Consider the following 57,671-nt stretch of genomic DNA (forward strand, 5'->3'; position numbering starts at 1 on the left):
CACTCGTCGCCTGCGACGCGCGCGACCGCGCGTCGGTCAAGCAAGCCCTCGTCGCCGTGATCGAGCAGGTGCTGCTGCAACGGTTGAGCGGCGTGACGGCCTGAGGCCCACGTCCGGGGGAGCCCTCCCGAGGCCCGGATCGCGGGCCTCGGGAGGGCGGGCGCACGTCAGTCCGCGTTGACGACGTGCACGTCCAGGCCGGCGTCGCGGTGACGAGCGGCCCAGGTCTCGATGGCCTGCCCGCACGCCTGGTCGAGGTGGCGCAGCCCGGTCAGGTCGAGCCGTACGTGCTTGGTGAGCGGCAGCCCTTCCAGCACCGCGAGCAACCGCGGCAACCGCAGGAACGTCGCGTTGCCGCGCAGCACGACGACCTCGTCGTCGTCGCCCAGCGGAGTCACGGTCACCGAGAGGTGCGAGACGTCCCACGCGGTCTTGATCACGGCGGCGGCCAGTCCGGCGAGTGTGCCGGTGAGCAGGTCGGTGCTCACGATGAGACCGGCGGTGAGGACGAGGATCGCGCCCTCGGCACGATCGGTGCGCAGCATGCCGGCCACTCCCTTGAGGCCGAGCAACTTCCACCCCGAGTGGACCAGCAGGGCGGCGAGCACCGCGCTCGGGATGAGCCCGAGCAACCCCGGCAGCGCGACCACGAACAGCAGCAGCCACACGCCGTGCAGCACGCGAGACGCGCGAGTCTGCGCGCCCGCCTGCACGTTGGCCGCGCTGCGGACGATCACGGCGGTCATCGGCAGCGCGCCGAGCAGACCGCACACCGTGTTGCCCGCGCCCTGTGCGATGAGCTCGGTGTTGTACTGGGTGCGCGGACCGTTGTGCATCCGGTCGACGGCCGCGGCGCTGAAGAGGCTTTCCGCCGACGACACCAGGGCGAACACCACGGCCGCGCCGAGCACGCCCGCGTTGACGAGCGAGAAGTCGGGCAGGTGCAGTTCGTCCTGCAGGTTGCCGACCTCGATGCGGTGCAGGTCGAAGCCCGGCAGCGCGGACACCGCGGTGGCCACGACCACGCCGACGAGCACGCCCGGCAGGAGACGCAACTTCGGCGGAGTGCGCTGCCACAGCACCGTGACGACGATGGTGAGCAGGCCGACGCCCAGCGCCGCCAGACCGGCGGACGTGGTGAACGCGCGCAGGACCAGTTCCGGTAAGCCGGAGACCTTGGCCCACGTGCCGCTCGGCTGCGTGCTGCCCAGGAACGGGTAGAGCTGGCCGAGGATCAGCACGAGGCCGATGCCCGCCAGCATGCCCTGCACCACCGCGGGGGAGATGGCGCGGAACCACGTGCCGCAGCGCAGCACGCCGAGCAGGAGCTGCAACAGTCCCGCGCCGAGGACGATGACGCCGAGAGCCCCGATGCCGTGCTGTGCGACGGTGTCCGCCACGAGCACGGTGAGCCCGGCCGCCGGGCCGCTGACCTGCATGGTGCTGCCCGGCAGCAGTCCGACGACGATGCCGCCGACGATGCCGGTCACGATGCCGAGCTCGGCCGGGACACCGGACGCCACCGCGACGCCCACGCACAGCGGCAGCGCCACGAGGAAGACGACGAGCGAGGCGCCGACGTCCTTGCCGAACGTCTGCCGCCAGGCCGGCCGGGAAACGGGTCGGTGGTCAGGGTGTTTGGTCAAGGTGGTCATCTCCGACCTCACAGGGGCTGGAAGGCCGCGGCCACCGACGTCATGACCTCACCGGTCTCGATGTCGTAGAACCAGCCGTGCACGCGGAGATCACCGGACAGCACGCGCTCCTGCACGAACGGGTAGTTCTCCAGCGTCCGCAGCTGTTCCAGCACGTGCTGCTTGCCCTCGTCGCGCAACGCCGGGTCCACCGCGGTCGCACCGCGCTTCGCGTTGCGGGACAGCCAGCTCCGCATCGTGGGCAGGTGCTCGATGTCCGTGCCGTGCAACGCACTCACGGCACCGCAGTGTGAGTGACCGCACACGATCACTTCGGACACACCCAGCTGCACGACGGCGAACTCGATCGTCGCCATCTCGCTGGACGGAGTCTCCAGCCGGTACTCGGGAATGACGTTGCCCGCGGTGCGGAGCTCGAACAGGGTGCCAGGCTCCGCGCCGGTGATGGCCGACGTCACGATGCGGGAGTCCGCGCAGGTGACGAAGAGGGCTGTGGGCTGCTGACCGGTCGCGAGCCGCTGTCCCACCGATTTCGGGCGGACGACGGAGTGTTCGCGGGCGCGCTCGATCAAGCGACGGAAGTCCATGAGTTCCTCACTGTGCGATGTCTTCTGGTGTTCGGTTGTTCGGCGTCGTGCCGATCAGTTCCGAAACACCTGCAGCACAGCGGGTCTTGTCAGTTCGAGGAGGTGCTCGACTCTTCCGGCGTCGTCGGGCGCGGCCGGCCGGCTGGAGCGATCGGGTGCCGGCAGGTGCGTCCACGACCGGGCGGGCCGTTGCTCCGCGGCACGCCGCGCCGGCACGAGCCGCAGCGAATCCTTGTTCTTCTCTCCGGACTTGCGCGGCAGGTCGTCCTTCTTGGGCTCCTGCTTGACCGGTTCCTGGCCGCCGCCCTTGGAAGAGCTCTTGTGCGGCGTGGTCAGGCAGTCGACGACGGAATGGCCGGCCGGAGTGAGCACCCCGACGAGAGCCATCACGACCGCGACGACGACCAGCCTCACCATCTCCCCTTCTACGACTACTGGTGATCGTACCGTCGCTGACTGCTACGGAAAGGATCCAGACGGGTTGTTCCGCGTTTTTCGGAACTGGGGCGTCCGGCCCCGCCCGCTCTCCGCAACGATAATCATTATCGAACTACCATGCCCCTCGATGAGCTCGGGAGGCGTGATGGAAGAACTTGTCCGGCTGGCCGCGGCGGCCGGTGAAGCGGCGGTGTCCGGGGCCGACCTGGCCCCGCTCGGCGACCTGGCCGATCTGCTCGACGAGGCCGCGTTGCTGGCGATCGCCTACACCGTCCGGCGGCACGGCCTCTTCGGGGATCGCCTGGCCGCGCATGATCTCGGCGAGATCGTCGCGGCGATGAAGGTGGCGCCACGGCATGTGCGGATCGTGCGGCGCTGGCTCGCGGCGCTGGAGCGCGAGGGCATGGTGACGCGTCAGGGCGGGGTGTGGCGGGAGCTGCGGCGCGTGGAGGCCGCGGAGGTCGAGGGTGCGCGGTCACGTCTCGACGCCGCCGCTCGCGGGTTCGCGCACGGGCCGGGGCTGACGCGGTTCTTCCAGCAGTCGGTGTCGTACCTGCCGGAACTGCTGCGGGACGAGATCTCGTTGCAGGCGTTGCTGTTCGCCGACGGCGACCTCGACGTGGCCGACGACGTGTACCGCCGCAACCTGGCGAGCAGGTACACGAACAACGCGGCCGCCGCGGTGATGCGGGACTTCGCCGAGGGGCGGTCCACGCGGGTGCTGGAGATCGGCGCCGGCGTGGGTGGCACGACCGCGGAGGTGCTGCCGCGGCTCGACGGGCTGGACGTCGACTACCTGTTCACGGACGTGACGCGGTTCTTCCTGATGACGGCGAAGGAACGGTTCGCGTCCTGGTCGTGGGTGCGGTACGGCCTGTTCGACCTCAACGGCGACGCCGCGGCGGCGGGTTCGGTGGATCTCGTGCTGGCGGCGAACGTGCTGCACAACGCGAAGCACGCGGGACGGGTGTTGCGGGCGATCCACTCGATGCTCGCGCCGGGCGGGCGGCTGGTGTTCATCGAGACCTGTCGTGATCACTACCAGCTCATGACGTCGATGCAGTTCCTGATGTCGCCGCCGGCGAGTGAGCCCGATGCCGACTTCGCGGACTTCCGTGCGGGCACCGACCGGATCTTCCCGACGCGTGAGGAGTGGCTCGGTGAGCTCGCGGCGGCGGGTTTCCGGGACCTGGTGTGCCTGCCGGACGCCGACCATCCGCTGGCCAGGATCGGTCAGCACGTGTTTTCCGCAGAACGCTAATTGACAACGATTGTCGTTTCCGTAACGCTGACGTGGTCGTCACTCGTCCGGGTGACGGCTGTCGTCGTCTGGGAGTGCGTTCGTGAACGAGTCCGTCGCTGTCGTCGGGTTTTCGTGCCGTTTTCCCGGAGCCGGTGACGCGGACGAGTTCTGGCAGCTGCTCGCCGACGGCCGGGAGACGCTGACCCGGTTCACCGACGAGGAGCTGGCGCGGCGCGGTGTTCCGGCGGGGTTGCGCCGCAACCCCGCCTACGTGCCGGTCGGTGGCCTCATCGCCGACCAGGACCGGTTCGATCCGGCGCCGTTCGGGATCTCGCGGGTGGAGGCGGAACTGCTCGACCCGCAGCAGCGGGTCTTCCTGGAGTGCGCGTGGCACGCGCTCGACCACGCCGGTCTCGGCTCGGGCGCGGGGGTCACCGGGGTGTTCGCGGGAGCCGGGCTCTCGGCGTACCTCCTGACGAACCTCGGGCACCGCTTCGACCCGCTCGGTGGTGCGGATCCGGCCGGCAACCTCGGGCTGCACACCGGGAACGTGGCCGACTACCTGCCGTTGCGCACCGCGCACCGCCTCGGCCTCGAAGGGCCCGCGGTGGCGGTGGGCGCCACCTGCGCGACCTCGTTGGTCGCCGTGCACGTCGCGGCACAGGCGTTGCTCGCGGGGGAGTGCGACACCGCGCTGGCGGGCGGGGTGTCGCTGCGCGTGCCGCAGGGGCTGGGCTACCTGCACGTACCGGACGGCCCGTTCTCCGCCGACGGCCGCACCCGCCCCTACTCGGCGCGGGCGGCCGGCACCGTCTTCACCCAGGGCGCCGGTGTCGTCGTGCTCCGGCGGCTGTCCGACGCGCTCGCCGACGGCGACCACGTGCACGCCGTGATCCTGGGTTCCGCCGTCGGCAACGACGGCGCGGACCGAGTGGGCTTCACCGCGCCGTCCCCGGCGGGGCAGGCGCGCGTGATCGCCGAGTCGCTCGCGGTGGGCGACGTCGACCCGCGTTCGGTGTCCTATGTGGAGGGACACGGGACGGGGACGATCCTGGGCGACCCCATCGAGGTGCGGGCGTTGCGGCGCGTCTTCGGCGACTCCGAACGGCCGTGGTGCGGCCTCGGGTCGGTCAAGGGCAACATCGGGCACGCCGACTCGGCGGCGGGCATCGCCGGACTGCTCAAGGTGGTCCAGGCCCTGCGGCACCGGACGTTGCCGGCGTCGTTGCACGCACTGCCGGTGAACCCCGAGATCGGGCTGGAGGGATCGGCCTTCCGGCTGGTCGACAGCACGGAGGCGTGGGAGAGCCGCGAACCGCGCCGCGCGGGAGTCAGCTCGTTCGGCATCGGTGGGGTGAACTGCCACGTCGTGCTGGAGGAAGCGCCCGTCGTGGCGGAGCCGGACCGCGACGAACGCGCCCAGGTGCTGGTGGTGTCCGCCGCGACCGCGGCAGCCTGTCGCGCCACGGCACGAGCACTCGCCGGCGCGTCGGCGTCGGCGCCCCTCGCCGACGTCGCACACACGCTGGCCGGTCGGCGACAGCTGGCCGCGAGGGCCGCCGTGGCGGTCGGCCGCGGTGACGACCCGGCGGAGGCACTGCGGCGGGCCGCGGTCGTGGAGGCCGCCGCGACGCCGCCACGCGTGGTGTTCGCGTTCCCCGGTGGCGGCGCCCAGTACGCCGGCATGGCCGCGGGCCCGTACCGCGACGAGCCGGTCTTCGCGTCCACAGTGGACGAGATCGCGGCGTACCTGCTGCCGTTGTCCGGTGCGGACGTGCGCGAGGTGCTGCTCGACCCGGCGTCCGCCGCCCGCGACCCGCGGACCGGGTTGCCCGCGTTGTTCACCGCTTCACTGGCCACCGCACGGCTGCTCGAGTCCTGGGGCGTGCGGCCGGACGTGGTGCTCGGGCACAGCGTCGGCGAGTACGCGGCCGCGGTCGTCGCCGGGGTGCTCTCGTGGCAGGACGCGGCCCTGCTGGTGGCCGAGCGATCGCGCCTGATGGGTGAGCTGCCGCAGGGCGCCATGCTGTCGGTGCCGCTCGGTGAGACGAAGGTGCGGGAGCTGCTCGTCGCGCATCCGGAACTCGATCTCGCCGCCGTCAACGCCTCCGACGCGTGTGCCGTGTCGGGGCCCGCCGATGCGATCGCCGCTCTGCGCGCCGCCCTCACCGTCGAGGCGCACGTCGTCGGCGTGGACGTGGCCGCGCACTCCCGCGTGGTGGAGCCCGCGATGCCCGCCCTGCGCGCGGTGGCCGGGCGCCTGACCGCACAACCGGCGGCGATTCCGCTGGTCACCACGCTCACCGGTGAGGTGGCCGGGACCGTGGACGCGGAGCACTGGGTACGGCACCTGCGGGGCACGGTCCGGTTCGCCGACGCGCTCGACACCGCGATCGGCGCTGACGAGTCGGTGGTCGTTCAGGTCGGGCCCGGCGGCATGATCGCCTCGCTCGGAGCGCGCCGCGAGCAGGTTCGCGCGGCGGTGACGACCTTCCCGCGTGCCGGTGAGGACCTCGACGGCCGAGTGGCGCTGCTCGACGCGGCCGGAACCCTGTGGGCACAGGGCGTCGCGGTGGATCTGGCCGCGACCCGGCGAGGCCGCCGCACCCGCGTTCCGCTGCCCGGCTACGCGTTCCAGCGGGAACGGTTCTGGGTCGAACCTCCGCCCGCGCGCAGTGCCATGATCGGTCCGGTCGTCGCCGAGCCCGACGCTGCCGAACCGCTGCAGCTTCCGTCGTGGCGCAGGCTCGCGCCACTCGCACCCGCCGGCCAGGGTCAGCGCTGGGCCGTGGTGGGCGACGGCCCGTGGGCGGAGGCGCTGCGGGCGGTCCTGCCCGCTGCCGACGGCGCACCGGACGCCGTGATCGCGGTCCACTCCGGTACTTCACTGCACGACGCCGTGCTGGCGTTCGGAAAGCTCGACGACACGCCGCTGCTGCAACTCACGGTGCGCGGCGAGCGGGTGATCGGTGACGAGGCCGTGGACCCGGTCGCCGCCGGGGTGCGCGGCCTGCCCAGGGTGCTCGCCCAGGAGGTGCCCGGCCTGCGCTGGCGCACCCTCGACCTGCCCGGCCACGAGCCGGACGACGCTGCCATCGCCGCCGTGCTGGCCGAAGCGGCGGACCTGGCGGCCGGAGCGGGGTCGTGGGAACTGGCGTTGCGCGCCGGGCAGCGGTGGATCCGCCAGTGGGAGCCGTGGCAGCCCGCGGACACGGCCGAACTGCCCGCTGATCCGGTCGTCGTCGTGACCGGTGGCTCGGGCAACGTGGCGCGCGCACTGGCCGACGCCCTGCGCGCCCGCGGACCGGCGGAGGTCGTGCTCGCCTCCCGCGGCACCACACCGTCAGTGGACGTCACGGACACCGAGCAGCTGCGCGCGCTGCTCACGGAGGTGGCGGACCGGTTCGGCCGGATCGACCTGGTCGTGCACGCCCCGGTCGTGGTCGAGCTGGCCGCACTGTCCGAAGTGGACGAAGAAGTGACGGCGAACGTGCTGGCGCCCAAGGTCGTCGGCGCGGTGAACCTCCGCACCGCCGTGGAGTCGCTGCCCGTGGCCGCGCGTCCACGGGCGGTCGTGCTGATGTCGTCGGCGGCCGGGACGATCGGCGGGTTCGGCCTCGGTGCCTATGTGGCGGCGAGCCGGTTCCTGGACGGGCTCGCCGCTGGCACCGGCGGCTGGGTGTCGGTCGACTGGGACCGCTGGCGGTTCGGCACGGCACAGGAGCGCGAGGCGGCCTCCGAGATCACCATGCGGCACGCGCTGGACGCGCCCGACGCGGTGCGCGCCCTGCTGCGGGTGGCCGCTCTCGCCCTGGCCGGTACCGCGCCGCACCAGGTGGCCGTGTCACCGGCCGAGCTCAACTCCCGCTCACTCGCGATCGGCGCACGGCAGACCCGCGTCGAGTCGGGTGGCGCGGCACCGGCCACCGCGGCGGAACGCCTGGTCGCCGAGGTGCTGAGCGAGGCGCTGGGACGTCCGGTCACGAGCCGTGACGACGACTTCTTCGCACTGGGCGGTCATTCCCTTCTCGCCACCCGCGTGCTCGCCCGGCTGCGGGACGATCACGGGATCGAGCTGCGGTTGCGCGACCTGCTGGCCAGGCCCACCGTGGCGGGACTCGCCACGCTCGTCACCACGGTCGACCCGGTCGCCCCGAAGAGCGTCGAAGTCGTGGCCGCACGTCCTGCGGGCGAGCCGTTCCCGCTCACCAGGGTGCAGCACGCCTACTGGGTCGGCCGGTCCTCCGCGTTCGCGCTCGGCGAGGTCGGCTGCCACTTCTACCTGGAACACGACTGCGCCGAACTGGACCACGAGCGCTACCAGAACGCGTGGAACCGTCTCATCGAACGGCACGAGATGCTGCGCTGCGTGGTCGGCGCGGACGGCCACAACGTGGTGCTGACCGAGGTTCCGCGCTATCGCGTGCCGGTCCACGAACTGTCCGATGTGGACGATCTGGAGGTGTTGCGGGAACGGCTGTCCCACCGGGTCGCCGATCCCGGCCGCTGGCCGTTGATCGAGGCCCACGTGGTGCGCCTGCCCGGTGGGCGCGCCCGCGTGCTGGTGTCGGTGGACGTGCTCGTCTGCGACTCCGCGAGCTACCTGGTCCTCGACCGCGAACTGCGGGCGCTGTACGAGAACCCGCAGGCCGAGCTGCCACCGATCGGCACGACGTTCGCCGAGTGCGCGCGAGCGTTGGACCGCCGCCGTGGCGACGCCGAGCACCAGCGCGCGGCCGGCTACTGGCGTGACCGCCTCGACGCTCTCCCCGCCGCGCCGCCGCTGCCGGTGCGCGAGGCCGAGGGCGCGCCCCGGTTCGTCCGGCGTGCCGCCACTCTCGCCGCCCCGCTGTGGGACCGGGTGCGGGCACAGGCCGCCCAGCTGGGGGTGACTCCGACGGCCGTGCTGCTCACCGCCTACGCCGACGTGCTCGCCGCGTGGTCGCGGACCGACCACTTCTGTCTCACGCTGACCGTGTTCGACCGGCCGGACGTGCATCCCGACGTGAACAACGTGGTCGGGGAGTTCTCGTCGCTGCTGCTGTTCGAGGCCGACCGCCGTGGGCTCGCGACGTTCGCGGAACGGGCGAAGGCGGCGCAGCGCCGGTTGTTCGACGACCTGGACCACCGGTCGTTCTCCGGTCTCGAGGTGCTCTCCGAACAGGCTCGCCGCACCGGTCGGCAGCAGAACGTGCCGGTCGTGTTCACCGGCATGCTCGGCCTGGACCGGCTCGGCGGGGAGCCGCACGACCACGAGTGGCTCGGGCCGGTGGCGTTCGGCGTGAGTCAGACGCCGCAGGTGTGGCTCGACCACCAGGCCTACGAGCACCGGGGTGATCTGGTGCTGCAGTGGGATGTCGCGGAGACGTCACTGGACGCGGCCGAGGCCGATGCCGCTTTCGCCTCCTACGTCCGGTGGCTCACCGACCTGGCCGAGCAGGACGAGGCCTGGACCGGCGGTGTGGGCCCGGAACTGGGCGAGCAGCACGGCGTTCCCGAGGTGCTCGCCGGGATCTGGGCCGAGCTGCTCGACCTGGAGCCGTCCTCGATCCCGCCGGACGTGTCGTTCCTCGGCCTGGGCGGTGACTCGCTGCTCGTCGTGCGGATGGCGTCGGTCATCCGGCAGCGGCTCGACGTGGTGCTGGCGCTGACCGAGATCCGCGCCGAACTGACGCTGGCCGACGTGGCCGAACTGGTGCGTGGTCGAGGCGAGGGCGCCGCCGGCCGGGCACTCGACGTGACCGTGCGCCGCCGCTTCGACTCGGCGGCGCCGTTCGGGTTGCTTCCGCTGCAACAGGCCTACTTCGTCGGTCAGCAGGGCGGGTGGGAACTGTCCTGCTCGTCGGCGCACGTCTGCACCGACGTCGCACTGTCCGAAGTGGACTTTGAACGCGCTCCCGAAGCGCTGGCCGACGCGCTGCGCCGGGTGATCGCGCACCAGCCGATGCTGCGAATGCGGACCACACCTGATGGCCAGCAACGCGTTCTCCCCGCCGACGATCCGGCGACCGTGGTCGTGCCCCAGGTGTACGACCTGCGCGACGAGAACGAGGACGTCATCGCCTCAGAACTCGACCGCGTGCGGACGGAGATGAGCCTGCGTGGCCCCGATCCGGCGACCGGACCGCCGCTGGAGATGCGGCTCACCCTGCTGCCGGGCGGGCGGGCGCGGCTGCACACCGCGTTCAGCCTCCTCGCCGTCGACGGCTGGTCAGGTGGCGTGTTCGATCGCGAGCTGCTGACGTACGTGTCCGACCCGAACGCCGTGCTGCCGCCGTTGCTGGTCGACTTCGGCGACTACGTGACCGCGCTGACGGAGGTGCGCGGCGCGCCGCAATGGCAGGCCGACCACGAGTGGTGGACCCGAAGGCTGCCGGGACTGCCCGCCGCACCAGCGTTGCCGATGATCGCCGACCCGAGCGGCCTGGACGTGACCGCGATGTCGGCACGCGAGGCGCGGCTGGCACCGCAGGACTGGACGGCGCTGCGCCAACGCTGCGCCGAGCACGAGGTCACCCCGACCGCGGCCGTGCTGGCGGTCTACGCCACCGTGCTCGCGAGGCTCGCGGGCAGCCGGCGGTTCCTGCTGAACAGCTTGCAGGCCAACAGGCTGCCGTTGCACGCGGACGTCGACCGGATGATCGGCGCGTTCTCCTCGACCGCGCTGCTGTCGATCGACCTGCCCGCCGGCGGCCGGTTCACCGACCTGGCGGCCTCGGTGCGCGACGAACTCGCCGACTCGCTGGCGCACAACCTGGTGAGCGGTGTCGAGGTCTCACGTGAGCTGGCCAGGCTGCGCGGCACCCGCAGGCCGGTCGCGCCGGTGGTCTTCCAGAGCACCATCGGCCTGGACGCCGCGCTGGGCGGTGAACGCCCGTTGACCGCCGGTCCGCTCGGGCACGTCGACATCTCCGACTACGTCCAGCACATCCGCACGCCGCAGGTGTTCCTGGAACTGCGGATGTTCGAGCTGCGCGGCGAGCTGGTGCTGAACTTCGCCGTCGTCGAGGAGCTGTTCGGCCGGGAGCTGGTCGACCGGTTGTTCGGGGAGGTCGTCGGCACGGTGCGGGAGCTGGCCGCGGGGCTGGGCTGGGACGACGTTGTCGAGCTGCCCGCGGACGCTGCCGTGGCGCCGGAGACGGCGGCCGGGCGTGGCGGGGTCGAGCCCGGAGCCCCTCGTGACGAGTTGGAGCTGCGGATCGCCCGGCTGTGGGCGGAGCTGCTCGGAACGTCCGAAGTGGACAGGGCCGACGACTTCTTCGCGCTGGGCGGTGACTCGTTGCTGGCCGTGCGGATGCTCGGCAGGCTGGCCAGGGAACACGGGAGCAGCGCGCCACCCCGCGCGTTCCTGGGCGCGCCCACTCCCGCCGGGCTCGCCGCCGCGGTGCGGGCCGACGTGCCGGTGCCGGTGGACGACATCGCCCTGCCAGTGGATGACATGGCGGTGCCGTTGCGCGACGGCCCGGTGCTGGCGGATGACATCGCAGCGCGGGCCGACGTACCGGTGCCGGTGAACGACATCGCGGTGCCGTTGCGCGACGGCGAGGGACCGCCACTGTTCCTGCTGCACCCGTCCGGCGGCGACGTCCTGTGCTACGCGGACCTCGCCCGGCGGATCAGCGCGCCGAACCCCGTGATCGCGCTGGCCGATCCCGGTTTGTCCGGGCACGTCGGGCCCGAGTCGATCGACGCGATGGTCGAGCAGTACCTCACCGTGGTGCGGGAGTTCCAGCCGCACGGGCCGTACCTGCTCGGCGGCTGGTCGATGGGTGGCACCGTCGCGCACGAGCTGGCGTGCGTGCTGCGTTCGCGCGGTGAAGAGGTGGCGTTGGTGGTGATGATCGACTCCAACAGCCCGGAGCGGATCGTGGCGATCGAAGGGCTGGACCGGGAGCGCACCGACGACGAGGTCCGGTTGCGCTACCTGCGGTCGTTGGAGGCCTACCTCGACATCGACTGCGCCGTGGACGGTGATGGCCTGGAGCGGGCGCTGGCCGAGCACGGGATCACCGTGCCACCGGCCCGTTTCGAGGTGTTCGCGCGCCACCTGCGTGGTCTGGCCGACCACCACGTCGGCCGGTTGGCCGCCGGGACCTCCGTGGTGTTGCTGCGAGCGGCGCGCACGTCGCCCCGCAACGCCCGGATCGGCATGGGTGTGGACGACGCGTTCGACGACCACGACCTCGGCTGGGCAGGTTTCGTGACCGGCGAGTTCCGGGTGGTCGAGGTCGACGCGCACCACTACTCGATGCTCGCCGACCCCGCTGTGAAACACGTCGCGGACGAGATCTCCGCGGCGCTCGACCAGGAGTGCTGATGTTGCCCAACTGGCTTTACACCCAGAACGTCCTGCCGGTCGCGCTGGCCGCGCTGGCCGCGGATCCGGTCGCCGAACGCGCGGAGGTGCTGGCACGGCTGTCGGTGAGCCCGCTGGCCGACCTCGGCCACCGGGGCTGGGAGCAGGCTGGCCGTGGCTTCGCGGCGCTCGGCACGGCTTCCCCGGACGTCGGCAGGGAGTTCGCCGAGCAGCTCGCCCAGCGTTACCGCGGCGACGTGCCGACGTCTTTGGTACGTGCCGCGTTGCTCCTCTCCGTCACGGTGGGAACGGCCACGGATCTCGTGCGCCGTACGGCATCGAGCCAGACCCGTGAGGTGGGGGAGGCGGCCACGGCCGTGCTGACCGCTCAGGCCGCGCTGCTGCGTGTGCTGAGCATGCTGGACGTCTTCGCCGCGTCCGGCAAGGAGGTCGACGCCACCGTCTCGGCCGGCTTTCACACCGTGATCCGCGGCGCCGCGCGACTGCTCGCCGGTGAGGGTCTGCTCGCCGAGCACGTCCGGAAGACGGACGACGTGCTCGGCGACCAGGAATGGTCCACCAAGGTCGCTCAGTCGCTCGTGGGGGACTGGTCATCTTTCGAAGGGTGTGTGTGATGGTCGCGATGTCCCGCAGGGCGGCTCTGGGTGCCGTCCTTCTCCTGGCGCTCGGTGGGTGTGCGGCAGGAGGCGCGGCACCATCTGGCGGCGACGCCGGACCACCGGTGGACGGCGGAGTTCTGCGTTACGGCACGGTCGCCGCGGGTGGCGCCGTCGCGACGGATCCGCACGGCAGCCTGTTCAACGAGTCGGACTGGGTGCGCATGGGCGCCCTGTACGACGTGCTGACGGTTCCCGGCGACAACGCCACCGTGGTGCCGAGACTCGCTCGGTCGTGGTCGTCCGACGACAACGCGACGCGCTGGCGGTTCGAGCTGCGTTCCGACGCCGTGTTCACCGACGGCAGGCCGGTGCGGGCGGCGGACGTCCTGTTCTCGCTGCGCCGGATCGCGGCCCAGGCGGCGCTGAACGGCGGCAGGCTCGGCACCGTCGACATCGATCAGTCCACTGCGGACGGTGAGCACGCGGTGGTGCTGCGGACGACGCAGCCGGACGCCGACCTGCCCAGGACGCTCGCGGGCGTGACGTTCGTGGTGCCGGAGGGCACCACGACGTTCGACCAGCCGGTCGGCTCCGGCCCGTTCCGGCTGTCCAAACTGGATGGTCAGGCGGCGGTGCTGGTGCGCAACGACAGGTGGTGGGGTGGCCGTGCGCACCTGGACCAGCTGGAGATCCGCGGCTTCGCCGACCCGCAGGCGCTGGCCGCCGCGGTGACCTCCGGTGAAGTGGACGTGGCCGCCAACGTGAGCCCGGCGGCCGCCAAGACCGCCGAACGGACCGGGCAACTGGCCGTGTCCCGGCGCCCGGCAGCCGCGACGTACCCGCTGCTGATGCGGCTCGACAAGGCGCCGTTCGACCGGCCGGAGGTGCGCAGGGCCGTCAAACTCGCGGTCGACCGGCAAGCACTCGTGGACAGCGTTCTGCTCGGGTACGGCACGGTCGGCGGTGACGCGCCCGGCGGTGCCGACGTGCCGCCGCCCGCCCGTGACCTCGCGGAGGCACGCCGGGTGCTCTCCTCGCTCGGCCCCGTCGTGCTGCACACGACGACCGCGTACCCCGGCATGGTGAGCGCGGCGACGCTGCTCGCCACGCAACTCGGCGAGGCGGGTCTGAAGGTCGAGGTCAAGCAGGATCCGCCGGACACCTACTGGACGCAGGTCTACCTCCGCGAACCGCTGGTGATGGGCTACTACGCCGACGTGCCGTTCCCGGTGTGGGTCCGCCAGACCGCGCTGGCCACCTCGGCCTTCAACGAGACCGGCTGGGTGAAACCGGACTTCGACGCCCGCTTCGCCGCGGACATGGCCGAGACGGACCCCGCCCGGCGGGAGGCCGCGCTGAAGCAGCTGCGTGAGCGCATGGCGGCGGAGGGCGGCTGGCTGGTGTGGGGTTTCGCCGACGGTCTCGACGTCTCGTCACCGGCCGTGCGGGGACTGCCCACCGGTAACGGCTTCGCCCGGATCTTCCTGGACGGTGCGTGGCTGCGGCGCTGACGGTCGCGCGGTCCGCGCTGACCCTGTTTCTGGTGTGCCTGCTGGTCTTCCTCGTCACCGCCGCACTGCCCGGCGACGCGGCGGTGATCGCTGCCGGGCAGCACGCGACCCCGGAGCGGATCGCGGAGCTGAGGGCCGTGCTGGGGCTCGACCAGCCGCTCTGGTCCCGGTTCGGTGGATGGCTGTGGGCCGCGGTGCGCGGTGACCTTGGTTCGTCTCTTGTGGACGGACGCCCGGTTGCTCCGCTGCTGTGGTCACGTTTCACGGCGACACTGTTCATCGCGGTACCGGTCTGGGTGCTGGCCCTGGGCGTCGGCACCCCGCTCGCGTTGCTGCTCGGCTGGCGCGGCGGCCACGCCGGCTCCGCGATCCTCGCGGTGGTCGCCGCTCTGCCCGAGGTCGTTCTCGCCGGTGGGCTGGTCGTGGTGTTCGCGACGTGGTTGCGGTGGTTGCCCGCCGTGTCGCTGATCCCGGTGGGCGGTACGGCGGCGGACCGTCCGGTGGCGCTGGTCCTGCCTGTGCTGTCGCTGGCCCTGCCGGCGACGGCGTGGATCGCCAGGCTGATGCGCGGGCCGGTGGCGGACGTGGTGCGCCGGCCGTTCGTCTCGGCCGCGTTGCTGCGGGGCGTGCCGGTGCCCGTGGTGGCGGTGCGCCATGTGCTGCCGCATCTCAGCGCGCCGCTGGCCCAGGCCGCTGCGGTGCTGGCGGGTGGGGTGCTCACCGCCACCGCGGTGGTGGAGGCGGTGTTCGCCTATCCCGGCATGGGGCAGCTGCTGGCCACCGCGGTGGGGACGCGGGACACCCCGGTGTTGCAGGGGCTGGCGGCGCTGGTCGCGGTGGTGGTGCTGGTGTGCGTGCTCGCGGCGGACGCGGTGGCGGCGGTGCTGGCTCGGCGGGTGGGGGCACGATGAGGGTCTGGTTGACGGCACTGGGGCTGGCCCTGGTGATCCTGGTCGTCCTTTGTGGAGGATGGATCGCCCCGCACGGCGTCACCGAGGTGGTCGGCGTGCCCTGGTCGGAGGACGGTCCGCTGGGCACCGACGTGCTCGGCCGTGACGTGCTGTCGCGGCTGCTCGCCGGAGGCGCCACGCTGCTCGCGACGGCACTGCCCGCAGGGCTCGCCGCGAGCCTGCTCGGCACGGTGGCCGGGCTCGTCGCGACCTGGACGCCGGTCGCCGAACGCCTGGTGCTGCGGACGAGCGCGGGCATGCTCGCCGTGCCGGGGCTGCTCGTGGTGCTGACCTGCGCGGTGGCGTTGCCCGCCTGGGCGGCGGTGCTGGCCGGGATGGTGCTGCTCGGCGCGCCGCTGTCGGCCAGGGTGGTGCATGCCGCCGCGGTTCCGTTGCGGCGGGCGGGGTTCGTGCTGGCGGCGGTCGTCCGGGGCGAACGTCCCGGCGCGATCGTGGTGCGTGAGCTGCTGCCGGTCGTGGGCGCGACGGCGCTGGCCGATGCGGGACTCCGCGTCGTGGCGGCGGTGCAGCTGACGGTCGCCGTGCACGCGCTCGGGCTCGGCCCGCAGCCGCCCGCGCCGGACTGGGCCGTCATGATCCGGGAGAATCTGCCCGGCGTGGCCTTGAACCCGTGGTCGGTGCTGGCACCCGCCGCGGCGATCGCCGGGCTTGCCACGGTCCTGTTGCTCGGCCTCGACGTCTGCGGTGGCCGGATTCTGCCTCGTACCGCGCCACGCCGGTACACACCGCCACCACCCGGTCCTCCGCGCGCGGCCACCGGCGTGGTCGAGCTGCGTGGCGTGACGGTGGAGTCCGAGCCGGGCCAGCGGTTGTTCAGCGACCTCGCTCTCCGGGTCGCGGCAGGTGAGATCGTCGGAATCGTCGGCCCGTCCGGCGCCGGCAAGACCACTCTGCTGCGGCTGCTGCTGGGAGACGTCCGGCCGGGCGTGCGGGTGGTCGCGGGCCAGTTGCTGTGGCACGGGCGACCGCTGGCGTTCGGTGGCCGGGCGGCGCGGCGCTGGCGGCGCGCGCACGTCGGACTGCTGCCGCAGGACCCGAAGGCGACGTTGGATCCGTTGCGACGCATCGGATCGGTCGCGGCGAACACCCGGCTCGACCTGCCGGCGGACATCGAGCGCCGCTACCCGCACACGCTCTCGGGAGGGCAGGCACAGCGGGTCGTGCTCGCCCGTGCGCTGGCGGGCGACCCCGAACTCCTGCTGCTGGACGAACCCACCAGTGGCCTGGACGCGGAAACCCGGCGACTGGTCACCGAGGAGATCACCGGCGGGCGCCGCGCCACCGTGATCGTCACCCACGACCCCCGGTGGGCGCGGGAGGTGTGCGATCGCGTTCTCGAACTGCGGCACGGTGCGCTCGTCGCGGCGGAAGACGCACGACCACGGCGGCGGTCGACGGGCGTCGAGTTCGGCGAACCCGTGCTGCGCCTGGAGAACGTGACGATCGCCCACGACACCGAACTCGTCCGCGGTGCGAACCTGGAGGTCCGGCGCGGTGAGCTGGTCGCGCTCGCCGGGCCGTCCGGAGCCGGCAAGAGCACGCTGCTGCACGCCGTCGCGGGACTGCATCCCAGCACTGGGCGCGTGCGCGTCGACGGCACGCTCGCACTGCTCGGCCAGGATCCGGTGGCAGAGCTCAATCCCGCGCACTCGCTGGGCGCCGCCGTGGCCAGGCCGTTGCGGCTGGCCGGTCTGGGACGGCACGCGGCCCGTGCGCGCGCGGCCGAGCTGCTCGCCGAGGTGGGGCTCGGTCGCGAGTTCGCGGAGCGCCGGCCGGGCGAGTGCTCAGGCGGGCAACGGCAACGGGCCGCGCTCGCCAGGGCACTGGCGAGCGACCCGGACGTGTTGCTGGCCGACGAACCGACCGCGGCGCTCGACGTGGCCACCGCGGACGCGGTGCTGGAACTGCTCGACCACCGCAGGGCCACCGGCCTCGCGGTGTTCTTCGTGACCCACGACGAGGACGTGCTGGCCAAGGCCGACCGGGTCTTCGCCGTGGTGGACGGCCGATGTGAGGAAAGGGTACGGGCGTGAGGTTCGACGACGTGTGGATCACCGGTACCGGCGGGGTTCTCGGTGACCTCCTGCCGGTGCGGCAGGCGGTCGCCGACGGCAGGTACGCCGCCGCCGACGCCGCGGAAGCGGGGATGACCTCGGTGTCGGTCTCCAGCGAGCCGCCACCGCGGATGGCCGTCCGCGCCGGAAGGCTCGCGCTCGGCGAGGCGAAACCCGGACTGCACCTGCACGGAGCCGCGGGCTTTCAGGGCATCGACCTGTGGTCGGCACCCTGCTGGATCGCGAACCAGCTGATGCCCGGCCCCCTGCCCGGCCTCTCCCTTCAGGTCAACGCACTGTGCAACAGCGGACTCGCGGTTCTCGAACTCGCCGCGACCACGCTCACCGCGCGCCCCGACGTCGGCGAGGTGCTGGTCACGGTCGCCGACTGGTTCCCGGAGTCGGTGGTCGACCGGTGGAACCTCGACTCCGGCGTGCTGCTGGGCGACGGCGCGGCGGCGGCCGTGCTCGGCCGGGGCGGCGGAGACCTGCGCCTGTTGTCGTGCGCCTCCTGGTCCGACCCGTCGCTGGAAGGTCTGCAACGCGGCGACGAGCCGTTCCACGCGTCCTCGACCGCCGCGCTGAAGCCGTTGGTGCTGCGCCGGCTCGCCCGCGAGTTCTACACGGCGAGTGAACGGTCCCCGGCGTCGGTGGTGGCCGCGCACATCACCGGCGTGCGAACCGTTGTGGCACAAGCACTCGAAGACGCGGACACGACGCTCGACGAGGTGCGGTGGGCCGTGCCGCCGTTCGTCGGCCGCACCTCGTTCCGGTTCGGCTACGCGGATCCGCTCGGCCTCGACCCGGCACGAACGCTGCTCGATCTCGGCCTGACCACCGGTCACATGGGTGGCGCCGACCACCTCTACGCGCTGGATCACCTGATGCGAGCCGACCTGCTCGCGCCAGGGGACAAGGTGGCGCTGATCGGCGTGGGCGGCGGCTTCACGTTCTCCTGCGTGGTCCTGCAGGCTGGACGTTGACGAGGGGAGCTTTCCCGAACAGGTTCGGGAAAGCTCCCCTCAACAGCTTCAGGCGAGGCGTTCGCTCCTGATCAGGTCATGTTGATCGAGGAGCGGAACAGGTCCTGCTCCAGCCAGATCGCGGCCTTCGCGCCGTCCGCCGCCGCGGTGATCACGAACGGCGTCGGCCCGACCAGCTCGGCAAGGCGTGCCGTGTCGCCCGCCGCGTAGACGCCAGGAACCGTGGTCTGCTGCATCGGGTTGACCTGTACGCACCCGTCCGGCAGCACCTCGCACCCGAGTGCGGCGGCGAGATCCGAGCGCTGCCGCGACACCGGCCGGTGGAAGATCGCACCACGCTCGAGCGGCTCGCCCGATTCGAAGTGGACGGTCACCGCGCCGTCGACGCGCACGACGGGTTCCTCGCGCACCTCGATGCCCTTCTCCTTCAACGCGGTACGCAACTCCTCGGCCACGTCGAGCGGTCCCTGCGCGCACAGCACCACGTCGGAGCTGAACCGGTCCGCGACGTACAGCGCGAGCATCGCGTGCGAGAAGTCGCCGCCCAGCACCGCGAGCGGCTTGCCCGCCGTCTCGAAGCCGTGGCAGAACGGGCAGTGGTACACACCGCGCCCGAACCGTTCGGCCACGCCCTCGACCTCGGGCAGCACGTCGGCCTGGCCGCTCGCGAGCAGCAGGCGCCGGGCGCGTTCGGTCGCGCCACCGGCCAGCTCGACGGTGAAGTCGTCCGCGGCACCGGACACGGTGACGACGAGGTCCTCGCGGATCTCGACCGTCGGGTAGTGCGCCAGCTCCTCACGGCCGAGCCGCCGCAGTTCCGCGGGTGGGAAACCGTCACGGGAGAGGAACATGTGCATATCCTCCGCCGGCTCGTTGCGGTAGGTGCCGCTGTCGACCAGCAGCACCTTCCGGCGTTGACGGCCCAGGGTCAGCGCGGCGTTCAGGCCAGCCGGCCCGCCGCCGACGACGATCACATCGAACACGTTCGTCCTCTCGTTCACTTCCGGCGCGCGGCCAGTCGCCAGCCGCGTGCGTTCTCCCGCTGGGCGACGAGGCCGGCGTACCGGCCACCGCGTTCCAGCAACTCCTCGTGCGTTCCCGTTTCGACGATCCGGCCGCCGTCGAGCACGACGATCTGGTCCGCATTGACCACTGTGGACAGACGATGCGCGATCACGAGCAGCGTCCTGTCCTGAGCGAGCGCCGCCAGTGCGGTGGTCACGGCCACCTCGTTCTCCGCGTCCAGTGCGGCGGTGGCCTCGTCCAGCAGCACGATCGGTGCGTCCTTCAGCAGGGCGCGAGCGATCGCCACCCGTTGGCGTTCACCGCCGGACAACCGCGTTCCGCCTTCGCCGACCCTGGTCTCCCAGCCGTCGGGCAACCGCCGCACGATCTCGGTCACCCCGGCGAGCCGCGCGGCCTCGTGCACGCGGTCCAGCTCGGCGTCGGGACGGCTGAGGCGGATGTTGTCGAGCAGGGTCGTGTCGAACAGGTAGGTGTCCTGGAACACGGGGGCGATCTGGCCGAGCAGGTCGGAGGTGTGCAACGAGCGGACGTCCGCGCCACCCACCCTGACCGTGCCGCTGTCGACGTCGGAGAACCTCGCCACCAGCCGCACGACCGTGCTCTTGCCCGCACCGGACGCGCCGACGAGGGCCGTGGTGGTGCCCGGTGCGACGGCGAAGGACACGTCGTCGAGCACCAGACGGTCGTCGTAACCGAAGCGGACGCGGTCGAACTCGATCGAGGGCGGCCCGATCGGCGCCGGCCGTGCGGGCTCCGGCAACGGACGCGCGGCGAGGACCTCTTCGACCCGGTCGAGCGAGCCCGCGGCCATCCGCAGCGCCGCACCGAGTTCCGCCGCGCCGAGCAGCGGTTCGGTGAACCGGACCGCGAGCACCAGCGCCACCACGATCGCGGGTACGTCCGCGCCCGCCGCGAGCGAGGCGCCGAGCACGAGCAGGCAGGTGAACGCCGTCTGCACGGTGAGCACGAAACCGGCCAGCCCCGGCAACGCGGTGCGCAGCATCCGGCGGGCGGCGTCGCGGGCGGCGACCAGCGCGTCGTCGAGCAACGCGAACCCGTGCCCGGAACGACCGAACGCGCGCAGGACGACCTGGTTGCGAGCGAACTCGACGACCTGCCCGCCCGCTTCGGCGGCGGCCGCGTCGGCCGCCTGGTCGGTGCGCTGCACCAGCTTGCCGGTGAAGCGGTGGGCCGCGATCACCACGGGCGCCGCGACGAGTGCCCCGACCGCGATCCGCCAGTCCACGAACAGCAGGACGGCGACCACGGCCGCAGGGGTGACCACGGCCTGCGCGAGTGGATCGAGCAGGTGTCCTGGCACGCCCATGACGCTCATGACGTTCTGGGTGGCCACGCGGCCCAGCGAGCCGACCCGCGCGGTGGTGAACCAGCCCAGCGGCAACGTGACGACGTGATCACCGAGTCGTTCGTGCAGCACGCCACCGAGTGCGTACCCCGCCCGTCGGCCCGCGACCACGCCTCTGCCGTGCAGGAACCCGTACGCGCCAAGAGCAACGGCCAACACCGCGAGCCACGGCCACGCGGGCTCGCCGGACAACAGCGCTCGCAGCACCGGAAGCAGCACGGCGAACGCCACACCCTGCACGGCGGCGGCCGCGCCGAGATACCAGATCGCCCGACGCAGCTGTGCGCTCTGCTCAGGCCCTGCCAAGGCGAGCAACCGGCGGATCACGCGTGCACCGCCCACAACGCGGCGTACCGGCCATCGGCGGCGAGCAACTCGGTGTGTTTGCCCCGTTCCACCACAACCCCCTCGTCCAGCACGACGATCTGATCGGCATCGACCACTGTGGACAGACGGTGGGCGACCACGAGCACGGTCCGGCCCGCCGCCAGCTCGCTGATCGCGTCCTGGATCGCCGCCTCCGACTCGGCGTCCGCTAAGGCCGTCGCCTCGTCGAGCACCAGCACCGGGGTGTCCGCGAGCAACGCCCGCGCGATCGACAGGCGCTGGGCCTCACCGCCGGACAGCCGCACGTCGTCCCCCAGCACGGTGAGGTAACCGTCGGGGAGTTCGGTGATCCGATCGTGGATCCGCGCGGCGCGGGCGACCCGCACGACCTCGTCGAGATCCGCGTCCGGCCTGGCGAGACGAATGTTGTCCAGCACGGTGGTGCGCAGCAGCCGCACGTCCTGCAACACGAACCCGACCCAGCGGTAGAGGTCCGCGCTCGGCAGCTCCCGGACGTCGACGCCGTTGATCCGCACGGTCCCCGAGCTCACGTCGTGGAACCTCGCCACGAGCGAGGCCAGCGTCGACTTGCCCGATCCCGACGGCCCGACGAGCGCGGTGACGGTGCCCGGCGCCAGCACGAGGTCGATGCCGTGCAGCACCTCGGTCTCGTCGTAGCCGAACCGGACCGAGTCCAGCTCGACCCGCGCGGGGCAGGGCGTCAGCTCGGGCGCGTGCGAGGGTTCGGGCAGCGGTGGTGTGCCGAGCAGTTCCTCGATCCTGCCCAACGCCGCCCGGCCCGCCCGCACGTCCTGGACGCTGTAGCCGATCGCCAGCGCGGGCCCGCTCAACCCGATGCCCAGCACCACGAACGGGATCAGGTCCACGAGGGTGAGCCAGCCGAGGCCGATCAGTGCCGTGCCCGCGGTCAGCACCACAAGCAGTGCGACGAGCGGCGCCTGGGCGAGCTGGCTGCGCAGAAGTGCCGGCGTCACCTGTTCCGCCCACCCGGTCACGAACGCGCCGTACTCGCGCGCGGCGTCGCGAAAACGCTGGTGCGCCTTGCCTGTCTGCCCGAACGCCTTCACCACGCCGATCCCGTGCACGAACTCCACCACGGCGGTGTCGAGTCGCTGGGTCGCCTGGTGGTACTCGGCCATCCGCGCGGTGACGCCGCGCATCGCCCGCGCGTGCAGGATCAGCCCGAGGCCCAGCGGTAGCAGCGTGACCACCGTCATCAACGGGTCGATCGTGAGCAGATATCCCGTCGCGGCAACGGGAACGACGACCGCGGTGACGAGGTCGAGCAGCGAGTGGGCCACGAGATGGTGCAACGCACCGACATCGTCGTGCACAGCTCGTTTCACCGCACCGGAACCGCGCGCGGTGAACCAGCCCAGCGGCAGCCTGCCGAGATGGGCGGCGAGCGTGCGGCGCAGGTGCAGCTGCAGGTCGTTGTCCGCGAGGTGGGTGAGTGTCGTGGCGGCGGTGAGGAAGAACACCCGAACGGGAAGTGCCGCGACCCCGAGCAGCACGGCGGGTCCCCACGAACCACCGCCGAGGAGCGCGCGAGCGACTTCGGCCACCGCGACGAACGGCACCACACCGGCCAGCGCGGCCGTTGCCTGACAGGCGATTCCGGCGAGCAACCGAGGACGCGCGGTGCGGAGGAGCAGCATGCGCCACACCCTAGTTGACAATCGTTATCAATGTCGACAAGGGTGACGTAGTACCCGATCGGGTGGGGAAGTACTTCACGTTCTGGAGTTGTGATGCTCGCGGTTGAGGCGCTGGTCCGGGAATCGGTGGCGGGGCTGGTCGGTCTGCCACCGCACGAGGTCGACCTGTCCAGGCGGTTCGCCGAGCTCGGCGTGGAGTCGTTGGGAGCGTTGCGGTTGCGCCGGCTGGTGGCGGCCAGGACCGGCGTGGAGCTGCCACTGACCTGCTTCCTGGGCGACCGTCCGGCGTCCGGTGTCGTGGCGGCACTGGCCGACGCCCCGACGTCGGCGCGGCCGGTCAGCGTGGAGATGAAGTCCGTGCCGGCCGGGGAACCGGTGCCGCTCACGGCGGTGCAGTCGGCGTACTGGACCGGCCGCGGCACCGACTTCGCGCTCGGCGGCGTGGCCACGTTCTGGTACCACGAGTACGACCTGGCGCCCGGGATCGAGCTGGACCGCCTGGAGACGGCGTGGAACCGGCTCGTCGCACACCACCCGATGCTGCGCACGACCATCGGCAGGGACGGCCGGCAGCGCGAGCACGCGTCCGTCCCGCCCTGTCGGATCGGCCGCACCGACCTGAGGAACGCGCCGGACGCCGATCGTGTGCTCGCCGAGTTGCGCGAGGAACGGTCGCACCAGGTGCGGCCGGCGCACGAGTGGCCGTTGTTCGATCTTCAAGCGGCGCTGCTCCCGGACGGCCGCACCCGGCTGCTCGTCGGTTTCGACGTGCTGGTGCTGGACTTCGCGAGCTGGCGGCTGCTGATGCGGCAGTGGGGCGAGCTGCTGGCCGACCCCGACGCGGAGCTGCCGGTCTCGTCCGCCGAGTTCCTGGACATCGTGGCGCACCGGGAAGCCGACCCCGCCCATCGGGAACGGCGCGACCGCGACCGTGCCCACTGGCTCGCGAAGCTCGACGATCTCGCGGACGGGCCGCGCCTGCCGGTGGCGGAGCTCACGAGCCCGCCGCGGTTTCGCAGGCGGTCGCGCCGGCTCACCACGCGGGAGTGGGCGGAGCTGCGTGCCCGCGCGGCCGAGCACGGGATCAGCCCGACCGCGGTGCTGTTCGCCGCGTTCGGTCTCGTGCTGTCGCGCTGGGGCGCCGGAGAGCGGTTCAGCCTCAACGCGACGCTGTTCGACCGGCCGGAGGACGTGCCGGGCGTCGAGCACCTCGTCGGTGACTTCACCACCACCGCGCTGATCGGGATGTCCGAGCTGGACCCGTTGACGTGGAACGGTTTCGCGGCGCTCGCGAAGCAGGTGAACACCGAGCTGTGGACGGCCATCGACCACCGCGCGTTCGCGGGCGTGGAGGTGTTGCGCGAGCTCGCCGCCCGCCGGGGTGACGTGCTCGCGGCCGGCACGCACCCGGTGGTGTTCACCTCCGGCGTGGGCATCGGCGACGGAACACCGCCCGCTTCCTGGCTCGGCACCGAGGTTTTCGGTGTCTCGCAGACACCTCAGGTGCTGCTCGACCACCTGGTCTGGGAGGAGGGCGGCACGCTCCGGCTGGTGTGGGACGCGGTCGAGGACGCGTTTCCCGCCGGCTTCCTCGACGGTGTGGCGGACGCGCAGTGCGCGCTGCTGGGATCCCTGGCCGCGGACCCGTCGCTGTGGACCTCGGTCGATCTCGGCTGGGATCCGTCGTTTCGCCGGCCGGAACCTCTCGACGTCGCACCGTTCGGCGACAGCGGCCCGCTGCTCGACTCACCCGCGCGCCAGGCCGCGCTGAGCGTGCCGGACGAGCCGGCGCTGCTGTCCACGGCCGGCGTGCTCACCCACGCCGAGCTCGCCGAGCGGGCGCGTGCGCTCGGCGAGCACCTGACCGCCTCCGGCGTGCGGGCGGGCGACCTGGTGCTGGTGGCGTTGCCCAAGAGTCCCGCGCAGCTCGTCACCGTGCTCGGCGTGCATCGCGCCGGAGCCGGCTACGTTCCGGTGGACCCGGGCTGGCCCGCCGCGCGCATCCAGGCGGTCTGTGCCCGCGCCGGGATCACGCACGCCGTGGTCGCCGCGGGGCAGGTGCCGGAACTTCCCGACGACGTCCGAGTGTCCGAAGTGGACGATGAGGGCGGCGTCGTGACACCCGCGACCGGAGCGACGCCGGGCACGGCCGACCCGGCGGATCTGGCGTACGTCATCTTCACCTCCGGCTCCACCGGGGTGCCGAAGGGCGTCGCCATCGAGCATCGCCAGGCGCGCACGACCGTGGACGACATCACCGACAGGTTCGCGATCACCGCGCAGGACCGCGTGCTCGCCCTGTCCGCGTTGAGCTTCGACCTTTCCGTCTACGACGTCTTCGGGGTGCTCGGTGCGGGTGGCGCGGTCGTGCTGCCCGACCTGGACCGGCAACGCGATCCGCAGCACTGGTGCGAGCTGGTCGGCCGGCACCGGGTCACCGTGTGGAACACCGCGCCCGCGTTGCTGGAGATCCTCGTCGAGTACGCCGAGGCCGATCCGGTGGCGGCGGCGTGGCTGTCCTCTTTGCGGCTCGTCATGCTCTCCGGTGACTGGATTCCGGTGAGCCTGCCCGACCGGCTGCGCGCGCTGGTGCCCGGCGCCGAGGTGATGAGCCTCGGCGGCGCGACGGAGGCGTCGATCTGGTCGATCACGTTCCCGGTCGGCGAGGTCGACCCGGCGTGGCCGAGCATCCCGTACGGCAGGGCGTTGCGGGACCAGAGCTTCCAGGTCCTCGACGACGAGGGTCGGCCCTGCCCGGTCGGCGAACCGGGCGAGCTGTTCATCGGCGGCGCGGGCGTGGCGCGGGGTTATGTCGGCGACGAGACGCAGACCGCGGCGCGGTTCGCCGTCCACCCCGTGCTCGGCGAACGCCTCTACCGGACCGGTGACCTCGGGAAGTGGCGGTACGACGGCACCATCGGGTTCCTCGGCCGGACCGACCGCCAGGTGAAGGTGCGTGGTCACCGCATCGAGCTCGGGGACGTCGAGTCGGCGCTGGACCGGTTGCCGCAGGTGCGCCAAGCCGTCGCGGCCGCGGTGCCGGGACCGGACGACCGGCCGCGCCTGATCGCCCACGTGGCGCTGTCGGCACCGCTGCCGGACGCCGACCGCGTGCTGGCCGAGGAACTGCGCAGGCGGCTACCGGACTACCTGGTGCCCACCAGGTTCGTGTGGCACGACGCCCTTCCGGTCACGGAGAACGGAAAGGTCGACCACAAGGCACTGCCCAATCCGTTCCGCTCCGCCGCGCGGGAGGCCGCACCCGTCCGTTCCGACCAGCCGCGGCAACCGTCCGGTCCGCTGCCCGCCGTCGTGTCGCCGGTCGAGTGCCACGCGCTGGAAGCCCTGCTGCGCGAGATTCTCGGGCCGGGCGCCGACTTCTCGGCCGGACTGGTCGCCGCCGGAGCGACGTCCCTGGACGTGGTGCGCATCGCCAACGCCGTCGAGGACTCGACCGGTGTCCGGCCGACGTTCCGCGACCTCGTGGGGCACTCGTCGATCAACGCGCTGGTGTCGTCCCTGTCGGTCCCGGTCGAACCCACGCCTCGAACCGCCGCCGCGTCTCCGCTCCCGTTGCCGGACGCGGCACTGCACCTCGCGGACGCGCTCACCGAGGCCGCACGCTGGCTGCGCGAACTGCACGGATGGGCGCGGCAGGCTCGTCCGGAGGAGCCGCAGGGGCCGTTCCGCCTCACCGAGATGCAGCTCGCCTACCTGGTGGGACGGGCGGACACGTGGCTCGGCGACGCCATCGCCCCGCACTACTACACCGAGGTCGACGTGGACGACCTCGACGTCGACCGGCTCACCCGCGCGTTGCACACCGTGGTCGCGCGCCATCCGATGCTGCGCGCGACCGTGACACCTGAGACGCTGCAACAGGTCCACGTCGAGGTGATCACGCCGCCGATCGACGTGCTCGACCTGCGTTCCGCCGCCGACCGTGAAGCGACGTTGCGGCGCCTGCGGGAGGAGCGTTCCCACCGGGTGCTCGACCCGGCGCGGTGCCCGATGCTGCACGTGGCCGCGAGCAGGCTCACCGACCGCACCTGGCGTGTCCACTTCGGACTGGACCTCCTCTTCTGCGACGCGCGCAGTGCGGTCGTGCTGGCGGAGGAACTGCTCACCGCCTACCGCGACCCGGCCAGGTTGCCCGCCCCGCCCGCCGCGACGTTCCAGCAGTGGGCCACCACCCGGCCCGCCGCGTCCGAGCGGGTGCTGCGGTACTGGCGTGATGCCGCGGCCGAGATGTGCGACGGCCCCACGTTGCCCGCCGTGCCCCCCGGCCCCGGTGCCGTGCGGTTCACCCGCCGCCGCGCGGTGCTGGACGCGCACACCTGGAACTCGTTGCGCGAGCAGGCTCGTACCGGTGGCCTGACTCCGGTGGCGTTGCTCGTCACCGCGCTCGGCGACGTGCTGCGGGCGGGTGGTGGCGGCGATCGCTTCACCCTGGTGATGACGGCGTTCGACCGGCCGGCCGAGCACGCGGGTGTCATCGGCGACTACACGTCGACGCTGCTGCTCGACGTGCGGACGGGCGCGGGCGCGTTCGGTGACAGGGCCCAGGCACTGCAGCAGCGGTTGTGGTCGGACCTCGACCACAGCGCGGGCGTGCACGGCAACGAGGTGCTGCGCGACCTCGCCGCCCGCCGGGGCAGGCAGGTCCTGTTGCCGGTGGTGTTCTCGAGCGGGCTGGGCAGCACGTCCGCCGACGCGTCGGAACTGCTGGCGGGCTTCGGGTCCACGGCCTACGCGATCAGCCAGACCCCGCACGTGCTGCTGGACTGCCAGGTCTTCGAGCAGGACGGCACGCTGCGGATCAACTGGGACTGCGTGGACGCGGCCTTCCCGGAAAGCTACCTGGACCGGCTCTTCGCGGCCTATGTGGACACCGTGACCGCGCTTGCCGGGACCACCGCGTGGCGGTCGGCTGATCCGGCGGGCCTGGGTGCCAGGGAGCTGACCGCGGCAGCTCCGGTGCGGCCTCGGCCGTTGCCCGGCCGGTCGGTGCGACGGGGCGATCCGGCGCTGGAGGCCGCGGTCGCGCAGGTGCTCGGTGACCTCCTCGGCGTGCCGGCCGCGACCCTGGACCGGACGCGTACGTTCTTCGAGCTGGGTGCGACGTCGTTGCTGCTCGTGCGCGCACATCGCGAGCTACGCGCGAGCTGTGCCCCTGAGCTGACGGTGCTCGACCTGTTCGCGCACCCGTCGATCCGTGCGCTGGCTGCTCACCTGGGCGGCGTCCCGGCCGGTGCCACGGAGGAACCAGAAGTGTCCACTTCGGACTCGGTCCTGCTCGAAGCCCGGCACCGCGGCCGTGCGCGTGCCGGGCGGCTCGCCCGACGTGGCGTGCCCGCGGGCGCGGTCCACGGCTGAGGACGTGAGCGGAGCAGGAAAGCGGCCGGGTGGATTCGCCCGGCCGCTTTCCAGGCTCAGTGCCGGTCGCGGCTCAGGCGCACGCCTTGCCGTTCATGGCGGGGGAGAGGAACGGTGGGGTGCCGCCGTTGTAGTTCGCGTTGTACCCGATGGTCGCGGTGCCACCGGTCGCGAGCTTGCCGTTCCAGGACTCGCTCTGGACCCGCACGGTGTCACCCGTGTCGGTCCACGTCCCGTTCCAGCCCTGGGTGACGGTCACGCCCGGCGCGGAGAACGTGAGCGTCCAGCCGTCGATGGCCGGACCGCCGTTCTCGATGACGACCTCGCCGGTGTAACCGGAGGACCACGAGCTGACCACCTTGTGCGTCACCTTGCACGTACCAGGTCCCTGCGGAGTGGTCGTGGTCGTTGTTGTAGTCGTTGTTGTGGTCGTCGTGCTGGTGGTCGGCTGCCAGTTGCCGGCGGCCGCCAGGTCGTACGCGCGTTGCGGCACGAACTGGCCCGCCGGCGCGATGCAGCCGTCGGCCTCGCCCGGCAGCTTGACCCACAGGAACGCGGCGATCTGGCCGTCACCGGTCTGGTCGGTGCTCGGCGTGCCGATCGCCCGCCCTGCCGGGTCACACCACTCGCTGCCGGCGGGACCGTTGCCGTTGCGGCTGGTGTCGACCACGGCCTTCAGCCGCGAGTCGCCGACCGCGTTCAGCACCGACTTCGCGTAGGACACCTCGTCCCCGGTGAACCGGTAGTTGGAGACGTTGGTCGAGATGCCGTCGGCGCTGTTGGTGATGTCGGCGGCACGCAGCCTCGCCGCTGCCTCGCCCGGTGACAGCCAGGCCGAGTGGCCGATGTCGAAGTACACCTTGGTCTGCGCCGAACCCGACTTGAGCTTCTGGCCCGCGTAGGCGATCGACGCTTTCGTCTGGTTCTGCTGGTCGGCCGACTGGCAGTTCGACATCAGCGGCAGCACGTCCGGCTCCAGCACGATCGCCGCCGGACGGCCCGCGATGCCCGCCGCCACCTGGTCGATCCAGGCCCGGTAGGCGTCGTGCGACGGTGCGCCACCACCGCTCGGCCCACCGCAGTCGCGGTTGGGGATGTCGTAGACGACCATGATCGGGATCTTGCCCGCGGCCGCGGCGGCGCCCACGAAGGCGTCGACCTCGCCCCGGACGGTCCCGGTGTTGGTGGTGGTGAACCACCTGGCCTGCGGCGTGGCCGCGAGGCGCTCCCGGATGACCGGTGTCTTGGAGTCAGCGGGGTTGGCCGCGACCCATTTGGCGGCACTGGTTTCCGGGTCCACGTAGAACGGTGACTGGGCAGCCTGAGCGTTGCCTCCGGCGGCGAGGGCGGTGACACCCGCGAGGAGTGTCGCCGCCACCACGCCGCTCGCAACAGCCTTGTTGCGCATGCGACTCATCCCCTCACAGCGCCGGGTAGGCGTTCTCGACGAGTGACTTGAACTGGGCCGGGAACCAGACGCCGGCGTGTGGTGCGTTCGGCATCGCCCCGGTCAGGTTGCCGCCGTTGGACTGCTGGTCGCCGCGGAAGGCCGGGTCGCACATCGGGTCGTGCTGCTTGCCTTCCTCGTTCGGGCCCGAGGTCTTGGTCGCGATGCCGTCGGACTCACCCGGCGGCTTGATCCAGACGTAGGCGTCGAAGTTCGGTCGCGGTGCGGCCTGGGGACGCGCGCCGATGCCCGCGCCGGTCTGGTTGCACCAGTTGCCGCGGTGCAGGCGGCGGTCGATGCGCCCGGAGGTCACGTAGTCGTCCACAGTGGACCCGGTGGCTCCGGAGGGCCGGTTGGCGCCGCCCCAGCCGTTGCGGGAGGTGTCGACCAGCATGCCGATGCTGCTCGGGAAGCCCGCCGCCACGAACCGCCGGTGCAGTTCGGCGCCGAAGTCGGCCTCGTCGAAGTACGGGTTCCACTCGTAGAACTTCGCGGACTTGAGCGGCTGGCCGCCAACCGTCTTCATCGGGTCGTCCAGGTTCGGTTCCTCGACCGGCGTGTAGTTCGCGGTGTTGGACACGAAGCCGTCGACGCTGCCGAAGCCCTTCGTCGTACCTCGGACCACGTCGGTGTAGAGCTGCACGGCCGGCACGATGTTGCTGTCCCAGCCCAGCCACGCGGAGTGCGCGATGTCGAGGTAGTTGTAGACGTTCGAGAACGCGCTCAGCTTGGTCAGGGCGTACTGGATGCCCTGCACGTACGCGCCGCTCGACTTCGCCTCCGCGCACTTGGGCTTCGCGGTGTTGGTGACGAGGTTGGGCAGCGAGTCGGGCTCGATGATCGCCACGATGCGCAGGTCGCGGTACTTCGAGTCACCCAGGATCGTGGCGATCGGGTCGATGTACTCGGACTTGTAGCGCGCCAGGCCGTTCTTGCTCACCTCGAGCTCACCGTTGGAGGCCAGCGCCGAGCAGTCGCGGTTGGGCAGGTCGTAGACGACGACCTGGAACACCAGGGGCCGTCCGGCCGCGGCCTGCTGACGCAGGGCCTCGTCGAGGTGACCGCGCAGGCCGCGGCCCGCCGTGATCGCGCCGATGCGGTCCATCCACACGGCCGTCGAGTTCTGCGCCACCTTGCGCATCGCCGTGCCGGCCGCGCCACCCGTGCTGTCCGCCAGGGTGTTGACCTGGGCGACGTAGTCCGGGTTGAGGTAGCCGGCGGCACCCGCGTACGGGTTCGGCGCGTGCTCGCCGGGATTCCCGGGACCCGGGTCCTCCGAGGTCGTCGTCGTGGTGGTCGTGGTCGTGGTGGTGGTCGTCGGCTCGCCTGATCCGCCGCCGGTGCAGGCCGTGCCGTTGAGCTTGAAGCTCGCGGGCTTGTCGTTCGTGCCGGAGTAGGAGGCCTGGAAGCCGAGGCTGTGCGACTCGCCGGGCGCCAGGTTCTTGGCCCAGTCGGGGTTCTTCGCGGTCACGTGCCCGCCGGACTGGGTGATGGTGGCGTTCCAGTGGTTCGTGATCTGCTGGTTGCCGCCGAAATCCCACTCCAGGGTCCAGCCGTCGGGGATCGCGTCACCCACGTTCTTCACGGTGACGTTCGCGGTGAAGGCGGTGTCCCACGGGTTGGTTTGGTAGTCCACCGAACACCCGGCGGCGGCACTGGCCTGGTTGCCCACCAGTACCAGCACGCTCGTGCAGAGCGTCAGTGCCGCGACGGCTGATCCGCCGCGCACCAGATTCCTTGATCGCATGAAGGGTCCTCGCAGCATCGTTGCCGGAGCTGATCTGGGAGCGCTCCCAGTGAGGTCGGGACAGTAATGACTCAAGACCAATTGAGAAAGCCCATGTCAGCCGCGAATGCGGTTGTGAGCGATCGTCAATTCTGCACGGAACGTGGTGTTTTGGGCCCGGTCACGCCGGAGGGGCGCGATGTGGAACGATTTCCTTGCGTGCGCACGAAACCTTGCGTAGTCATATTCGGAAATGGTTAGGCCATTTCGGTGACAGGTAACGCTGCGGTCTCTTCCGGTTAACCGAGTCGCTGGAGCATCCAGAATTACCCTGGAAGGTCCAGCGCGAACAGGCCGGGTGGGTCAATAAATAAAAATTAGCCAATCTAACGGTTCGTGGACGTGAACCAACTGAGCTTCCGATGCGCCGAACGGCCGTATGGGCTTTGCTGCTCGCATCGATTCAGCGTTACATCGGTTTCACGCACGTGAATCAAAGATCAGCCACATCCGGGCTTTCTTGAGCCTTGTGGCGGATCCACGTGCAACGTTCAGCTCAGTGGTGCAGGGCAAATGTTCGGCATTCGGACCCAATTCGTGGTGAGCCCTCTTCTGGTCTGGTTTGTAGTCCGTTACAGTCCGCTTCTGGGAGCGCTCCCAGATCAAGCCTCTTGCACCCCCTGCCATTGGAGGCTCACATGCATTGGCGCATGTCGAGAGCGGTAACAGCCGCCGTCGCCGTCCTGCTCGCCGGCGTGATCAGCCCGCTGCCGGCGGCGTCTTCGGCGGCTCCGGCGTTCAACTACGGCGAAGCGCTGCAGAAGTCGGTCTGGTTCTACGACGCGCAGCGATCCGGAAAACTGCCGGCGGGCAACCGCGTGAACTGGCGCGGTGACTCGGCCCTGCGTGACGGCTCGGACGTGGGGCTCGATCTGTCCGGCGGCTTCTACGACGCCGGTGATCACGTCAAGTTCGGGCTGCCGTTCGCGTTCAGCATGTCGATGCTCGCCTGGGGAGCGGTGGAGAACCGGGACGCCTACGCGGGCTCCGGGCAGCTCCAGCACCTCCTGGCGAACCTCCGCTGGGGCACCGACTGGATCATCAAGGCGCACCCGTCGCCGAACGTCGTCTACGGGCAGGTGGGCGCCGGCAACCCGGACCACGCCTGGTGGGGATCGGCGGAGGTCATGCCGATGGCCCGTCCATCGTACAAAGTGGACTCTTCGTGCCCCGGTTCCGACCTGGCGGGTGAGTACGCGGCGGCGATGGCGTCGGCCTCGATGGTCTTCCAGGCCACCGATCCCGCCTACGCCAACACCCTGCTCACGCACGCCAAACAGCTCTACTCCTTCGCGGACACCTACCGCGGCAAGTACAGCTCGTGCATCACCGACGCCGCGAACTTCTACAACTCGTGGAGCGGCTACCAGGACGAGCTGGTGTGGGGCGCGATCTGGCTGCATCGCGCCACCGGTGACGCGAGCTACCTCACGAAGGCGAAGGCGGAGTACCAGAAGCTGAGCACCGAGCCGCAGAGCTCCGAACGCTCCTACAAGTGGACGATCGCGTGGGACGACAAGTCCTACGGGGCCTATGTGCTGATGGCGCAGCTGACCGGCGAACAGGCCTACATCAGCGATGCCAACCGCTGGCTGGACTTCTGGACCACCGGCTACAACGGCAACCGGGTGCGCTACTCGCCCGGCGGTCAGGCGGTGCTCGACAGCTGGGGTTCGCTGCGGTACGCCGCCAACACGGCGTTCGCCGCGCTCACGTACTCGGACTGGCTGTCCACTCGGGACAGTGCGCGGGCGAGGACGTATCACGACTTCGGCGTACGGCAGATCAACTACGCACTCGGTGACAACCCGCGCAACTCCAGTTACGTGGTCGGGTTCGGTGCGAACCCGCCGCGCAACCCGCACCACCGCACCGCGCACGGCGCCTGGGCCGACAGCCTGCAGGAACCGGTGACCAGCCGGCACGTGCTCTACGGCGCGCTGGTCGGTGGGCCCAGCACCAACAACGACGCCTACACCGACAGTCGCAGCGACTACGTGATGAACGAGGTCGCACTCGACTACAACGCGAGCTTCACCGGAGCGTTGGCCCGGCTGTACAAGGAGTTCGGCGGCACCCCGCTCGGGAACTTCCCGGTGGCCGAGACGCCGGACGGTCCCGAGCTGACCGTGCAGGCGTCGGTGAACCAGAGCTCTGCCCAGTTCAGCGAGATCAAGGCGTTCGTGCTCAACAAGACCGCGTGGCCGGCCCGCACGTTCAACGGCACCCTGCGCTACTACTTCACCCTCGACGGCGCCACGACGCCAAGCCAGATCACCGTCACCACGAACTACAACCAGTGCGGCGCGGCGAGCGCGCCGACGCAGTACAGCGGTTCCGTGTACTACGTGGAGATCCCGTGCACCGGTGTGGCCCCGGCCGGACAGTCCGCCTACCGCAAGGAAGTCCAGTTCCGCATCGCGAGCAGCGGCAGCTGGGACCCGTCCAACGACTGGTCGTACGTCGGCCTCGGCTCCGGCAACACGGTGGCGCAGACGGATCGCATCGTCCTGCGTCAGGACGGGAAACTCTTGTGGGGCAAGGAACCTGTCGGTATCGTTGATCGTGAGGCGCCCACCGTGCCGACCGCACTGGCCGCTTCCGCCGTGACGGCCACCGGTGCCACGCTCACCTGGTCCGCCTCGACGGACGACGTGGGTGTGGCGGGGTACGAGGTGCTGAGGGACGGCATCGTCGCCGGATCCACGGCCACCACGACGCATCAGGTCACCGGCCTGACGGCGAACACCTCGTACTCGTTCTCGGTTCGCGCCAAGGACGCCGCGGGCAACGTGTCGGCTCCCAGCACGGCGCTCGCGGTACGGACGACCCCGGCGAGCGACGACCAGGAACCACCGTCCGCACCGACCGGCCTGGTCGCGTCCGATGTGGACAGCAGCAGTCTCACCCTCGGCTGGACGGCGTCGACGGACAACGTCGCCGTGACGGGGTACGACGTCCTGCGGGGCGACGGTTCACTGCTCGCCACCACGACCGGCACGAGCCACCGGATCGCGGCACTCACGCCGGACACCAGCTACACGTTCTCGGTTCGCGCCAGGGACGCCGCGGGCAACCGCTCCGCCACGAGCGCGCCGGTCACGGTCCGGACCGCCCCGGCCACGACCGGTTCCCTGAGCGTGCAACACAGGAACACCTACCCGGCGGCGTCGAGCCAGATCGGCGCCACGCTCAAGGTGACCAACCGCGGCACGACGACGACCGGGCTCGCCACCACCACGGTGCGGTACTGGTTCACCGGCGACGCCACCGCACCGTCCTACCAGGTGTGGTGTGACTGGGCGCAGATCGGTTGCGCGAACGTGCGCGCCAAGGTGGTCAAGCTGGCCACCGCACGTGCCGGTGCGGACGCCTATCTGGAGATCGGTTTCACGACCGGCGACCTCGCGCCCGGTGCGAGCACCGGCGATCTCCAGGTGCGCGTGGCGAAGGCCGACTGGTCGCCCTTCGACCAGGCCGACGACCACAGCTACCGGGTGAGCAACGACCTCACCGACTTCGACCGGGTCACCGCCTACACCGGTGGTGCTCTCGCTTGGGGCCTCGAGCCTCGCTGAAACCTCGGCGCGGGACGTTCGGCGTGCGCAGGCGTCCCGCGCCGATTTCCAGACCCGCGGGTCAACGGCTGACCCGTGACGGAGGAGGAACGAATGAGGTACCGGACCAGAGCGGGACGGTTGCGAAGTGGGCCCGTCGCCCTCGTCACGACCGCGATCGTCGTGGCGGCGGTGATGCCCGCGGTGGCACAGGCCGCCGTGGCGTGCTCGGTGAACTACAGCGTCACGAATGACTGGGGCGCGGGCTTCGTCGCCGACGTGGCCATCAAGAACGAGGGCGACCCGATCAACGGCTGGACGCTCAGCTGGACGTTCCCGGACGGCCAGCAGATCACCAACCTGTGGAACGGCAACCACACCCAGTCCGGTGCCAAGGTCAGCGTCACTCCGGTGGACTGGAACAAGAACATCGGCACCGGCGGTTCGGTGGCCTTCGGCTTCCAGGGCACGAGGAACGCGACGGCCAACGGCAAGCCGACCGACTTCGCGGTCAACGGTGTGTCGTGCGGTGGCGCGAACAAGGCGCCGTCGGTGTCGGTGACCTCGCCGACGGCCAACCAGTCGTTCCAGAGTGGACAGTCGATCCCGCTCGCGGCCACCGCGTCCGACAGCGACGGCACGGTGTCGAAGGTCGAGTTCCTGGCGGACGGAGTCGTCCTCTCGACCGACACGACCGCTCCCTACGAAGGGTCGTGGACGGGCGCGTCCGTCGGTGATCACGCGGTCGCCGCACGCGCGACCGACAACCTCGGTGCGGTCACCACGACGGCACCCGTCCCGGTGAAGGTGCTGGCCGGAGCGACGATCGTGGCGACTCCGGCGACGATCAACGTCAAGCAGGGTGACCAGGCGACCTTCGGGGTGACGCTGGCGAGCCAGCCGTCCGCTCCGGTGACGGTCGCGGTCGCCCGGTCGTCGGGCAGCGCGGACCTCACCGCGGCGCCGCCTTCGCTGACGTTCAGCACGTCCAACTGGAACACGCCGCAGAACGTCACCGTCACCTCGGCGGCCAACGGCGGCGACCTGGCGACGGCGGTCTTCTCGGCCACCGCGACCGGTTACACGCCGGCTTCGGTGACGGCCAAGGAGATCTCGGCGACGACGCCGAAGTTCCAGGAGGCGTTCCTCGTCCAGTACAACAAGATCAAAGATCCGTCGAGCGGCTACTTCCGCAAGTTCGGCGACCTGCTGGTGCCGTACCACGCGGTGGAGACGCTGAACGTCGAGGCGCCAGACCACGGGCACCAGACGACCTCGGAGGCGTTCAGCTACTACCTGTGGCTGGAGGCGAGCTACGGCAAGATCAGCGGCGACTGGGCTCCGTTCAAGTCGGCCTGGGCGTCGATGGAGAAGTTCATCATCCCGGCCAAGGCGGACCAGCCGACCAACGACAAGTACAACGCGGCCAAGCCCGCGACGTACGCGCCGGAGCACGACAAGATGACCGGCTATCCGTCCGCATTGGACAGCGGTGTGTCGGTGGGTCAGGACCCGATCGCGGCCGAGCTGAAGGCCGCGTACGGCACGGATGACATCTACGGCATGCACTGGCTGCTCGACGTCGACAACACCCTCGGCTTCGGCCGCTGCGGCGACGGCACCACGGCACCGGCGTACATCAACACCTACCAGCGCGGTTCGTCGGAGTCGGTGTGGGAGACCATCCCGCAGCCGTCGTGCGACACGTTCAAGCACGGTGGCCCCAACGGTTACCTGGACCTGTTCACCAAGGACTCGTCCTACGCCAAGCAGTGGAAGTACACCAACGCGCCGGACGCGGACGCCCGTGCGGTGCAGGTGGCGATGTTCGCCGAGCAGTGGGCGACCGAGCAGGGCAAGCAGTCCCAGATCGCGTCCGAGATCGCCAAGGCCGCGAAGATGGGCGACTACCTGCGCTACGCCATGTTCGACAAGTACTTCAAGAAGATCGGCAACTGCACCAGTCCGACCTGCCCCGCCGGCACCGGCAAGGACAGCGAGCACTACCTGATGTCCTGGTACTACGCCTGGGGTGGCGCGACGGACACGTCCGCCGGCTGGGCGTGGCGCATCGGTGACGGTGCCTCGCACCAGGGTTACCAGAACCCGCTCGCGGCGTACGCGCTCGCCAACGTGCCCTCGCTGAAGCCGAAGTCGGCCACGGGTCAGCAGGACTGGGCCAAGAGCGCGGACCGGCAGCTCGAGCTCCTGCAGTGGCTGCAGTCGTCCGATGGTGGCATCGCCGGCGGTGTCACGAACAGTTGGGAGGGGCAGTACGGCGCGCCTCCCTCGGGCACGCCGACGTTCTACGGCATGTTCTACGACGCCCACCCGGTGTGGCGTGACCCGCCGTCGAACCGCTGGTTCGGTTTCCAGGTGTGGCAGATGGAACGCACGGCCGCGCTGTACCAGAAGACCGGTGACCCGCGGGCGAAGAAGATCCTGGACAAGTGGGTGCCCTGGGCGCTCGCCAACACCACGGTCGGTGCGAACGGGGCGTTCCAGATCCCGTCCGACCTGGAGTGGACCGGCAAGCCGGACACCTGGAACCCGACCTCGCCCGGTGCGAACGCGAGCCTGCGGGTGAAGGTGCTCAACAGCAGCCAGGACGTCGGCGTGGCGGCGTCGCTCGCCAAGACCCTGCTCAACTACGCGGCCAAGTCCGGCAACGGCCCGGCCCGTACCACGGGTGAGGATTTGCTGACGGCGTTGCTGTCGCACCAGGACGCGAAGGGCATCGCGGTCCCGGAGACGCGGACCGACTACAACCGGTTCGACGACAAGTACAACGCCACCACCGGTGAGGGCGTCTACGTCCCGCCGGGCTGGACGGGCACGATGCCCAACGGCGACAAGATCGACCAGAGCTCCACGTTCCTGTCGATCAGGTCCTTCTACAAGAACGACCCGGACTGGCCGAAGGTGCAGCGCTACCTCGACGGCGGTCCGGCCCCGACCTTCACCTACCACCGGTTCTGGGCGCAGGCCGAGATCGCCACGGCGTTCTCCCTGCACGGGGAACTGTTCGGATAGCAGGTCGGCGCTGACGCGTCCCCGGCACGACGCGGTGCCGGGGACGCCCCCGCCCCGTCCACCTCGATCAACAAAGGAGTTGTTCGTCATGCGTGTTCGAACCCTCCGGCCGGCGGCACTGCTGCTGGCCGCCGTGACGATCGTGGCGGGGCTGGTGGTGGCACTCGGCCCACCCGAGGCCGCTGCCGCCACGACGATCTGCGAGAAGTTCGGCTCGACGAAGATCCAGGGTGGCCGGTACGTCGTCCAGAACAACGAATGGGGCGCGAGCGACGGTCAGTGCATCAGCCCCTCCGACAACGGTTTCGCCATCACCTCCGGCAACCACAACGTGCCGACCAACGGCGCGCCTGCCGCTTACCCGTCGATCTACGCGGGCTGTCACTACGGCAACTGCTCGAGCGGCAGCGGACTTCCCTTGCAGGTGAGCAGGTTCGGCTCACTCCCGTCCAGCGTCTCCTACAGCACGGCGGGTGGCTCCTGGAACGCCTCCTACGACCTCTGGTTCGACCCGAACCCCAACCAGTCCGGCCAGAACACCGGCGCCGAGCTGATGATCTGGGGCAGCCACCTGGGTCCGCCCCAGCCCATCGGCAGCAAGGTCGGTACCGCGTCCCTCGCCGGTACCGGCTGGGACGTCTGGGTCGGCAACATCGGCTGGAACGTCATCTCCTACGTTCGTCAGCAGACCACCAACTCGCTCAACCTGAACCTCGCCGAGTTCGCGAACGACGCCGTGCGGCGGGGCCAGGTCCAGAACTCCTGGTACCTCACGAGCGCGCAGTTCGGGTTCGAGCCGTGGCAGGGCGGACCGGGCCTCGCGGTGAACTCCTTCTCGTTCTCGACCTCCGGCTCCAACCCGGACCCGAACCCCGACCCGAACCCCAACCCCGGTCCCGGTTCCTGCCGTGCCGCGCACAAGGTCACCAACTCGTGGGGGAGCGGCTTCACCGCCGAGGCGACGCTCACCAACTCCGGGTCGTCGTCCGCGAGCAACTGGCGGTCCACCTGGACCGTGCCGTCCGGCGTCAGCGTCACCAACGGATGGAACGCCACCGTGACGCAGAGCGGGTCGACGGTCACGGCCACCGCGCCGGGCTGGAGCCCCGATCTCGCGCCCGGTCAGAGCGTGACGATCGGCTACCAGGCCAACGGACAGGCCGGGACGCCGAGCGGCTTCACGCTGAACGGCGTCGCGTGCTCATGAACGCGCACTGACGCCAGATCCCCGAACTCCCGCAGGCCGTACCGCCACCGCCCTGGTGTGGACGGCCTGCGGGCCCTCAACGTATTCGAGGACCGATTCACGAAAGCGTTCCGGACGCGGCCGAACTCTTCTTCTGGAAATCGTGTCGATTGTTCGACTCGAAGTTCGTCGAACTGGCCGCGCGTGCCTTGACGTGTAACAAAGTTCGTACCAGCGTCGCCTGTGAGAAATGTCGGCGAAATGACCAGGGGAGGACTCTGTGGCGGCTATTCGGCGACGGCGGAAGCCACGATCGTGCATAGCAGCCGGTGCGGCGGCGTCCCTGGTCGCGGCGGCGTTCACGGCCCAGACCACCCCGATCGCCGCGGCGGCGACCGCGGGCCCGGCACTGTCGGTGGACATTTCGGCCGCGCGGCACGCGATCAGCCCCGACATCTATGGGCTGAATGGCGGTGATTCGGCGTTCAACGCCGAAATAGGCCAATCGGTGGCGCGCTGGGGCGGCAACGCGTCCAGCCGGTACAACTTCAAGAACCACACCTACAACACCGGCAGCGACTGGTTCTTCGAGAACATCGTCGCCGACGAGGCGCACTCCGTCGAAGGAATGGTCGGCTCGAACCTCAGCCGCGGCATCAAGCCGGTCGTCACCGTGCCCATGGTCGGCTGGGTGGCCAAGGACTCGCCGTCGTCCCACCCGTTCACCTGTGGGTTCCCCGCGAGCAGGTTCCCGGAGCAGGACCGGTTCGACGAGTGGGATCCCGGCTGCGGCAACGGCCAGCGAGGTGGGCAGAACCTCACCGCCGTGCCGTCCGACAGCTCGATCCCGGCGGGCGCGGCGTTCGCCGGCGAGATGGTGGCGCACCTGGTGAACAGGTTCGGCACGGCGGCGCAGGGTGGCGTGCCGATCTACGAGCTCGACAACGAACCGGTGCTGTGGGCGAGCACCCATCGCGACGTGCACCCCGAACTGGTCAGCATGGACGAGCTGGGCGGCAAGGGCACCGCGACCGCCGCGGCGATCAAGGCGGCGGACCCCGGCGCCAAGACCCTCGGCCCGTCCGGCTGGGGCTACTGCGAGTGGGTCGCGTCCGGAGTGGACGGTTGCGGACCCGGATCCGACTCGGCCGCGCACGGCGGGCTCAACCTCTCCCAGTGGTACCTGAAGAACATGAAGGACTACAGCGACGCCCACGGAGGTACGCGCTACCTGGACTACTTCGACCAGCACTTCTACCCGCAGATCAGCGGGGACAAGGACCCCGCCACCAACGCGTTGCGGCTGCGGTCGATCCGGTCGCTGTGGGATCCGACGTACGTCGAGGAGTCGTGGATCGGCCCCGGCGGCGTCAACGCGCCGCCGCTGCAGTTCATCCGCACCATGAAGTCGTGGATCGCCCAGTACTACCCCGGCACCAAGACCGCGATCACCGAGTACAACTGGGGCGCGCTCGACGACATCAACGGCGCCCTGGCCCAGGCCGACATCCTGGGTGTCTTCGGGCGTGAGGGCCTCGACCTCGCCACGATGTGGGGCGAGCCCAAGCCGACCGATCCGGGCGCCTACGCGTTCCGGATGTACCGCAACTACGACGGCGCGGGCAGCCGGTTCGGTGACGTGAGCGTGTCGGCGACCTCGGCGGACCAGGGACAGCTGGCGGTGTACGCGGCGGAGCGTTCGTCCGACAAGGCACTGACCGTCATGGTCGTCAACAAGACCGGTGGCGACCTGACCTCACCGCTGTCGCTGCCCGGCTTCGACAGCACCGGATCCGCACAACGGTTCACCTACGGGCAGGCCAACCTGGGCGGCATCGTGCGCGGCGGCGACCTCCAGGTGAGCAACGGCCGGGTCGAGGCGACGTACCCGGCGAACTCCATCACGCTGCTGGTCCTGCCACCGGCCGGGTGCTCGGCGAGCCTCGAGGTCAACGGCGACTGGAGCACCGGTCACGTCGCGACTGTGACCGTCACCAACAACCGTGCCACGGCGCTGACCGGGTGGCGGGTCAGCTGGACGTGGCCGGCCGCCCAGCAGGTCACCAACTCGTGGAACACCACGCTGAAGCAGGAAGCCGCCGGCGTGGTCGCCACCGACGTCGGGTGGAACGGCTCGGTCGGCGTCGGCGGCCGCACCACCTTCGGGTTCCAGGCCACGGGCAGAGCGGCGGCACCGACGCTGACCTGCAGCCCGACCTGAGCCGGCTGAGCCGGCGCGCGGGCGCTCCGCACCAGGTGCGGAGCGCCCGGCAAGGCACATCAGGCGGCGAGGTGCGGGAGGAGGCGATCCGCGGATTCCCGGAGCTGTGCCCGCACGGCGTCGAGATCCACGTGCAGGAGAGCGTGCTGCCGTTTGCGCCAGCGTCCGGCGATCATGACCGCCTCGATGTCACCCGCGGCCGCGTACAGCGCCGTCGCGATCGGATCGGTGACCGGCCACAGCCTCGGCGTGGAGCCGTCGATGACGACGAGGTCGGCCTGCATGCCCGCCTCGAGCCTGCCGACCCGGTCGTCGAGGCCGAGCGTTCGGGCGCCTTCGACCGTCGCCCAGGCCAGTGCCTGCTTGGCGGTGATCGTCGCGGTGAGGGAGAACGCGCCGGTGTGCTGCCGATGGTGGTCGTGGTCGCGGCCGCGCTGGTGGGCCAGCGCGATCCGGGCGGCCGAGAGCACGTCGCCGGGCGCGACGGCGTCGGTGTCGGTGCCCAGTGACGGCGCGGCGCCCAGGCGGAGCAGGTGTCCGGTGACGGGGGAGCCGTGGCCCTGGCCGAGCTCGTTCTCGGGGGTGCAGGTGACGCTCGCACCCGCGTCGACCAGGATCTTGATCCACTCGTCGGTGAGCCCGGCGCCGTGCACGACGTTGGTGGAGGGGCTCAGCAACCCGGCCGCCCGCACCGCCTCCCACCCCGGCCCTGGTACTCCGCCGCTCTGGTGCAACGACACGACGATCCCGCGCTCGGCGGCCGCGCGGAAGTCGGTGACCGCGACGTCCGGAGTGGACAGTTGCGGGCCGCGGACGGCCAGGCCGAAGGTGAGCAGCGCGTGCGTGCCGGCCGGACCGTCGAGCAGCCGGTCGACCTCACGCACGGGGTGGGGTGTGTCAGCGGCGGAGTACGGAGTGCCGTGCAGGAAGACACCGCGCAGGCCGGACGACAGCAGGCCGTCGATCGCCGCGTCGGTGTGGTCCGGCGTAGGAGTGTTGTGGCACCAGTCGCCCACGGTGGTGGTACCGCGGTCGAGCTGGCTCAGCGCACCGGCGAGCGTGCCGGCGCGCATGTCCTCGGGGCGGTAGTGCTTGGCCACGGCACCGTGCATGCGGCCGAGGTAGTCCGCGAGCGTCCAGTCGGCACCCACCCCGCGCAGCGCGGTCTGCCAGGTGTGCAGGTGGGCGTTCACCAGGCCGGGCATGATGATCCGGTCGGTGACGTCGACGATCTCCGCACCGGTTTCGTCGAGGCGGTCACCGATCCCGGCGATGACGTCACCGTCGATGAGGACGTCGGCGCGTTCGGCGTCGGGCCGGTGTGGCGACATGGTGATCACCTGTGCGCCACGCAGCAGGATGCGGTTCATCGGGCGGTCTCCGGCTGGGTCACGGGCGTCATGGCGCGCGCGGCGGTCTGGATCGAGGCGAGGAAGTTCCGGGTGGCGATGTGCCCGAGGTAGCCGTCGGGCCGGATGAGCAGCAGGGTGTTCCCCTTGATGCCGTACCCGCGGCGGAAGTCGCCTCGCGGATCGGTGAGTACGTGGTCGGCCTTCGCGTCGGCGTCGATGACGACACGTCGCAGCGGCGCCCCTGCGGCCGGCCAGTCGAGTTCGTCAGCAGCCACGGCGGCCTCCGGGCCGTACGCGACAACGGTGAAGTGCGGCCCCCGAAGGGTGCGGAACAGACGTACCGGCGCGCCGTCCGTGCCGAGCAGGTCGGCATCCGGCGCGCGGTCGCCGACCTGCAGCGTCGTCGTGCGGTCACCATCGGCCGGCGCGAGCGGGCCGCCGTAGTAGGTCAGCGACAACTGCTGCTCGTCCTTGCCGCGGCGAAGGCTCGACGGGTCGAGCTTCGCGAGGCCCTCGTACTTCTGCGTGGACAGGCCGAGCACACCCGCGGCGATCGGCAGGCGTTCGGCTTCGTAGCTGTCCAGCAGCCGCGGGTCGGCCCCGGCGAGGACCTGGCCGAGCTTCCAGCCGATGTTGTAGGCGTCCTGGATCCCCGTGTTGAGGCCCTGCGCGCCGGCTGGAGTGTGCACGTGTGCGGCGTCGCCGGCGAGGAAGACCCGCCCACGGCCGTAGGCTTCCGCGAGACGGATGTTGGGCCGGAACACCGACCGCCAGCGGATGTCGCGCAGTTCGATGTTCCGGTCGCGGGTGTGCGCCTGGATCCGCCGGGTGATCGCCTCCGCCCCCTCCGGGGGTTCCTCGTCCGGGGACAGGCGGATCATCCACTGGAACAGGTCGGTGTGCGGCAGCGGGCAGGCGCCCGCGAACCGGCCCTTCACCCCCGGCCATACGTGCCAGCGATCGCGGGACAGGCCGGTGGTGACGGCGTCGACGATGAGCATCCGGTCCTGTTCGTCGGTCGTGCCGAGGAAGCTCAGGCCGAGCCGGCCGCGCACGGCGCTCGAACCGCCTTCGGCTCCCACGAGGTAGCGTGCGGTGATCGTCTCGGGACCGCCGTCCCCGGTCGTCGTCACGGTGACCGATGCGTTGTCCTGGACGAACTCGACGAGCTCGCGGCCGTACTCGACCCGGCCGCCCAGCTGTTCGAGCCGGTCGTGCAGCGCGCTGTCGGTGCGGTACTGGGGAATCAGCCGGGTGTTCGGGTAAGGGACGCCGGAGGTGCGTTCGCGGTCGCGGAACATGCGCCACGGTGCGGCGACCGGTCCGAGGTGTATGCCCAGGCGGGGGTAGTCACTGCTGCCAGCGAGGACGTCGTCGATCATGCCGAGGTCGTCGAACACCTCCAGCGTGCGCGGCTGGATTCCCTTGGCGCGTGAGCCTTCGAACGAATGCGCGGCCTTGTCGATGATGCGGACGTGCGCGCCACGGCGCACGAGGTCGATCGCCAGCGTGGTGCCGGTAGGGCCGGCACCGGCGATCAGGACGTCGATGATCTGGGAGTGGTTCATGGTTCGTGCCGATCTGGGCTGGGAACGGCGAACGACGCGAGCAGGTCGCCGACGTCGTGAGGCCGCTCGAACGGGGCCATGTGGCCACATCGGGCGATGACATGCGTCTGGCGCGGGCGCAGCAGCGCGCTGACGGTGTCGAGATGGGTGACCGGGGTGACCTGGTCGTCGTCACCCCACACCAGCTGGATCGGGATGCCCAGCTCGCCCGTCCCGCGGAAGAGCTCCTGCCGGTCGTACAGCGGGAAGTCACGCAGGGTCCGGAAGAACGAGTAGAGCGAGCCTTCGCACCGGTAGGCGTCGCGCACCATCGCGACCAGTTCGGCGGAGAGGGCGGGGTCGCGGACGTTGTGCCCGAGGTGGCCCTCCAGCAACCCGCGGCCGAACCGCCTGGCGACGAGCCCGCTCACGAAGTCGTTGCGCAGCAACCGTTGCGGCAGCGGACGTGCGCCCAGGCCGGCCGGTCCGAGGACGGTGAGCGTGGCCACGGCTCCGGGATACCGGTTCGTGTAGGCCATCGCGACGAGCGCACCCATCGAGGTGCCCACCACGTGCCACGGCGGCGTGAGGCCGAGCGCCGCCGTCAGTTCGGCCAGCTGCCGGACGAACAACGCCTCGTCGTAGGTGCCCCGCACCCGATCGGAACCGCCACGGCCGTAGGCACTGCAAGCCAGGGTGCGCAGTCCTCGGGCGTGCAGCTGCTCGGCGGTCCGGTCCCAGTAGAACAACGGGATCGTGATGCCGCCGACCAGCACGACGAGGTCACCGCCTTCGGGACCGGCCAGCTCGTAGTGCGTCACACCGTCGGACAACTCGACGTAACTGCCGCGCAGCGTGCGCCGCGTTGCCGCGTCGAGCCGACGGTCCTCATCGGACACGACGAAGTACCTCATCGCCGTTCCTCCTTGCGGGAGCGGGAAGTTTCCGTGACCACGGGCAGGAACTCCGCGATCGCCGCGGCCACCCAGTCCGGGTCCTCCTCCGGCAGCAGATGCCCGCCGTCGGGGTGTGTGCGCTCCTGGGCGCAGGGGATGTCGCGAGCGAAGTGCTGCCCGTCGACCTCGGTGCTGCGCAGGACCAGCGTGGGGACGGTGATCCGCCCGATCTCGGCACTGCGGTTCGGCTGGTCGGTGTTGGCGAAGTCGACGAACGCCGACCGGTTTCCCGGAAGACCGGTCAACGAGTGCACCCGGTCGACCATGGCGTCGTCCACGATCGCCGCGTTGCGGCCGACCGCTTCTCGCAGCCCGCGTTCGGTCGCGCCGCGCGGCAGCCAGCGCCGCAACACGGGGCGGAGAAAGGGGTTCCGCGCCAGCCGCAACCCGGCGGGCAACGACTTCTCCGGGTAGCCGGTGGCGTTGACGAGCACCAGCCCGTCGACCCGCTCCGGCGCGTCGAGGGCCAGGTTCCACGCGATGTTGCCGCCCAGCGAGTTCCCGGCCACCGCGAAGTGCGGCACCTGCAACGCGGCTGTGAAGCGCGCGATCGTGCTCGCGTACGTCCGGACGCGGTAGTCGCGGTCGGGTCGCGGACCCGTGCGCCCGAACCCCGGCAGATCCGGGCGGATCACGTCGTAGGACGCCGACAACAGCGTCGCGACCCGCTCGAAGCCTTCCAGTGACGACCCGCTGCCGTGCAGCAGCACCACCGCAGGCCCCTGGCCTGCTCGTTTGTAGTGGACCCGCAGGCCGTCCACCGAGACGACCTGGACGTCGACGGAGGGGTTGAAGTCGCTCGTCATAATGGCAACAGTGTTGCCGTTATTGTGGGGGGTGTCAACCGGACGTCATACTTCTGGGTGTGACCAGTTCGTTCCCGCCCGCTGCCCAGGGCACCGAGTCCGCTCGGCGCTCACGTGGCCGTCCCGCCGTCCCACTGGACCGGATCCTCGCCGTGGCGTTGCAGCTCGTCGATGAGGAAGGCGCCGAGGCGCTGTCCATGCGGACCCTCGCGCAGCGGCTCGAATCCGGCACGGCCACGCTGTACCGCCACTTCACCAACCGGGCGGTGCTGATCGGTCACGTGGTCGATCGTGTGCTCGGCGAGGTCGAGCTCGATGCCCCCGCGCTGGCCGAGATGGGCTGGGACCGGGCCTGCCAGGCCGTCGCCCAGGCGATGTTCGACACCCTGGGCAGACACCGCAAGGTCGCACCCCTGCTCATCGAGCAGACGCCGATCGGGCCGAACGCGATGATGCTGCGGGAACGCTGCCTGGCCGTCTTGCTGGACGGCGGGCTGTCCCCGAGTCTCGCGGCGCGCGCCTACGCGACGCTCGCCCGCTACGTCCTGGGCTTCGCCATCCAGCTCGCCGGATCCGGGAACGGCGCCGAGCAGGAGCGGGTGTCGGCGTACTTCCACGATCTGTCGCCCGCCGACTTCCCGGCCACCCTCGCGGTCGCGGACTCGTTGCCGGTGCCGCTGGAGGACGAGTTCTCCTTCGGGCTCGAGCTCATCATCGACGGCTTGCGCCGGCAGAGCTCCGGCTGACGCACCTGTCCTTTGTGGAGGGATGGCGTGGCGGCGGAACGAACGTTCGCACGGACATCGAATCGATTCGACATGAATCTCCTTGTGGCGAAATGGATCTGTGTCACGCTCGCCGCATGGTGAAACGCTGGCTGATCGCGTCCGTCGTAACCGGACTGCTGATGACCGTGAGCGCGACCGGTGCGCTCGCCGCCGACGCGCCGCTCGCGGGGCGGATCAAACCCGGGATCACTTACAGCGGGCCGGGTACGTGGTACGACAGCGACAGTGACGGTGCCTGCCTCTTCGGGCCGACCACCGACATGATGACCGTCGCGATGAACGAGACGGACTACGAGACGTCCAAGGCCTGCGGTGCCCATCTGGAGGTGCGGGCGTCCAACGGCAGGACCATCCAGGTGCGGGTCAACAACCTCTGCCCGTCGCCGTGCCGGGTCGGTCAGCTCGACCTGACCAAGGAGGCCTTCGCTCGCCTGGCCGACCCGATGGTCGGCGAGATCTCGGTGACCTGGAGGCTGCTCAGCCCCGGCACGTCGAGCGGGATGTCCCTGCGCTACAAGGACGGGTCCAGCCAGTGGTGGTGCGGGATCCAGGCGATCAACCACCGCAACCCGGTGGCGCGCCTCGAGGTGCAGACGGGCAGCGGGTGGAGGCAGTTGCGACGCACCGGTTACAACTACTTCCTGTCCGAGGACGGGGCCGGCTGCGGTGGTGCCATCGCGATCACCGACATCTACGGGCAGCGCCTCGTCAGCAACGCGTTGCCCATCCGGCCGGGTGTCGCCCAGCAGACGAACCTGCAGTTCGCGCAGCGCTGACCACTCGCCCCAGTACCACTGGCGCCGGGGGGAGAGCCGCCTTGTCCGGTTCGCCCTGCGCGGGTGCGGAGTTCGCATTCTTCGGAAAATGCGCCACGCACGGCTGAGGTTGTTTGGACCAGACAACGCGCCGGAATTGTTTCTCTGTCAACAACATCAATGGGTACTTGAGGGTTCTGCATTGCGGCCCTAATGTCGTCGAAACGGTTCGACCAACAGCGGGGGAGGTGGACATGGTCACCATCGCCGACGTGGCGCGGCACGCGGGAGTTTCCCCGAGCACCGTCTCCTACGTGCTCACCGGAAGACGGCCCATCTCCGAGGCGACCAGATCGAGAGTGCTGGACAGCATCCGCGAACTCGGTTACCACCCGCACGCCGGGACCAAAGTGCTGCGAACCAACAGGACCAACGTGGTCGCGCTGGCGCTGCCACTGCGGAACGGCCTGTACCTGCCGGCGCTCACGAGGCTGGTCACGTCGGTGGTCACCACCGCGCGAAACCACGACCTGGACGTGCTGGTGCTGACGGCGGATCAGGGCGCGGAGGCCTTGCGTGCAGCCGCGGGCAGCGCCCAGGTCGATGGTTTCGTGGTGCTCGACGTCGAGTTGGACGATGAACGGGTTCCGTTGCTGCGGCGACTCGCTCAGCCGTCGGTGCTGATCGGCCGTCCCGCTGCCGTCGCCGGCCTGACGTGCGTCGACCTGGACTACGAGGCCGCGGGGGCGGCCTGCGTGGACCACCTGGTGAACGCGGGCCATCGCTACATCGGCTTTCTCGGCGCCCCGGCGACGGTCTACCGCCGCAACGCGGGGTTCGCCCACCAGGCGATGGCCGGTTTCAGCGCGGCCGCCATGCGCAGGGGTGTGCTCTCGACGATCATGCCGACGGCGAGTGACCACAACTCCGTGCTCAAGGTTGTCGACGTGTTGTTGCGGGTGCGCCCGGCGGTGACCGCGCTGGTGGTGCACAACGAGGCCGCCGTCGCCTCGGTGGCGGCCGGCGTCCGGGCGCTGGGCTGCAAGGTGCCCGAGGACGTGGCCGTGGTCGCCATCTGCCCGGATGATCTCGCCGAGCGGGTGTCACCGCCGCTCACGTCGGTGCGGCTGCCCGCGGAGGAACTCGGCAGGCGGGCGGTGGAACTGCTGATGGGCAAGCTCGAAGGCCGGCCGACCCCGGCGCTGACCCTGCTGGAGCCCAGGCTGTTCGAGCGGGCGAGCACCACCCCGATGCGGCGCAGGAGCTCCGCCTGACCCAGGCCTGAACGCTTGCACCGCATCGGATCCGGGTCAGGCGCTGTCGCGGAACACCATCGATGTCGGCAGCAACACCGACGGCGGCAGGTTCTCCGTGCCGGACAACTCCGCGAGCAGGCGCCAGGTCATGGTGCGACCCAGGTGTTCGATGTCCTGCCGCACGGTGGTGAGCGGAGGCACGGCGGTAGCGGCCAGCATCGAGTTGTCGAACCCGACCACCGCCACGTCCTGCGGGATCCGGCTGCCGATGGAGCGCAGTACCTGCAGCGCGCCGAGCGCCATGATGTCGGCGGCGACGAACACCGCGTCGAGGTTCGGTGCCATGCTCAGCAGTTTCTCCATGGCCAGCGCGCCGCTGTCCGGAGTGAAGTCGCCGTGCGCCACCAGGTCCGCCGGGAGTCTTGCTTCCTCCAGACCGCGCAGCCACCCGCTCAGCCGGTCCAGGCTCACGGTCATGTCCGCCGGGCCCGCGATCGTCGCGATCCTGCGCCGTCCCAGTGACACCAGGTGCCGGGTCGCCTGCAACGCGCCGCTGAAGTTGTCGGCGTCCACGAACGGGACCTGCTCGGTGAAGAGCGGCCGGCCTCCGATCACCACGGGCAGTCCCGCCTCCCGAAGTGACTGCGGAAGGGGATCGTCACCGTGCAGGTTCAACACGAGCGCACCGTCGACGTGACCGCGGCTGAGGTAGGCCACCAGGTCGTGGCTGTTCTCCGGCTGGCTCATCGTGAGCAGGAGCTGGATGCCGCAGCCGGCCAGTTCCGCGTGCACTCCCCGCAGCACGCCGGCGAAGAAGGGGTCCGCGAGCACTCTGCTGCCCTGCTCGGACACCACCAGCGCGATCGCGTTCGCCTTGCTGCCGGCCAGGGTGCGCGCGGCGTGGTTGGGGCTGTAGCCCAACCTGTCGATCGCGCGGCGGACGGCTTCGCGGGTGCTGTCGCTGACGTGCTCTTTCTCGTTGAGCACGCGGGAAACGGTGGACTTCGACACCCCGGCCACGAGCGCGACCTCCACGATGCGTGGACCGGGGCGTCGACCGTTGGTCTCCGTCACCGCACCGCGACGAGTGCGTTGCCGCGCGCCACCCTGGCGAACCACTTCGCGCTCATCTTGGGCGTCCGGACCTGGGTGTCGTAGTCCACGTGCACGATGCCGAACCGCTTCGCGTACCCCTCGGCCCACTCGAAGTTGTCGAGCAGGGACCAGCAGAAGTAGCCGCGCAGCTTCACTCCCATCTCGATCGCGTCGTGGGCGGCGCGCAGATGGGACTCCAGATAGGCGGTCCGGTCGACGTCCTGGACGCCGTCGCCGTCGATCTCGTCGCGGAAGGCGGCGCCGTTCTCGGTGATGTACAACGGAAGCCGCGGATACTGCGCGTGCAGCCGCAGCAGCACCGACGTCAGCCCCTCCGGCCTGACCTCCCAGCCCATGTCCGTGCGCGGGAAGTCCCGGCGGGGGAACGAGTGGTCCCCGACGCCGACCCACGGTGACGGCCCGGTCTCGCCGGGCCGCGAGCTGACGTGGTGCTCGGTGTAGTAGTTGACGCCGAGCATGTCGAGCGGCCCCGAGATGAGTTCGAGGTCGCCCGCGCGCACGTGCCTGCTGAAGCCGAACGGCTCCAGGTCCGCCACGACGTCGGCCGGGTACTCGCCGCGCAGCAGCGGATCGAGGAAGATCCGCTGCTGCAACCCGTCCAGCCGCCGTGCGACGTCCTGGTCGGCCGCAGACGCGGGATCCGCGGGAATGATCGGGTACATGTTGAGCGTGATGCCCACGCGCGTGAACGCCGCGGCGGTCCGGATCGCCTGTGCCGCCAGGCCGTGCCCGAGCAGCAGGTGGTGCACCGCGGCGACGGCGGCAGCGGGGTCCGTGCGTCCCGGCGCGTGGACTCCGGCCGCGTAGCCGAGGAAGGCGGCGCACCAGGGCTCGTTCAGCGTGGTCCAGTTGGTGACGCGGTCGCCGAGCGCCTCGGCGGTGGCGGTGGCGTAGTCGGCGAACCGGAACGCGGTGTCGCGTGCCGCCCAGCCACCCGCGTCCTCCAGTTTCTGGGGGAGGTCCCAGTGGTAGAGCGTCGGCCACGGCTGGATGTCGTGCGCCAGCAACGTGTCGATGAGCCTGCGGTAGAAGTCGAGGCCGGCCTGGTTGACCGCGCCACCGTCCGGACGCACCCGCGGCCACGCGATGGAGAACCGGTAGGCCCTCAGCCCGAGTTCGGCCATCATCCGCACGTCCTGCTCGAACCGGCGGTAGTGGTCGGCCGCGGGTTCGCCGCAGTCGCCGCCCACGACGTTGCCCGGCACCCGGCAGAACACGTCCCAGATGGAGTCCGTGCGACCGTCCACGTCGGTCGCGCCCTCGACCTGGAACGCGGCGGTGGCCGCACCCCAGAGGAACCCTTGCGGGAAAACGATGTCCGTCACTTTCATCCCTTCACGGCGCCCTGCATCACGCCGGCGACGATCTGCCGCCCGAGGACGAGGAACACGATCAGCACCGGAATCGTCGCGAGAGTCGTTCCGGCGAGCACGAGTGAGTAGTCGACGTAGTAACCGCTCTGCAGCTTCTCCAGTGCGACCTGGAGCGTCGGGTTGTCGGGGGTCAGCACGATCAGTGGCCAGAGGAAGTCGTTCCAGGACTGCATGAACGTGAACACACCGAGCATCGCGGCGGCTGGTCTCGCCGCGGGCAGCGCGACGTGCCAGAACGCCCGCCAGAGGCTGCAGCCGTCCATCCTGGCCGCCTCGACGAGCTCGTCGGGCACGGTGTCGATGAGGTACTGACGCATCCAGAACACGCCGAAGGCGGTGACGAGGTTCGGCACGATCACGGCCTCGAGCTCGCCGGCCCAGCCGAACTCGGCCATCGCCATGTACAGCGGGATGATGCCGAGCTGGGTGGGCACGGCCAGTGTCGCGACCACGAACAGGAACAACGCGCCGCGGCCGCGGAAGCGCAGTTTGGCGAAGGCGAAACCGGCCAGCGTCGAGAGCAGCACCACCGAGAGCGTCACGGTGCCGGACACGATGAAGCTGTTGCCCAGCGCCTTCCAGAACGGGATGGTGTCGAGCACGCGCAGGGCGTTGGTGACGAAGTTGCCACCGGGGACCAGGGTGAAGTCACCGGTGAGGGCGGAGTTGTCGCGACTGGCCACGAGGAACGACCAGTAGAACGGGAAAGCCGAACCCAGCACGAACGCGGCCAGCAGTCCGTAGACCACAAAGGACGGACGCCTCATCGCACCGCCCTTCTCGTGAGCCAGAAGTTGAGGCCGGCGACCCCGATCACGATCAGGAACAGGGTCCAGGCGATGGCGGCGGCGTAACCGAGGTCGAACTGCTGGAACGCCGACTGGTAGAGGTACAGCACGACGGTCTGGTACTGGTGCTCGGCGCCGCCGCCGCTGCCCGCGGACGGGTCGAACAGCTTGGGCTCGGTGAAGATCTGCAGGCCGCCGATCGTGGACGTGACGATCACGAAGATCAGCGTGGGCTTGAGCATCGGCAGCGTGATGCTGAAGAACTGCCGCACCGGGCCCGCGCCGTCCACCACCGCGGCTTCGTACAGGTCGCGCGGAATCGCGAGCATCGCCGCCAGCACGATCAACGCGTTGTACCCCGTCCACCGCCAGTTGACCATGGACGCGATGGCGATGTGACTGCCGAACGTCTCGGCCTGCCAGTCGATCGGCGGGATCCCCACGATCGACAACACCTCGTTGACCAGCCCGTACTGCGGTCCGAAGAGGTTGCCGAAGATGATGGCCAGCGCCACCAGACTGGCGACGTAGGGGAGCAGCACACCCATCCGCCACGTCGTCCTGGCGCGCAGGTTGCCGCTGAGCAGGGCCGCCAGCACCACCGCGACGACCACCTGCGGAGCGCTGGACAGCAGGAAGATGCTGAAGGTGTTGAACAGGGCGTTCCAGAACTGGTCGTCCTCGAGCAGCGTGCGGAAGTTGCCGAGGCCGACGAACGTGCGCTCGTCGGCGCCCAGTTCCCAGTCGAACAACGACACGTAGGCGGTGTAGAGCAGGGGAAAGAGCCCTACCGTGCCGAACAGCACGAAGAACGGTGCCACGAAGAGATAGGGCGACACCTTGTTGTCCAATGTGGACCAGCGATACCGGCGCGGAGACGGCGAGCGAACCACCTCGGTTCGCTCGCGCTCCACGTCCTTGGGGAGAAGGACGGTCACTTGGCCGCCTTCTGGGCTTCCTGCACCGCGGTCTTCCACGCCTCGTCGGCGTTCTTGCCCTGTTCCAGGGACTGCAGCGCCGGGCTGAACACGTTGTCCTGGATCTGTCCGTCGGCCGGACCCTTGTACTGCGCGGCCGCGACCTTCTTGGCCTGCGCGGCGAACAGCGCGCCCGCCTTGACGTCACCGAAGTAGGCGTTGGTCTGCTCCAACAGGGCGGGATCGTCGAGAGCCTTGACCTGGCTGGGGAAGGTGCCCTTGGCCTTGAACGCCTTGGTCTGCTGTTCCGGCGCGGTCAGCCAGGCGGCCAGCTCCGCGGCCTTGGCGGCGTTCTTGCTCTGCTTGGGCACGGTGAGGTACGAGCCGCCCCAGTTGCCGCCGCCGTTCGGGAACGCCTCGGTGACGGCCCACTTGCCCTTGTTCTCCGGGCCGGCCTGGGTCTCGATGACACCGAGCATCCAGGACGGGCACGTCTTGGTGGCGAACGCTCCGGCCTTGAAGCCGCTGTTCCACTCGTTGCTCCAGGCCACGAGCTTGGCGGACTGTCCCTTCGTGACGGCCTTCGTCACGGCGTCCCAGTCGGCCCTGATGGCACCGTTGGACTCGACGACCAGCTTGTCGGTCTTGTCGTAGTAGCCGGTCTCGTGCTGGTTGTGCATGGCGTTGAAGATCTGGGCCGCGCTGTCGAACCACGCGACACCACCGGACTTCGCGATGAACTGCTCGCCCGCGGCGAAGTAGCTGTCCCACGTGGCGAAGAGCGACTTGACCGCCTGGGGGTCCGACGGCAGCCCGGCCTTCTCGAAGAGGTCCTTGCGGTAGCACATGGCCAGCGGACCGATGTCGGTGCCGTAGCCGATCAGCTTGCCGTCCTTGGTGGCGGCGTCGGCCTTCCACTTCAGCCAGCGGTCCGCGGCGACGTCCTTCGGCCCGATCTCCTTGAGATCACTGAACTGGCCGGCCTTCGACAGGACCTGGCTGAGGAAACCCTCCTCGATCGCCTCGACGTCGGCGAGTCCCGATCCCGCGCCCAGCTTGGTGAACAGGTTCTGGTGGTGCGGAGCGGCCTGGCCCGCCTTGCGGTGGGTGATCTTGATGTCCGAGTGCGCCGCCTCGTACTCCTTGAACAGTTCCTCGTAGCCGAACTCGTTGAAGGTGGCGACGGTCAGCTCGGTCTTGCCGTCGGCGGTCTGGTTCGTCGCTCCGCCCGAACCACAGGCGGTGATGCTGACAGCGGAGATGGCGGCGCAGGCCAGCACGCTGACCAAACGGCGGGGACGCACTTGGAGAGCTCCTCTGATCTCGGCGGCAAACCTGGGAGCGCTCCCAGGCTGGAGGAGTGTGATCCAGCGCGCTCTGGGGTGTCAAGGATTCCTGCTCCGCCCGTAACCAAGGTGCACATTCGCCGACGGTCCACCTTCGCCAGGAAACGTATCTACGTGCACTTATAGCGGACTCTTGAGTTCGCTGAGCGAGCGCGGACGGCTGCGGGCGGACGGATTGTTTCTGCCCGAAATAGATTGCGAAACTATTCGAAACCTGGGAGCGCTCCCAGAGCTGAGACGGACAAACCAACCTAAACGGGCGGTCGGTATCAGGCCTGGGAGCTGGACACAGGCTGGGAAAGGAGTGACAGGGCAACCGCGCTTTGTTCGCGGAGGTGCAGGATGCCATCCGCGGCGGCGGCCGCGACCTGCTCCGGGGTGGCTCGCTCCAGACCGAGTAGGGCGGTGACGGCGGCGGCGAGTACCCGTCCGGGATCGTCGACCCCGGGGGTGGGTCCCAGCCTGATCGTCAGCTTGAAGCCGGCGATGAGCGAGCCCAGGGCCAGCGCCTGCTCCTCGACCAGCCAGTCGGTCCTGGCCAGGTCGTGGTCCCGCCAGATCGGCAGAACCCTGCGCATGACCGCGTCGGGCCCGAGGGTGCCGAGCAGTGTGGCCGATCGGGGGTCGTCGGCCAGCACGCCGAGGAGTTCCTCGTCGCGGCCGCTCAACGCGTTGACGTACGGGTGCGCTGCCGCGGTTGTCAGCATGGAGACGGACAGCCTCGAAGGGCGGGCCAGGTCGGGGTCGTCGGTGACGGCGGCGATGACCTCTTCGGCGAAGGCGAGGAAGTCGCGGCAGACGAGGTCGAGCAGCAGGTCTTCCTTGGTGTTCCAGTACAGGTAGACGGTGCCCTTGCCGATGTGGGCCCTGCGGGCGACTTCGGCGATGGTGACGCCCCGGCTGCCGCGGGAGAGCACGAGCTCTCCCGCGGCAGCGAGCACACGTGCTGCCTTGGACGGGAGTTGTCCGGCTGGCTCAGGCAATTCGTGTCTCCTCTTGGGCCCCGATCGGTTCGCCGAGGATCTCGCCGACGATGTCCGCACCTTTGTACTTGATGATCTCGTCCACCCGCATGATCCGGTCGGCCAGTCGCCTGCCGAGCCTGGAGCCGCGGAGCAGGGGAACCACCCGGCGGAGCTGGATCTCCACGGGGGTGTCGGCCACGAAGATCTTCCGGTCGTCCGGTGCCGCGTCCTGGTAGTGGGTGACGTACGGGCGCAGCCCGCGCTCCCACTCGGCCAGGGCCGTCCGCAGGTCGCCGGGGTGCCGTTCGAGCATCGTGCCGAGCACGTCCGCTCCGGCCAGCGCGGCGGAGACTCCCATGCCGGCGTAGAGCGTCACGCACCACGCGGAGTCGCCGACCAGGACCACGCGCCCGTTGTGCCAGGTGCTCATGCGCACCTGCTCGACCGAGTCGAACAGGACCGAGTCAGTGGAATCCATCGCGTCGAGGGCCGAATCGAGCGTGTTTCCGAGCGGCTGGGGGCCGAAGGCCCTGCGCACGCTCGCCGCGGCCGGGCGGGTGAACTCGGCGTCCACGTCGTCGGTGCGGTAGCTGAGCAGGATGGTCGGGTTGTGGTCGCGGAACGCGAAAACCCACATCGAACGGTTCGGCTCCAGCAGGCTGGCGCCCTGCCCCGCGGTCAGTCCCGCCGGCACGCCGGGGTACTCGAACGCCGCGAGCATGTAGCCCATGCGCTTGAGGTACTGCTCATGCGGGCCGAAGGCCAGCGACCGGACCGTCGAGCGGAGCCCGTCCGCGCCCACGACCAGTTCGAACCGCTCGGTGGTCGTGGTGCCCGTCGCGGTGTTCCGCAGCGTCACGTCCACCCCGTCGGCGTCCTGGGTGATCGCGGTGGGCACGGTGGAGAAGCGTGTTTCGACCTCGGTGGGCAGGGTGGCGTACGCCGCCTCCTCGACGTCGCCGCGCACCATCAGCCACGGCCTGCCGGGCAGGTCGGCGTACGTCATGCCCGGCCTGGAGCCGCCCCTGCGGTCGATGGACAGACCGGGCAGCGGCGACGTGCGGTCGTGCACGTGGTCGAGGATGCCCAGGCGGCGCGCGGCGGCCTGACCGGCGCCGAACAACGCCACGAAGTAGCCGCCGGATCTCCGGCCCGGCGCGCGCTCGATGATCACTGGCGACCATCCAGCCCGGTGCAGTCGTGTCGCGGTGGCCAGACCGCTGATGCCCATGCCGACGACGAGAACGCGTCCCTGGTTGCTCTGAGTCATGTCCTCAACATACTGACCGTTTTGGTCATCGGGTCAGTATGTGGCCGCGGTCACTCTGCCTGGGCTGCCTTCGGCTGCCGGGGCGGAGTGGTGAGTCGAATTTCTTGCGGACCTTGTATTCGATGCATTCGATGCCTATCTTTCGTTGTGGTTGAAGCGCTTCGATTGCTTCAAGTCTTTCCGGTCAAAGATGTTCGGAAGGGTGTGCGATGGGCAGGATGCTTCGTTTTCTGACCGCGGCTGCGGTCGCGGTTCTGATGGGCCTTCTCGGTTCGGGAAGTGCCCATGCGGCGACGTGGACGACCAGTGACCAGTGGGGAACGTGGTCGAACGGCGGCTACACGCTCCGCAACAACATCTGGGGCAGTGGAGCGGGCGCGCAGACGCTCTGGGCAAACTCGTACAGCAACTGGGGCGTGTGGGCGGACCACCCCAACACCGGCGGTGTGAAGTCCTATCCGCACGCGGCGAAGGCGGTGGACCGCCGACTGAGCTCAATCGGCGGGGTGACCAGCAGCTTCAACGTCAACGCGCCGGCGGCGGGCGCGTACACGACGGCGTACGACATCTGGGCTGACAACTCTCGCTACGAGATCATGCTCTGGATGAACAAGTACGGTCCGGTGGGGGCGATCGGGTCCTACCAGACCTCGGCGTCGGTCGGCGGGCACAACTGGGACGTCTACCGCGGCAGCAACGGTCACAACGAGGTCTTCTCGTTCATCCGTCAGGGGAACACCAATTCCGGAACGGTCGACATCAAGGCCGTGATGAACTGGATCAAGAACCGCGGCTGGTACGGCGACGTCACGCTGGGCGAGGTGCAGTTCGGCTACGAGATCACCTCTTCGAGCGGCGGCCTCAACTTCGGCACGAACAGCTTTTCCGTGTCGTCATGGTGATTTGACGAAATTCCCGTTCTGATGGTTGGGGTCCGGTTCGCCGGGCCCCAACTTCGTCGCGGTGCTGCCGCGATCGGTGAGCCGCGGCTGGAGCAGGCGCACCTCGGGTGCCTGCTCCCGCGCGAGGCGGGTCACGACCATCTCGACCGCGATCGCGCTCAGCTGCTCGGCT

At 70.3% G+C, this 57,671-nt stretch carries 37 protein-coding genes (2 of these 37 cut by a window edge); 17 read left to right on the forward strand and 20 right to left on the reverse strand.

Going from position 1 to position 57,671, the window contains the following annotated elements; all coding sequences use genetic code 11:
- Nucleotides 1-104: the final stretch of a GTP-binding protein gene (locus B0F77_RS28545; RefSeq protein WP_086666093.1), read on the forward strand. Its footprint begins 481 nt before the window's first position; 104 of the gene's 585 nt are visible here — the last part of the coding sequence; its start codon lies off the left edge, out of view; the stop codon is at nucleotides 102-104.
- Between the two features lie 63 nt (nucleotides 105-167).
- On the opposite strand, the gene B0F77_RS28550 is transcribed toward B0F77_RS28545, so the two are convergent.
- From B0F77_RS28550 to B0F77_RS48105, 3 genes are read right to left on the reverse strand one after another with little or no spacing between them, the layout of a single operon-like run.
- Entirely contained in the window at nucleotides 168-1,655 is a 1,488-nt protein-coding gene (locus B0F77_RS28550) for a SulP family inorganic anion transporter (protein WP_086666167.1), read from the reverse strand.
- A gap of 8 nt (nucleotides 1,656-1,663) precedes the next feature.
- Nucleotides 1,664-2,242, reverse strand: a complete 579-nt coding sequence (locus B0F77_RS28555; protein WP_086666094.1) for a carbonic anhydrase — start codon at nucleotides 2,240-2,242, stop codon at nucleotides 1,664-1,666.
- A gap of 54 nt (nucleotides 2,243-2,296) precedes the next feature.
- The gene (locus tag B0F77_RS48105) at nucleotides 2,297-2,656 is read right to left on the reverse strand and encodes a hypothetical protein (protein ID WP_245848760.1); all 360 of its coding nucleotides are present in this window, start codon (nucleotides 2,654-2,656) and stop codon (nucleotides 2,297-2,299) included.
- 151 nt (nucleotides 2,657-2,807) lie between these two features.
- On the opposite strand from B0F77_RS48105, the gene B0F77_RS28560 reads away from it, so the two are divergent.
- From B0F77_RS28560 to B0F77_RS28590, 7 genes are all read left to right on the forward strand, one after another.
- Entirely contained in the window at nucleotides 2,808-3,941 is a 1,134-nt protein-coding gene (locus B0F77_RS28560; RefSeq protein ID WP_158102848.1) for a class I SAM-dependent methyltransferase, read from the forward strand.
- Nucleotides 3,942-4,023: 82 nt separating this feature from the next.
- Nucleotides 4,024-12,240 carry a type I polyketide synthase gene (locus B0F77_RS28565; RefSeq protein ID WP_086666096.1) on the forward strand — a complete coding sequence of 2,739 codons (8,217 nt, stop codon included), beginning with the start codon at nucleotides 4,024-4,026 and terminating at the stop codon, nucleotides 12,238-12,240.
- A complete protein-coding gene (locus tag B0F77_RS28570; RefSeq protein ID WP_143466944.1) occupies nucleotides 12,240-12,854 on the forward strand; it encodes a hypothetical protein in 615 nt (204 codons plus the stop codon). The genes B0F77_RS28565 and B0F77_RS28570 overlap by 1 nt, the downstream gene beginning before the upstream one ends.
- Nucleotides 12,854-14,350 carry an ABC transporter substrate-binding protein gene (locus tag B0F77_RS28575; RefSeq protein ID WP_211294072.1) on the forward strand — a complete coding sequence of 499 codons (1,497 nt, stop codon included), beginning with the start codon at nucleotides 12,854-12,856 and terminating at the stop codon, nucleotides 14,348-14,350. The genes B0F77_RS28570 and B0F77_RS28575 overlap by 1 nt, the downstream gene beginning before the upstream one ends.
- Nucleotides 14,335-15,261: an ABC transporter permease gene (locus B0F77_RS28580; protein WP_086666098.1), complete on the forward strand. Its 927-nt coding sequence runs from the start codon at nucleotides 14,335-14,337 to the stop codon at nucleotides 15,259-15,261. The genes B0F77_RS28575 and B0F77_RS28580 overlap by 16 nt, the downstream gene beginning before the upstream one ends.
- Nucleotides 15,258-17,354, forward strand: coding sequence for an ABC transporter ATP-binding protein/permease (locus B0F77_RS50600; RefSeq protein WP_143466945.1), 2,097 nt, complete (start codon nucleotides 15,258-15,260; stop codon nucleotides 17,352-17,354). Before B0F77_RS28580 ends, B0F77_RS50600 begins: the two co-directional genes overlap by 4 nt.
- On the forward strand, nucleotides 17,351-18,358 hold the full coding sequence (locus B0F77_RS28590; protein WP_086666100.1) for a ketoacyl-ACP synthase III family protein: 1,008 nt from the start codon (nucleotides 17,351-17,353) through the stop codon (nucleotides 18,356-18,358). Before B0F77_RS50600 ends, B0F77_RS28590 begins: the two co-directional genes overlap by 4 nt.
- A gap of 71 nt (nucleotides 18,359-18,429) precedes the next feature.
- Here the strand turns inward: B0F77_RS28590 and B0F77_RS28595 are convergent, their stop codons facing one another.
- From B0F77_RS28595 to B0F77_RS28605, 3 genes are read right to left on the reverse strand one after another with little or no spacing between them, the layout of a single operon-like run.
- The gene (locus tag B0F77_RS28595; protein WP_086666169.1) at nucleotides 18,430-19,341 is read right to left on the reverse strand and encodes an NAD(P)/FAD-dependent oxidoreductase; all 912 of its coding nucleotides are present in this window, start codon (nucleotides 19,339-19,341) and stop codon (nucleotides 18,430-18,432) included.
- Between the two features lie 14 nt (nucleotides 19,342-19,355).
- Nucleotides 19,356-21,077 carry an ABC transporter ATP-binding protein gene (locus B0F77_RS28600; protein ID WP_086666170.1) on the reverse strand — a complete coding sequence of 574 codons (1,722 nt, stop codon included), beginning with the start codon at nucleotides 21,075-21,077 and terminating at the stop codon, nucleotides 19,356-19,358.
- Nucleotides 21,074-22,756: an ABC transporter ATP-binding protein gene (locus tag B0F77_RS28605; RefSeq protein ID WP_143466946.1), complete on the reverse strand. Its 1,683-nt coding sequence runs from the start codon at nucleotides 22,754-22,756 to the stop codon at nucleotides 21,074-21,076. The genes B0F77_RS28600 and B0F77_RS28605 overlap by 4 nt, the downstream gene beginning before the upstream one ends.
- 93 nt (nucleotides 22,757-22,849) lie before the next feature.
- Here B0F77_RS28605 and B0F77_RS28610 point away from each other — a divergent pair, with 93 nt between their 5' ends.
- Nucleotides 22,850-28,132, forward strand: a complete 5,283-nt coding sequence (locus B0F77_RS28610) for a non-ribosomal peptide synthetase (RefSeq protein ID WP_086666102.1) — start codon at nucleotides 22,850-22,852, stop codon at nucleotides 28,130-28,132.
- A 73-nt stretch (nucleotides 28,133-28,205) separates the two neighbouring features.
- Here the strand turns inward: B0F77_RS28610 and B0F77_RS28615 are convergent, their stop codons facing one another.
- Together B0F77_RS28615 and B0F77_RS28620 are read right to left on the reverse strand one after the other, a co-directional pair.
- On the reverse strand, nucleotides 28,206-29,540 hold the full coding sequence (locus tag B0F77_RS28615; RefSeq protein WP_086666103.1) for a glycoside hydrolase family 6 protein: 1,335 nt from the start codon (nucleotides 29,538-29,540) through the stop codon (nucleotides 28,206-28,208).
- 13 nt (nucleotides 29,541-29,553) lie between these two features.
- Nucleotides 29,554-31,326 carry a glycoside hydrolase family 6 protein gene (locus B0F77_RS28620; protein WP_086666104.1) on the reverse strand — a complete coding sequence of 591 codons (1,773 nt, stop codon included), beginning with the start codon at nucleotides 31,324-31,326 and terminating at the stop codon, nucleotides 29,554-29,556.
- A 689-nt stretch (nucleotides 31,327-32,015) separates the two neighbouring features.
- Between B0F77_RS28620 and B0F77_RS28625 the strand changes: the two genes are divergently transcribed.
- From B0F77_RS28625 to B0F77_RS28640, 4 genes are all read left to right on the forward strand, one after another.
- A complete protein-coding gene (locus tag B0F77_RS28625; RefSeq protein ID WP_086666105.1) occupies nucleotides 32,016-34,943 on the forward strand; it encodes a glycoside hydrolase family 9 protein in 2,928 nt (975 codons plus the stop codon).
- A 93-nt stretch (nucleotides 34,944-35,036) separates the two neighbouring features.
- Nucleotides 35,037-37,955: a glycoside hydrolase family 48 protein gene (locus tag B0F77_RS28630; protein ID WP_086666106.1), complete on the forward strand. Its 2,919-nt coding sequence runs from the start codon at nucleotides 35,037-35,039 to the stop codon at nucleotides 37,953-37,955.
- A gap of 88 nt (nucleotides 37,956-38,043) precedes the next feature.
- Nucleotides 38,044-39,162 (forward strand): GH12 family glycosyl hydrolase domain-containing protein, encoded by a 1,119-nt coding sequence (locus tag B0F77_RS28635; RefSeq protein ID WP_086666171.1) that lies wholly within the window; start codon nucleotides 38,044-38,046, stop codon nucleotides 39,160-39,162.
- Between the two features lie 259 nt (nucleotides 39,163-39,421).
- Nucleotides 39,422-41,362, forward strand: a complete 1,941-nt coding sequence (locus B0F77_RS28640) for a glycoside hydrolase family 44 protein (RefSeq protein ID WP_245848761.1) — start codon at nucleotides 39,422-39,424, stop codon at nucleotides 41,360-41,362.
- Between the two features lie 59 nt (nucleotides 41,363-41,421).
- On the opposite strand, the gene B0F77_RS28645 is transcribed toward B0F77_RS28640, so the two are convergent.
- Genes B0F77_RS28645 through B0F77_RS28660 form a run of 4 tightly spaced genes read right to left on the reverse strand, consistent with a single transcriptional unit; the run spans nucleotide 41,422 to nucleotide 46,023 of the window.
- A complete protein-coding gene (locus B0F77_RS28645; RefSeq protein WP_086666107.1) occupies nucleotides 41,422-42,732 on the reverse strand; it encodes an amidohydrolase family protein in 1,311 nt (436 codons plus the stop codon).
- Nucleotides 42,729-44,282, reverse strand: coding sequence for an FAD-dependent oxidoreductase (locus B0F77_RS28650; protein WP_086666108.1), 1,554 nt, complete (start codon nucleotides 44,280-44,282; stop codon nucleotides 42,729-42,731). The genes B0F77_RS28645 and B0F77_RS28650 overlap by 4 nt, the downstream gene beginning before the upstream one ends.
- Nucleotides 44,279-45,175, reverse strand: coding sequence for an alpha/beta fold hydrolase (locus tag B0F77_RS28655; RefSeq protein ID WP_086666109.1), 897 nt, complete (start codon nucleotides 45,173-45,175; stop codon nucleotides 44,279-44,281). Before B0F77_RS28655 ends, B0F77_RS28650 begins: the two co-directional genes overlap by 4 nt.
- Nucleotides 45,172-46,023: an alpha/beta fold hydrolase gene (locus B0F77_RS28660; protein WP_086666110.1), complete on the reverse strand. Its 852-nt coding sequence runs from the start codon at nucleotides 46,021-46,023 to the stop codon at nucleotides 45,172-45,174. The genes B0F77_RS28655 and B0F77_RS28660 overlap by 4 nt, the downstream gene beginning before the upstream one ends.
- A 59-nt stretch (nucleotides 46,024-46,082) precedes the next feature.
- Between B0F77_RS28660 and B0F77_RS28665 the strand changes: the two genes are divergently transcribed.
- From B0F77_RS28665 to B0F77_RS28675, 3 genes are all read left to right on the forward strand, one after another.
- Nucleotides 46,083-46,769 carry a TetR/AcrR family transcriptional regulator gene (locus B0F77_RS28665; RefSeq protein ID WP_211294073.1) on the forward strand — a complete coding sequence of 229 codons (687 nt, stop codon included), beginning with the start codon at nucleotides 46,083-46,085 and terminating at the stop codon, nucleotides 46,767-46,769.
- Nucleotides 46,770-46,885: 116 nt separating this feature from the next.
- Nucleotides 46,886-47,587 (forward strand): expansin EXLX1 family cellulose-binding protein, encoded by a 702-nt coding sequence (locus B0F77_RS28670; RefSeq protein ID WP_245848763.1) that lies wholly within the window; start codon nucleotides 46,886-46,888, stop codon nucleotides 47,585-47,587.
- A gap of 233 nt (nucleotides 47,588-47,820) precedes the next feature.
- Nucleotides 47,821-48,840 carry a LacI family DNA-binding transcriptional regulator gene (locus B0F77_RS28675; RefSeq protein ID WP_086666174.1) on the forward strand — a complete coding sequence of 340 codons (1,020 nt, stop codon included), beginning with the start codon at nucleotides 47,821-47,823 and terminating at the stop codon, nucleotides 48,838-48,840.
- A 36-nt stretch (nucleotides 48,841-48,876) separates the two neighbouring features.
- Here the strand turns inward: B0F77_RS28675 and B0F77_RS28680 are convergent, their stop codons facing one another.
- The 7 genes from B0F77_RS28680 to B0F77_RS28710 all read right to left on the reverse strand — a co-directional run bounded on the left by B0F77_RS28680 (nucleotide 48,877) and on the right by B0F77_RS28710 (nucleotide 56,597).
- Nucleotides 48,877-49,896: a LacI family DNA-binding transcriptional regulator gene (locus tag B0F77_RS28680; protein WP_086666175.1), complete on the reverse strand. Its 1,020-nt coding sequence runs from the start codon at nucleotides 49,894-49,896 to the stop codon at nucleotides 48,877-48,879.
- Nucleotides 49,893-51,269: a GH1 family beta-glucosidase gene (locus B0F77_RS28685; protein WP_086666112.1), complete on the reverse strand. Its 1,377-nt coding sequence runs from the start codon at nucleotides 51,267-51,269 to the stop codon at nucleotides 49,893-49,895. Before B0F77_RS28685 ends, B0F77_RS28680 begins: the two co-directional genes overlap by 4 nt.
- The gene (locus tag B0F77_RS28690; protein ID WP_086666113.1) at nucleotides 51,266-52,078 is read right to left on the reverse strand and encodes a carbohydrate ABC transporter permease; all 813 of its coding nucleotides are present in this window, start codon (nucleotides 52,076-52,078) and stop codon (nucleotides 51,266-51,268) included. Before B0F77_RS28690 ends, B0F77_RS28685 begins: the two co-directional genes overlap by 4 nt.
- Complete coding sequence (locus B0F77_RS28695; RefSeq protein WP_425435733.1) at nucleotides 52,075-53,037, reverse strand: carbohydrate ABC transporter permease; 963 nt, start codon at nucleotides 53,035-53,037, stop codon at nucleotides 52,075-52,077. The genes B0F77_RS28690 and B0F77_RS28695 overlap by 4 nt, the downstream gene beginning before the upstream one ends.
- On the reverse strand, nucleotides 53,034-54,320 hold the full coding sequence (locus B0F77_RS28700) for an ABC transporter substrate-binding protein (protein ID WP_086666114.1): 1,287 nt from the start codon (nucleotides 54,318-54,320) through the stop codon (nucleotides 53,034-53,036). The genes B0F77_RS28695 and B0F77_RS28700 overlap by 4 nt, the downstream gene beginning before the upstream one ends.
- A gap of 311 nt (nucleotides 54,321-54,631) precedes the next feature.
- A complete protein-coding gene (locus tag B0F77_RS28705; RefSeq protein ID WP_086666115.1) occupies nucleotides 54,632-55,345 on the reverse strand; it encodes a TetR/AcrR family transcriptional regulator in 714 nt (237 codons plus the stop codon).
- Nucleotides 55,338-56,597: an FAD-dependent monooxygenase gene (locus B0F77_RS28710; RefSeq protein ID WP_086666116.1), complete on the reverse strand. Its 1,260-nt coding sequence runs from the start codon at nucleotides 56,595-56,597 to the stop codon at nucleotides 55,338-55,340. The genes B0F77_RS28705 and B0F77_RS28710 overlap by 8 nt, the downstream gene beginning before the upstream one ends.
- A gap of 218 nt (nucleotides 56,598-56,815) precedes the next feature.
- Here B0F77_RS28710 and B0F77_RS28715 point away from each other — a divergent pair, with 218 nt between their 5' ends.
- Nucleotides 56,816-57,499 (forward strand): glycoside hydrolase family 12 protein, encoded by a 684-nt coding sequence (locus B0F77_RS28715; protein ID WP_245848764.1) that lies wholly within the window; start codon nucleotides 56,816-56,818, stop codon nucleotides 57,497-57,499.
- Here the strand turns inward: B0F77_RS28715 and B0F77_RS28720 are convergent.
- On the reverse strand, nucleotides 57,491-57,671 hold the 3' portion of the coding sequence (locus B0F77_RS28720) for a LacI family DNA-binding transcriptional regulator (RefSeq protein WP_342746844.1). The gene runs 893 nt beyond the window's last position; 181 of the gene's 1,074 nt are visible here — the last part of the coding sequence; the start codon falls outside the window, past its right edge; the stop codon is at nucleotides 57,491-57,493. The two genes, B0F77_RS28715 and B0F77_RS28720, sit on opposite strands and share 9 nt — an antisense overlap.

The organism is Lentzea kentuckyensis (genome assembly GCF_002150765.1).
In the GTDB taxonomy this organism is placed as follows: Bacteria; Actinomycetota; Actinomycetes; order Mycobacteriales; family Pseudonocardiaceae; genus Lentzea; species Lentzea kentuckyensis.

Coding starts and splice junctions, on each gene's coding strand:
- B0F77_RS28550 (WP_086666167.1), bottom strand. CDS start 1,655: ATGACCACCTTGACCAAACACCCTGACCACCGACCCGTTTCCCGGCCG.
- B0F77_RS28555 (WP_086666094.1), bottom strand. CDS start 2,242: ATGGACTTCCGTCGCTTGATCGAGCGCGCCCGCGAACACTCCGTCGTC.
- B0F77_RS28560 (WP_158102848.1), top strand. CDS start 2,808: ATGAGCTCGGGAGGCGTGATGGAAGAACTTGTCCGGCTGGCCGCGGCG.
- B0F77_RS28570 (WP_143466944.1), top strand. CDS start 12,240: ATGTTGCCCAACTGGCTTTACACCCAGAACGTCCTGCCGGTCGCGCTG.
- B0F77_RS28575 (WP_211294072.1), top strand. CDS start 12,854: ATGGTCGCGATGTCCCGCAGGGCGGCTCTGGGTGCCGTCCTTCTCCTG.
- B0F77_RS50600 (WP_143466945.1), top strand. CDS start 15,258: ATGAGGGTCTGGTTGACGGCACTGGGGCTGGCCCTGGTGATCCTGGTC.
- B0F77_RS28605 (WP_143466946.1), bottom strand. CDS start 22,756: ATGCTGCTCCTCCGCACCGCGCGTCCTCGGTTGCTCGCCGGAATCGCC.
- B0F77_RS28610 (WP_086666102.1), top strand. CDS start 22,850: ATGCTCGCGGTTGAGGCGCTGGTCCGGGAATCGGTGGCGGGGCTGGTC.
- B0F77_RS28615 (WP_086666103.1), bottom strand. CDS start 29,540: ATGCGCAACAAGGCTGTTGCGAGCGGCGTGGTGGCGGCGACACTCCTC.
- B0F77_RS28620 (WP_086666104.1), bottom strand. CDS start 31,326: ATGCGATCAAGGAATCTGGTGCGCGGCGGATCAGCCGTCGCGGCACTG.
- B0F77_RS28625 (WP_086666105.1), top strand. CDS start 32,016: ATGTCGAGAGCGGTAACAGCCGCCGTCGCCGTCCTGCTCGCCGGCGTG.
- B0F77_RS28630 (WP_086666106.1), top strand. CDS start 35,037: ATGAGGTACCGGACCAGAGCGGGACGGTTGCGAAGTGGGCCCGTCGCC.
- B0F77_RS28635 (WP_086666171.1), top strand. CDS start 38,044: ATGCGTGTTCGAACCCTCCGGCCGGCGGCACTGCTGCTGGCCGCCGTG.
- B0F77_RS28645 (WP_086666107.1), bottom strand. CDS start 42,732: ATGAACCGCATCCTGCTGCGTGGCGCACAGGTGATCACCATGTCGCCA.
- B0F77_RS28650 (WP_086666108.1), bottom strand. CDS start 44,282: ATGAACCACTCCCAGATCATCGACGTCCTGATCGCCGGTGCCGGCCCT.
- B0F77_RS28655 (WP_086666109.1), bottom strand. CDS start 45,175: ATGAGGTACTTCGTCGTGTCCGATGAGGACCGTCGGCTCGACGCGGCA.
- B0F77_RS28660 (WP_086666110.1), bottom strand. CDS start 46,023: ATGACGAGCGACTTCAACCCCTCCGTCGACGTCCAGGTCGTCTCGGTG.
- B0F77_RS28670 (WP_245848763.1), top strand. CDS start 46,886: ATGGTGAAACGCTGGCTGATCGCGTCCGTCGTAACCGGACTGCTGATG.
- B0F77_RS28675 (WP_086666174.1), top strand. CDS start 47,821: ATGGTCACCATCGCCGACGTGGCGCGGCACGCGGGAGTTTCCCCGAGC.
- B0F77_RS28685 (WP_086666112.1), bottom strand. CDS start 51,269: ATGAAAGTGACGGACATCGTTTTCCCGCAAGGGTTCCTCTGGGGTGCG.
- B0F77_RS28690 (WP_086666113.1), bottom strand. CDS start 52,078: ATGAGGCGTCCGTCCTTTGTGGTCTACGGACTGCTGGCCGCGTTCGTG.
- B0F77_RS28710 (WP_086666116.1), bottom strand. CDS start 56,597: ATGACTCAGAGCAACCAGGGACGCGTTCTCGTCGTCGGCATGGGCATC.
- B0F77_RS28715 (WP_245848764.1), top strand. CDS start 56,816: ATGCTTCGTTTTCTGACCGCGGCTGCGGTCGCGGTTCTGATGGGCCTT.